Annotated in this window: 54 protein-coding genes and 3 pseudogenes (2 of these 57 only partly in view); 47 read left to right on the top strand and 10 right to left on the bottom strand. The window is 56.0% G+C overall.

Going from position 1 to position 57,671, the window contains the following annotated elements; all coding sequences use genetic code 11:
• The 5 genes from rlmD to eno form a co-directional block, all read left to right on the top strand.
• On the top strand, positions 1–622 hold the final stretch of the coding sequence (rlmD, locus tag KCG39_RS13130; protein ID WP_004124340.1) for a 23S rRNA (uracil(1939)-C(5))-methyltransferase RlmD. The gene continues 722 nt to the left of window position 1, outside the view; 622 of the gene's 1,344 nt are visible here — the last part of the coding sequence; its start codon lies beyond the left edge, outside the window; the stop codon is at positions 620–622.
• A gap of 97 nt (positions 623–719) precedes the next feature.
• On the top strand, positions 720–2,957 hold the full coding sequence (gene relA, locus KCG39_RS13125; protein ID WP_004124338.1) for a GTP diphosphokinase: 2,238 nt from the start codon (positions 720–722) through the stop codon (positions 2,955–2,957).
• Between the two features lie 59 nt (positions 2,958–3,016).
• Positions 3,017–3,808 carry a nucleoside triphosphate pyrophosphohydrolase gene (gene mazG, locus KCG39_RS13120; protein ID WP_004124331.1) on the top strand — a complete coding sequence of 264 codons (792 nt, stop codon included), beginning with the start codon at positions 3,017–3,019 and terminating at the stop codon, positions 3,806–3,808.
• 227 nt (positions 3,809–4,035) lie between these two features.
• The gene (gene pyrG, locus KCG39_RS13115; protein WP_004124328.1) at positions 4,036–5,673 is read left to right on the top strand and encodes a glutamine hydrolyzing CTP synthase; all 1,638 of its coding nucleotides are present in this window, start codon (positions 4,036–4,038) and stop codon (positions 5,671–5,673) included.
• Between the two features lie 80 nt (positions 5,674–5,753).
• The gene (gene eno / locus KCG39_RS13110) at positions 5,754–7,052 is read left to right on the top strand and encodes a phosphopyruvate hydratase (protein WP_004124327.1); all 1,299 of its coding nucleotides are present in this window, start codon (positions 5,754–5,756) and stop codon (positions 7,050–7,052) included.
• Between the two features lie 67 nt (positions 7,053–7,119).
• On the opposite strand, the gene KCG39_RS13105 is transcribed toward eno, so the two are convergent.
• Positions 7,120–8,229, bottom strand: a complete 1,110-nt coding sequence (locus KCG39_RS13105) for an SDR family oxidoreductase (RefSeq protein WP_142468454.1) — start codon at positions 8,227–8,229, stop codon at positions 7,120–7,122.
• A 458-nt stretch (positions 8,230–8,687) separates the two neighbouring features.
• Between KCG39_RS13105 and queE the strand changes: the two genes are divergently transcribed.
• Together queE and KCG39_RS13095 are read left to right on the top strand one after the other, a co-directional pair.
• Positions 8,688–9,359: a 7-carboxy-7-deazaguanine synthase QueE gene (gene queE, locus KCG39_RS13100; RefSeq protein WP_004124321.1), complete on the top strand. Its 672-nt coding sequence runs from the start codon at positions 8,688–8,690 to the stop codon at positions 9,357–9,359.
• Positions 9,360–9,579: 220 nt separating this feature from the next.
• Positions 9,580–10,335, top strand: coding sequence for an SDR family oxidoreductase (locus tag KCG39_RS13095; RefSeq protein ID WP_032742195.1), 756 nt, complete (start codon positions 9,580–9,582; stop codon positions 10,333–10,335).
• Positions 10,336–10,447: 112 nt separating this feature from the next.
• Here KCG39_RS13095 and KCG39_RS13090 read toward each other — a convergent pair.
• From KCG39_RS13090 to queD, 3 genes and pseudogenes are all read right to left on the bottom strand, one after another.
• Positions 10,448–10,915 (bottom strand): annotated as a pseudogene (locus KCG39_RS13090) (FGGY-family carbohydrate kinase); the annotation flags it as partial.
• A pseudogene (locus KCG39_RS13085) lies at positions 10,912–11,229 on the bottom strand (FAD-dependent oxidoreductase); the annotation flags it as partial. The pseudogenes KCG39_RS13085 and KCG39_RS13090, both read right to left, overlap by 4 nt.
• Positions 11,230–11,309: 80 nt before the next feature.
• Positions 11,310–11,672 carry a 6-carboxytetrahydropterin synthase QueD gene (gene queD / locus KCG39_RS13080; protein ID WP_004853637.1) on the bottom strand — a complete coding sequence of 121 codons (363 nt, stop codon included), beginning with the start codon at positions 11,670–11,672 and terminating at the stop codon, positions 11,310–11,312.
• 457 nt (positions 11,673–12,129) lie between these two features.
• Between queD and cysJ the strand changes: the two genes are divergently transcribed.
• From cysJ to cysH, 3 genes are all read left to right on the top strand, one after another.
• Complete coding sequence (gene cysJ, locus KCG39_RS13075; protein WP_004124310.1) at positions 12,130–13,929, top strand: NADPH-dependent assimilatory sulfite reductase flavoprotein subunit; 1,800 nt, start codon at positions 12,130–12,132, stop codon at positions 13,927–13,929.
• A complete protein-coding gene (gene cysI / locus KCG39_RS13070) occupies positions 13,929–15,641 on the top strand; it encodes an assimilatory sulfite reductase (NADPH) hemoprotein subunit (RefSeq protein WP_142468453.1) in 1,713 nt (570 codons plus the stop codon). The genes cysJ and cysI overlap by 1 nt, the downstream gene beginning before the upstream one ends.
• Before the next feature lie 99 nt (positions 15,642–15,740).
• Positions 15,741–16,475, top strand: a complete 735-nt coding sequence (gene cysH, locus KCG39_RS13065; protein ID WP_014226592.1) for a phosphoadenosine phosphosulfate reductase — start codon at positions 15,741–15,743, stop codon at positions 16,473–16,475.
• 77 nt (positions 16,476–16,552) lie between these two features.
• Here the strand turns inward: cysH and KCG39_RS13060 are convergent, their stop codons facing one another.
• Complete coding sequence (locus KCG39_RS13060; RefSeq protein WP_049114172.1) at positions 16,553–17,611, bottom strand: aminopeptidase; 1,059 nt, start codon at positions 17,609–17,611, stop codon at positions 16,553–16,555.
• Positions 17,612–17,857: 246 nt separating this feature from the next.
• Here KCG39_RS13060 and cysG point away from each other — a divergent pair, with 246 nt between their 5' ends.
• The 13 genes from cysG (at position 17,858) to rpoS (ending at position 29,071) form a co-directional block, all read left to right on the top strand.
• A complete protein-coding gene (gene cysG / locus KCG39_RS13055) occupies positions 17,858–19,264 on the top strand; it encodes a siroheme synthase CysG (RefSeq protein WP_180339546.1) in 1,407 nt (468 codons plus the stop codon).
• A 9-nt stretch (positions 19,265–19,273) separates the two neighbouring features.
• The gene (gene cysD / locus KCG39_RS13050) at positions 19,274–20,182 is read left to right on the top strand and encodes a sulfate adenylyltransferase subunit CysD (RefSeq protein ID WP_004104981.1); all 909 of its coding nucleotides are present in this window, start codon (positions 19,274–19,276) and stop codon (positions 20,180–20,182) included.
• Between the two features lie 9 nt (positions 20,183–20,191).
• Positions 20,192–21,619: a sulfate adenylyltransferase subunit CysN gene (gene cysN / locus KCG39_RS13045; RefSeq protein ID WP_004124293.1), complete on the top strand. Its 1,428-nt coding sequence runs from the start codon at positions 20,192–20,194 to the stop codon at positions 21,617–21,619.
• Positions 21,619–22,224: an adenylyl-sulfate kinase gene (gene cysC, locus KCG39_RS13040; RefSeq protein ID WP_004124289.1), complete on the top strand. Its 606-nt coding sequence runs from the start codon at positions 21,619–21,621 to the stop codon at positions 22,222–22,224. Before cysN ends, cysC begins: the two co-directional genes overlap by 1 nt.
• 53 nt (positions 22,225–22,277) lie before the next feature.
• The gene (locus KCG39_RS13035; protein WP_004124286.1) at positions 22,278–22,604 is read left to right on the top strand and encodes a DUF3561 family protein; all 327 of its coding nucleotides are present in this window, start codon (positions 22,278–22,280) and stop codon (positions 22,602–22,604) included.
• 140 nt (positions 22,605–22,744) lie between these two features.
• Entirely contained in the window at positions 22,745–23,062 is a 318-nt protein-coding gene (ftsB, locus tag KCG39_RS13030) for a cell division protein FtsB (protein ID WP_004124270.1), read from the top strand.
• Between the two features lie 19 nt (positions 23,063–23,081).
• Complete coding sequence (ispD, locus tag KCG39_RS13025) at positions 23,082–23,792, top strand: 2-C-methyl-D-erythritol 4-phosphate cytidylyltransferase (RefSeq protein ID WP_004124269.1); 711 nt, start codon at positions 23,082–23,084, stop codon at positions 23,790–23,792.
• On the top strand, positions 23,792–24,271 hold the full coding sequence (ispF, locus tag KCG39_RS13020; protein ID WP_004124268.1) for a 2-C-methyl-D-erythritol 2,4-cyclodiphosphate synthase: 480 nt from the start codon (positions 23,792–23,794) through the stop codon (positions 24,269–24,271). The genes ispD and ispF overlap by 1 nt, the downstream gene beginning before the upstream one ends.
• On the top strand, positions 24,268–25,317 hold the full coding sequence (gene truD / locus KCG39_RS13015; protein WP_211811621.1) for a tRNA pseudouridine(13) synthase TruD: 1,050 nt from the start codon (positions 24,268–24,270) through the stop codon (positions 25,315–25,317). The genes ispF and truD overlap by 4 nt, the downstream gene beginning before the upstream one ends.
• Positions 25,298–26,059, top strand: coding sequence for a 5'/3'-nucleotidase SurE (surE, locus tag KCG39_RS13010; RefSeq protein WP_004124266.1), 762 nt, complete (start codon positions 25,298–25,300; stop codon positions 26,057–26,059). The genes truD and surE overlap by 20 nt, the downstream gene beginning before the upstream one ends.
• Positions 26,053–26,679 (top strand): protein-L-isoaspartate(D-aspartate) O-methyltransferase, encoded by a 627-nt coding sequence (locus KCG39_RS13005; RefSeq protein WP_004124265.1) that lies wholly within the window; start codon positions 26,053–26,055, stop codon positions 26,677–26,679. The genes surE and KCG39_RS13005 overlap by 7 nt, the downstream gene beginning before the upstream one ends.
• 122 nt (positions 26,680–26,801) lie before the next feature.
• Positions 26,802–27,920: a murein hydrolase activator NlpD gene (gene nlpD, locus KCG39_RS13000; RefSeq protein ID WP_004124262.1), complete on the top strand. Its 1,119-nt coding sequence runs from the start codon at positions 26,802–26,804 to the stop codon at positions 27,918–27,920.
• Between the two features lie 158 nt (positions 27,921–28,078).
• Positions 28,079–29,071 (top strand): RNA polymerase sigma factor RpoS, encoded by a 993-nt coding sequence (rpoS, locus tag KCG39_RS12995; RefSeq protein WP_004104962.1) that lies wholly within the window; start codon positions 28,079–28,081, stop codon positions 29,069–29,071.
• Positions 29,072–29,136: 65 nt separating this feature from the next.
• Here rpoS and KCG39_RS12990 read toward each other — a convergent pair whose 3' ends face one another.
• The gene (locus tag KCG39_RS12990) at positions 29,137–29,514 is read right to left on the bottom strand and encodes a hypothetical protein (RefSeq protein WP_004124261.1); all 378 of its coding nucleotides are present in this window, start codon (positions 29,512–29,514) and stop codon (positions 29,137–29,139) included.
• A complete protein-coding gene (locus tag KCG39_RS12985; protein WP_142468452.1) occupies positions 29,511–30,725 on the bottom strand; it encodes an MFS transporter in 1,215 nt (404 codons plus the stop codon). The genes KCG39_RS12990 and KCG39_RS12985 overlap by 4 nt, the downstream gene beginning before the upstream one ends.
• A gap of 107 nt (positions 30,726–30,832) precedes the next feature.
• On the opposite strand from KCG39_RS12985, the gene KCG39_RS12980 reads away from it, so the two are divergent.
• Positions 30,833–31,720, top strand: a complete 888-nt coding sequence (locus KCG39_RS12980; RefSeq protein WP_004124258.1) for a LysR family transcriptional regulator — start codon at positions 30,833–30,835, stop codon at positions 31,718–31,720.
• Here KCG39_RS12980 and KCG39_RS12975 read toward each other — a convergent pair.
• Positions 31,717–32,136: a MarR family winged helix-turn-helix transcriptional regulator gene (locus tag KCG39_RS12975; RefSeq protein ID WP_004124256.1), complete on the bottom strand. Its 420-nt coding sequence runs from the start codon at positions 32,134–32,136 to the stop codon at positions 31,717–31,719. The two genes, KCG39_RS12980 and KCG39_RS12975, sit on opposite strands and share 4 nt — an antisense overlap.
• Before the next feature lie 170 nt (positions 32,137–32,306).
• On the opposite strand from KCG39_RS12975, the pseudogene KCG39_RS12970 reads away from it, so the two are divergent.
• The 4 genes and pseudogenes from KCG39_RS12970 (at position 32,307) to KCG39_RS12955 (ending at position 35,062) form a co-directional block, all read left to right on the top strand.
• Positions 32,307–32,898 (top strand): annotated as a pseudogene (locus KCG39_RS12970) (non-oxidative hydroxyarylic acid decarboxylases subunit B).
• The gene (locus KCG39_RS12965; protein WP_004124250.1) at positions 32,898–34,325 is read left to right on the top strand and encodes a non-oxidative hydroxyarylic acid decarboxylases subunit C; all 1,428 of its coding nucleotides are present in this window, start codon (positions 32,898–32,900) and stop codon (positions 34,323–34,325) included. Before KCG39_RS12970 ends, KCG39_RS12965 begins: the two are co-directional and overlap by 1 nt.
• A 10-nt stretch (positions 34,326–34,335) precedes the next feature.
• Positions 34,336–34,572, top strand: a complete 237-nt coding sequence (locus KCG39_RS12960; RefSeq protein WP_004124248.1) for a non-oxidative hydroxyarylic acid decarboxylases subunit D — start codon at positions 34,336–34,338, stop codon at positions 34,570–34,572.
• Between the two features lie 337 nt (positions 34,573–34,909).
• The gene (locus KCG39_RS12955) at positions 34,910–35,062 is read left to right on the top strand and encodes a Hok/Gef family protein (RefSeq protein WP_032742193.1); all 153 of its coding nucleotides are present in this window, start codon (positions 34,910–34,912) and stop codon (positions 35,060–35,062) included.
• Between the two features lie 118 nt (positions 35,063–35,180).
• Here KCG39_RS12955 and mutS read toward each other — a convergent pair whose 3' ends face one another.
• Positions 35,181–37,742: a DNA mismatch repair protein MutS gene (gene mutS, locus KCG39_RS12950; RefSeq protein WP_004124242.1), complete on the bottom strand. Its 2,562-nt coding sequence runs from the start codon at positions 37,740–37,742 to the stop codon at positions 35,181–35,183.
• Positions 37,743–38,390: 648 nt separating this feature from the next.
• On the opposite strand from mutS, the gene KCG39_RS12945 reads away from it, so the two are divergent.
• From KCG39_RS12945 to KCG39_RS12855, 19 genes are all read left to right on the top strand, one after another.
• Positions 38,391–38,930, top strand: a complete 540-nt coding sequence (locus tag KCG39_RS12945; protein WP_004124241.1) for a fimbrial protein — start codon at positions 38,391–38,393, stop codon at positions 38,928–38,930.
• A gap of 79 nt (positions 38,931–39,009) precedes the next feature.
• Positions 39,010–39,564, top strand: a complete 555-nt coding sequence (locus tag KCG39_RS12940) for a fimbrial protein (protein ID WP_004124239.1) — start codon at positions 39,010–39,012, stop codon at positions 39,562–39,564.
• Between the two features lie 75 nt (positions 39,565–39,639).
• The gene (locus KCG39_RS12935; RefSeq protein WP_142468451.1) at positions 39,640–42,108 is read left to right on the top strand and encodes a fimbria/pilus outer membrane usher protein; all 2,469 of its coding nucleotides are present in this window, start codon (positions 39,640–39,642) and stop codon (positions 42,106–42,108) included.
• 25 nt (positions 42,109–42,133) lie between these two features.
• Positions 42,134–42,877, top strand: coding sequence for a fimbrial biogenesis chaperone (locus KCG39_RS12930; protein WP_004124233.1), 744 nt, complete (start codon positions 42,134–42,136; stop codon positions 42,875–42,877).
• An 18-nt stretch (positions 42,878–42,895) separates the two neighbouring features.
• Positions 42,896–43,525, top strand: a complete 630-nt coding sequence (locus tag KCG39_RS12925) for a fimbrial protein (protein ID WP_049115114.1) — start codon at positions 42,896–42,898, stop codon at positions 43,523–43,525.
• Positions 43,525–44,577, top strand: coding sequence for a fimbrial protein (locus KCG39_RS12920; RefSeq protein WP_004124226.1), 1,053 nt, complete (start codon positions 43,525–43,527; stop codon positions 44,575–44,577). The genes KCG39_RS12925 and KCG39_RS12920 overlap by 1 nt, the downstream gene beginning before the upstream one ends.
• A 9-nt stretch (positions 44,578–44,586) precedes the next feature.
• Positions 44,587–45,135 (top strand): fimbrial protein, encoded by a 549-nt coding sequence (locus tag KCG39_RS12915; protein WP_049115111.1) that lies wholly within the window; start codon positions 44,587–44,589, stop codon positions 45,133–45,135.
• Between the two features lie 22 nt (positions 45,136–45,157).
• Entirely contained in the window at positions 45,158–45,829 is a 672-nt protein-coding gene (locus tag KCG39_RS12910; protein WP_004124220.1) for a helix-turn-helix domain-containing protein, read from the top strand.
• 104 nt (positions 45,830–45,933) lie between these two features.
• Positions 45,934–46,143: a DUF4762 family protein gene (locus KCG39_RS12905; RefSeq protein WP_004124217.1), complete on the top strand. Its 210-nt coding sequence runs from the start codon at positions 45,934–45,936 to the stop codon at positions 46,141–46,143.
• 70 nt (positions 46,144–46,213) lie between these two features.
• On the top strand, positions 46,214–46,882 hold the full coding sequence (locus tag KCG39_RS12900) for a DsbA family protein (RefSeq protein ID WP_004124214.1): 669 nt from the start codon (positions 46,214–46,216) through the stop codon (positions 46,880–46,882).
• Positions 46,883–46,884: 2 nt separating this feature from the next.
• Entirely contained in the window at positions 46,885–47,835 is a 951-nt protein-coding gene (locus KCG39_RS12895; RefSeq protein WP_004124211.1) for a lysophospholipid acyltransferase family protein, read from the top strand.
• A gap of 9 nt (positions 47,836–47,844) precedes the next feature.
• Complete coding sequence (locus KCG39_RS12890) at positions 47,845–49,956, top strand: peptidase domain-containing ABC transporter (protein ID WP_142446843.1); 2,112 nt, start codon at positions 47,845–47,847, stop codon at positions 49,954–49,956.
• Positions 49,953–51,113 (top strand): efflux RND transporter periplasmic adaptor subunit, encoded by a 1,161-nt coding sequence (locus tag KCG39_RS12885; RefSeq protein ID WP_004124205.1) that lies wholly within the window; start codon positions 49,953–49,955, stop codon positions 51,111–51,113. Before KCG39_RS12890 ends, KCG39_RS12885 begins: the two co-directional genes overlap by 4 nt.
• Positions 51,113–53,056, top strand: coding sequence for an ABC transporter permease (locus tag KCG39_RS12880; protein WP_004124203.1), 1,944 nt, complete (start codon positions 51,113–51,115; stop codon positions 53,054–53,056). The genes KCG39_RS12885 and KCG39_RS12880 overlap by 1 nt, the downstream gene beginning before the upstream one ends.
• A complete protein-coding gene (locus KCG39_RS12875) occupies positions 53,053–54,450 on the top strand; it encodes a TolC family protein (protein ID WP_004124201.1) in 1,398 nt (465 codons plus the stop codon). The genes KCG39_RS12880 and KCG39_RS12875 overlap by 4 nt, the downstream gene beginning before the upstream one ends.
• A complete protein-coding gene (locus KCG39_RS12870; RefSeq protein WP_004124198.1) occupies positions 54,437–55,690 on the top strand; it encodes a beta-ketoacyl-[acyl-carrier-protein] synthase family protein in 1,254 nt (417 codons plus the stop codon). Before KCG39_RS12875 ends, KCG39_RS12870 begins: the two co-directional genes overlap by 14 nt.
• Entirely contained in the window at positions 55,687–56,493 is an 807-nt protein-coding gene (locus tag KCG39_RS12865; RefSeq protein WP_142446842.1) for a MaoC family dehydratase, read from the top strand. Before KCG39_RS12870 ends, KCG39_RS12865 begins: the two co-directional genes overlap by 4 nt.
• Before the next feature lie 16 nt (positions 56,494–56,509).
• Entirely contained in the window at positions 56,510–56,761 is a 252-nt protein-coding gene (locus KCG39_RS12860) for an acyl carrier protein (protein WP_049115106.1), read from the top strand.
• 1 nt (position 56,762) lies between these two features.
• Positions 56,763–57,494, top strand: coding sequence for an SDR family NAD(P)-dependent oxidoreductase (locus tag KCG39_RS12855; RefSeq protein WP_004124193.1), 732 nt, complete (start codon positions 56,763–56,765; stop codon positions 57,492–57,494).
• Positions 57,495–57,520: 26 nt separating this feature from the next.
• Here KCG39_RS12855 and KCG39_RS12850 read toward each other — a convergent pair whose 3' ends face one another.
• Positions 57,521–57,671, bottom strand: the 3' end of a protein-coding gene (locus KCG39_RS12850; RefSeq protein ID WP_142468450.1) for an HD domain-containing protein. 1,115 nt of this gene lie beyond the right edge of the window; the window shows 151 of its 1,266 coding nt (coding positions 1,116–1,266); its start codon lies off the right edge, out of view; it ends in the stop codon at positions 57,521–57,523.

Genomic DNA, 57,671 nt, shown 5'->3' with positions numbered 1-57,671 from the left:
TATTCGCGGGGAGGCCCCCTGGTACACCTCGGACGGTCTACGCTTAGTGTTCAGTCCGCGCGATTTTATCCAGGTGAACGATGGCGTAAACCAGCTGATGGTGCGCACGGCGCTGGAATGGCTGGATATCCAGCCTCAGGATCGCGTTCTGGACCTCTTTTGCGGCATGGGCAACTTTACCCTGCCGCTGGCGAAGCGTGCGGCGCAGGTGGTTGGCGTGGAAGGGGTTCCCGCGCTGGTCGTGAAGGCGAGAGAGAACGCGGCGTTGAACGCGTTACATAATGTGACTTTCTTTCATGAAAACCTGGAAGAGGACGTGACCCGCCAGGCGTGGGCGAAGCACGGTTTTGATAAAGTCCTGCTCGATCCGGCACGCGCCGGCGCGGCGGGCGTGATGTTACATATTATAAAATTAGCGCCGCGTCGGGTGGTGTATGTTTCATGTAACCCGGCGACGCTAGCGCGCGATAGCGACGTTTTATTGCAGGCGGGATATACCATTCAACGCCTGGCGATGCTGGATATGTTCCCGCATACCGGACATCTGGAATCAATGGTGTTGTTTGAGCACAACAATTCTTCAAATCGCATTGAAGCGGCATCCTCAGAAGCAGGTGACTGAGATAAAAAACGAAAGCCAACGTTGACGCGGTTTGAAGGATGAAGTGTAAAAGTTGAGGCTTGCCGACTTCGGCAGGCGGTCCCTTAAGGAGAGGACAATGGTTGCGGTAAGAAGTGCACATTTAAATAAAGCTGGTGAATTTGACCCGAAGAAATGGATCGCGAGTCTGGGAATTTCCAGCCAGCAGTCGTGTGAACGCTTAGCCGAAACCTGGGATTATTGTCGAGAGAAAACGCAGGGGCATCCGCAGGCCGACCTCCTGCTGTGGCGCGGCGTGGAGATGGTGGAAATTCTCTCCATGCTCAGCATGGATATCGATACGCTGCGGGCGGCGATGCTGTTCCCTTTGGCAGATGGCAACGTCGTCAGCGAAGAAATTATGCAGGAGAGCGTCGGGAAATCCGTCGTGACCCTGATCCACGGCGTGCGGGACATGGCCGCGATACGCCAGCTTAAAGCCACCCATACCGATTCGGTCTCCTCTGAACAGGTGGATAACATCCGCCGCATGCTGTTGGCGATGGTCGATGATTTCCGCTGCGTGGTGATTAAGATCGCCGAGCGTATTGCCCATCTGCGCGAGGTGAAAGATGCGCCGGAAGATGAGCGCGTGCTTGCGGCGAAAGAGTGTACCAACATCTACGCGCCGCTGGCCAACCGCCTGGGGATCGGCCAGCTCAAGTGGGAGCTTGAGGATTACTGCTTCCGCTATCTGCACCCGGCGGAATATAAGCGGATTGCTAAACTGCTGCACGAGCGGCGCATCGATCGTGAGCATTACATTGACGAATTCGTAGGGCACTTACGCACGGAGATGAAAACCGAGGGCGTCAAAGCCGAGGTCTACGGGCGTCCCAAGCATATCTACAGCATCTGGCGCAAAATGCAGAAAAAACATCTCGCCTTCGACGAGCTGTTTGACGTGCGGGCGGTGCGTATCGTCGCCGAGCGCCTGCAGGATTGCTACGCCGCGCTGGGGATAGTGCATACTCACTACCGCCACCTGCCGGACGAGTTTGATGATTACGTCGCCAATCCCAAGCCTAATGGCTATCAGTCAATTCATACTGTCGTGTTGGGTCCCGGCGGTAAAACGATTGAAATTCAGATCCGTACCCGCCAGATGCATGAAGATGCCGAGCTGGGCGTGGCCGCGCACTGGAAGTATAAAGAGGGTGCCAGCGCAGCGGCCAGCGGCGGGCGCGGCTATGAAGATCGTATTGCGTGGCTGCGTAAACTGATTGCCTGGCAGGAAGAGATGGCCGATTCCGGCGAGATGCTGGATGAGGTGCGTAGCCAGGTCTTTGACGACCGGGTTTACGTCTTTACGCCGAAGGGCGACGTGGTGGACTTACCTTCCGGTTCGACGCCGCTCGATTTTGCCTACCATATTCACAGCGATGTCGGCCACCGCTGCATCGGGGCGAAAATCAGCGGGCGAATTGTGCCGTTTACCTATCAGCTGCAGATGGGCGACCAGATTGAAATTATCACCCAGAAGCAGCCCAACCCAAGCCGCGACTGGCTGAACCCGAACCTCGGCTACGTTACCACCAGCCGCGGGCGTTCCAAAATACACGCCTGGTTCCGCAAGCAGGATCGCGACAAGAATATTCTTGCCGGGCGGCAGATCCTCGATGACGAGCTTGAACACCTGGGCATTAGCCTGAAGGAGGCGGAAAAGCATCTGCTGCCGCGCTACAACTTCAACGAGCAGGACGAACTGCTGGCAGCGATTGGCGGCGGCGATATTCGCCTCAACCAGATGGTTAACTTCCTGCAGGCGCAGTTTAATAAGCCCAGCGCAGCGGAGCAGGATGCGGCGGCGTTAAAGCAGCTGCAGCAGAAAACCCATGCTCCGCAGAATCGCAGCAAAGACAATGGTCGCGTGGTGGTGGAAGGGGTCGGCAACCTGATGCACCATATTGCGCGCTGCTGCCAGCCGATTCCCGGCGACGAGATCGTGGGCTTTATCACCCAAGGCCGAGGGATCTCGGTGCACCGCGCGGATTGCGATCAGCTCGCCGAACTGCAGTCTCACGCTCCCGAGCGTATCGTTGACGCGGTGTGGGGAGAGAGCTACTCGGCGGGCTACTCGCTGGTGGTGCGCGTGCAGGCCAACGATCGCAGCGGCCTGCTGCGCGATATCACCACCATTCTCGCCAATGAGAAAGTTAACGTGCTCGGCGTGGCCAGCCGCAGCGATACCAAACAGCAACTGGCGACGATCGATATGACCATTGAGATCTACAACCTGCAGGTGCTGGGCCGCGTGCTGGGTAAACTGAATCAGGTACCGGATGTCATCGACGCCCGTCGCCTGCACGGCGGTTAACTTCACTTTCTTTATGTCGGCCGGGGTCGCCCCGGCCTGATTCTTTAATGGAAACGACAATGAGCCAAATCGACCGCCTGCTCGGCATTATGCAGCGTCTGCGCGATCCGGAAAACGGCTGCCCGTGGGACAAAGAGCAGACTTTTGCCACCATCGCCCCGTATACCCTCGAAGAAACCTATGAAGTGCTCGACGCGATTGCCCGCGAAGATTTTGACGATCTGCGCGGTGAATTAGGCGACCTGCTGTTCCAGGTCGTCTTCTACGCTCAGATGGCGCAGGAAGAGGGGCGCTTTGATTTTAACGATATCTGCGCCGCGATCGGCGACAAGCTGGAGCGCCGCCATCCGCATATTTTCGGCGATGCGTCCGCCGGGAACAGCAGCGAAGTGCTGGCCCGATGGGAGCAGATCAAAAGCGCAGAGCGAGCGGAAAAGTCCCAGCACTCGGCGCTGGACGATATTCCGCATAGTCTGCCGGCGCTGATGCGCGCGCATAAAATCCAGAAACGCTGCTCGGCGGTAGGCTTTGACTGGACTTCTCTGGGGCCGGTGCTGGACAAAGTGCACGAAGAAATAGACGAAGTCATGCACGAAGCGCAGCAGGCGGTGGTGGATGAAGCTAAACTGGAGGAGGAAGTGGGCGACCTGCTGTTTGCGACGGTCAATTTATCCCGCCATTTAGGGGTAAAAGCCGAAGTTGCCCTGCAAAAAGCCAACCTGAAGTTTGAGCGTCGGTTCCGCGAAGTAGAGCGGATTGTCGCCGCGCGCGGCCTGGAAATGACCGGCGTTGACCTCGATACTATGGAGGAGGTATGGCAGGAAGTAAAACGCCAGGAAACTGATCTCTAAAGAGTTTTCGTGATCAAGCGCTATTTGTGTGATTTTTTAAATAACAAGCGCTTGATTTACGTCAAAAACATTTCGCCAAAAGCGGCTATTTTCTCACTCCCTGCGTTTGTGTGGGCCTGATGAAAAGGAGGGATAATGAAAGTTTGTGGCGTCAGTCATGATCGGGTATACTGCTTTCCCGTCCTGGTTATTCCATCGTCTTTTAAACCTAACTTCTCAGGTTCAGCATGACAACGAACTATATTTTTGTGACCGGCGGGGTCGTATCCTCTCTGGGTAAAGGCATTGCCGCAGCTTCCCTCGCAGCCATTCTCGAAGCCCGCGGGCTTAACGTGACCATGATGAAACTGGATCCGTACATCAACGTCGATCCGGGCACCATGAGCCCAATCCAACACGGGGAAGTGTTCGTTACTGAAGACGGCGCTGAAACCGATCTGGACCTGGGTCACTACGAGCGTTTCATTCGTACCAAGATGACCCGTCGCAACAACTTCACCACGGGCCGTATTTACTCTGACGTCCTGCGCAAAGAGCGTCGTGGCGACTATCTGGGCGCCACCGTTCAGGTTATTCCGCACATCACCAACGCGATCAAAGAGCGCGTGCTGGCGGGCGGCGAAGGCCATGATGTTGTGCTGGTAGAAATCGGCGGCACCGTTGGCGATATTGAGTCGCTGCCGTTCCTTGAAGCGATTCGCCAGCTGGCGGTAGATATCGGTCGTGAAAACGCGCTGTTTATGCACCTGACCCTGGTGCCGTACATGGCCGCCGCGGGTGAAGTCAAAACCAAGCCGACCCAGCACTCCGTTAAAGAACTGCTTTCCATCGGTATTCAGCCTGACATCCTGGTCTGTCGCTCCGATCGCGCCATTCCGGCGAACGAACGTGCCAAAATTGCATTGTTCTGCAATGTGCCAGAAAAAGCCGTTATTTCGATGAAAGATGTCGATTCCATTTATAAAATTCCGGGCCTGTTGAAATCGCAGGGGCTGGACGATTATATTTGTAAACGATTCAGCTTAAACTGTCCGGAAGCAAACCTGGCCGAATGGGAACAGGTTATCTATGAAGAAGCGAACCCGGCAGGTGAAGTCACCATTGGTATGGTCGGCAAGTATATTGAACTGCCGGACGCCTACAAATCGGTGATTGAAGCGCTGAAACACGGCGGTCTGAAAAATCGCGTTACCGTCAACATCAAGCTGATTGATTCGCAGGATGTGGAAACGCGCGGAGTCGAAATTCTGAAGAATTTAGACGCTATCCTGATCCCTGGTGGCTTCGGCTATCGCGGCGTTGAAGGTAAGATTGCCACCGCGCGCTATGCGCGTGAAAACAACATTCCTTATCTGGGCATTTGCCTGGGTATGCAGGTTGCGCTGATTGAGTTCGCGCGCAACGTAGCGGGGATGGAAAACGCCAACTCAACGGAATTTGTGCCAGACTGTAAGTACCCGGTTGTGGCCCTGATTACCGAATGGCGTGATGAAGACGGTAATGTCGAAGTGCGCTCTGATAAGAGCGACCTCGGCGGCACGATGCGCCTTGGCGCGCAGCAGTGCCAGCTGGGTGAGGATAGCCTGGTGCGCCAGCTGTACGGTGAGCCAACCATTACCGAACGCCATCGTCACCGCTACGAAGTCAACAATATGCTGTTGAAGCCGATTGAAAATGCGGGCCTGCGTATTGCGGGCCGTTCCGGGGATGATCAGTTGGTCGAGATCATCGAGGTGCCTAACCATCCGTGGTTTGTCGCCTGTCAGTTCCATCCGGAGTTTACTTCGACGCCGCGCGATGGCCATCCGCTGTTTGCAGGCTTTGTGAAAGCCGCTAGCGAGTACCAGAAGCGTCAGGCGAAGTAAAAGAGTTAGAACGGCAATGCACCCATCCGGGTGCATTGTTTGTCTGGAGTTTTAGTTTAACTTGTACTGAGGAAAACCTAATGTCCAAAATCGTTAAAGTCATCGGTCGTGAAATCATCGACTCCCGTGGTAACCCGACTGTTGAAGCCGAAGTACACCTGGAAGGTGGTTTCGTCGGTATGGCAGCTGCTCCGTCAGGTGCTTCTACTGGCTCCCGCGAAGCGCTGGAACTGCGCGATGGCGACAAATCCCGTTTCATGGGTAAAGGCGTACTGAAAGCCGTTGGCGCTGTTAACGGCCCGATCGCTCAGGCAATCCTTGGCAAAGACGCCAAAGATCAGGCTGGCATCGACAAAATCATGATCGACCTGGACGGTACTGAAAACAAATCTAACTTCGGTGCGAACGCTATCCTGGCCGTATCTCTGGCTAACGCCAAAGCTGCCGCTGCTTCTAAAGGTCAGCCGCTCTATGAGCACATCGCTGAGCTGAACGGCACCCCGGGCAAATACTCCATGCCGGTTCCGATGATGAACATCATCAACGGCGGCGAGCACGCTGACAACAACGTCGACATCCAGGAATTTATGATTCAGCCGGTTGGCGCTAAATCCCTGAAAGAAGCCGTACGTATGGGTTCTGAAGTGTTCCACAACCTGGCTAAAGTTCTGAAAGCTAAAGGTATGAACACCGCTGTTGGCGACGAAGGCGGCTACGCGCCGAACCTGGGTTCCAACGCTGAAGCGCTGGCTGTTATCGCTGAAGCGGTTAAAGCTGCTGGCTACGAGCTGGGCAAAGACATCACTCTGGCGATGGACTGCGCGGCTTCTGAATTCTACAAAGACGGTAAATACGTTCTGGCCGGCGAAGGCAACAAAGCGTTCACCTCTGAAGAATTCACCCACTTCCTGGAAGAGCTGACCAAACAGTACCCGATCGTCTCCATCGAAGATGGCCTGGACGAATCTGACTGGGACGGTTTCGCATACCAGACTAAAGTACTGGGCGACAAAATCCAGCTGGTTGGTGACGATCTGTTCGTAACCAACACCAAGATCCTGAAAGAAGGTATCGAGAAAGGCATCGTTAACTCCATCCTGATCAAATTCAACCAGATCGGTTCTCTGACCGAAACTCTGGCTGCGATCAAAATGGCGAAAGACGCTGGCTACACTGCCGTTATCTCTCACCGTTCAGGCGAAACTGAAGACGCTACCATCGCTGACCTGGCTGTTGGTACCGCTGCAGGCCAGATCAAAACCGGTTCTATGAGCCGTTCTGACCGCGTTGCTAAATACAACCAGCTGATTCGTATCGAAGAAGCGCTGGGCGAAAAAGCACCGTACAACGGTCGTAAAGAGATCAAAGGTCAGGCATAAGCCTGTCTTTCTCTGATATGAAAAAGCCAGCCTTCGGGCTGGCTTTTTTTTGGCCCGAAACCGGTGACTACTTAAAATCTACCGCCATTTGCTGCGGAATAGAAAGCCCGCGCGTGGTCTGTACGCAACGGTCAATGTAATCGGTAAAGCGCGGCGGTTTCGGCATGCCCATGCTGAGCAGCTTGTCGTTGCTGAATCGTACGTTAAGCGTGGCGAAGGCGCCGTAAAGGCGCATGGCTTTTAGCATCAGCCGTTCGTTGCAGGGGCCAAAAATAGTCTTCAGCTCACGGCGCATTTTGACCAGCGTTTCATAGCTGACCTGGGCGTATTTATCGCCGACCGGCGCCTGCTCTAGGGCGGAGGCCATAGCGTTATCGATATCCGCAAACCTTACGCTGTTTTCCTCTCCCGCTGAAATATGCACAACCTCTCCGCGCGCCAGCGGGCTGATAAGCAGCATCAGCAGCGCATCGGCGCAGTAATCGACGGGAATCACATCGATGCGATCTTCCATTGAACACATAAATTTTTGCAGCATCAGCCCCATGCTGAACACCCAGAAGATGCTGCTGGAGGGCTGACAGCCGTGATGAGTGTGGCCAACAACAATCGAGGGGCGGGCAATCGCCAGAGGTAGCGTTGGGCACTCCTGCCGCATGAGACATTCAATTGTTGATTTAGAGTGTGTGTACTCGACCAGATGCTCGGCGCGTTCACGAAACGCCGTGCTTTCCGCTACCAGCGAATCGGGATCTGGCGAGCAGGACATCGCGGTGCCCACGTGCAGAAAGCGCTGAAGGCTGTTGACCTGAGCCATCCGCCGGGCAAACTGCAGCGTACCTTCGACGTTGACTTTCCAGATAAGCGGATTGTTACCAAATGAGGCGACGGCGGCGCAGTTGAGCACGTGAGTAACCTGATTCAAGCGCGGATCGTCGAGAAAGGGCTGCGGATTGGCCAGATCCCCCAGCAGAATGTTGCCGGGCGTCAGGGCCGTTAATCTCTCTTCGCTAATATTGAATTTTCGCAGGTTTTCCTTAACCCGTTCTACGGCGGCTACACTATTATCAGCACGAACTAACAGTAATAGATTAGGCACATTCATTTTATTAAGAATGCTTTCTAACACTGCTCCACCCAGAAATCCGGTCGCGCCAGTAATTAATAATGTATTCATGAATGCAGTCTCAGTAGTATTGGTTGACTGGATTCTAGACGCGGAAAATTAAACGGATATTAAATGGAGAATGAACATAACGTGCGGTTTATTAAGGTTATTTTAAGGAAAGATATCGCCGCGAATCGAATTTGACCCCGAGATAATCCTATAAATTCATTATTTCATGTATCCATTTGTACATCGTTGAAATTTATTATTTTTAAGTTGGTTTTTTTTATTTTTAGCATTCAGGGTTATACATATTTTGTTACACCAAAAATTTTATCCATACCGTTTAATAGTAGCCTGATGATTATCAAGCTAATAAAAAAACGTTGCTGAATAATATCATCTGTCTGCGGCCGGGGAGTATCATCCTGGCGTATTTTTAATCGATCACTCAGCGCAGCGCGGGACAAGATCTGCGCGGGCAAATCTGCGATAATGCGCGTTCACAACCCTAAGCAGAGATGATTATGCAGTACCCGATTAACGAGATGTTCCAGACCTTGCAAGGCGAAGGTTACTTCACCGGCGTTCCCGCCATTTTTATTCGTTTACAGGGATGCCCGGTTGGTTGCGCCTGGTGCGATACCAAACATACCTGGGATAAGCTTGCCGATCGGGAAGTGTCGCTGTTCAGCATTCTGGCGAAAACCAAAGAGAGCGATAAATGGGGCCCGGCGAGCAGCGAAGATCTGCTGGCTATCATCGGGCGTCAGGGCTGGACGGCCCGCCACGTGGTGATTACCGGCGGTGAACCCTGCATTCATGATTTAACGCCGTTAACCTCTTTACTGGAGCAAAACGGATTTAGCTGCCAGATTGAAACCAGCGGCACCCATGAAGTTCGCTGTACGCCTCATACCTGGGTGACGGTGTCGCCAAAGGTGAACATGCGCGGCGGTTATGACGTGCTCTCGCAGGCGCTACAGCGGGCTGATGAAATTAAACATCCGGTTGGACGCGTGCGCGATATCGAAGCGCTGGATGAATTGCTGGCAACGCTGGCCGATGAAAAGCCGCGTATTATCGCGCTTCAGCCGATTAGCCAGAAAGATGACGCGACACGCCTGTGCATCGAAACTTGCATTGCCCGCAACTGGCGCTTATCCATGCAGACGCACAAGTATCTGAATATTGCCTGATCCCTGATTTCTTGCCGGGCAACTGAACACTGCCCGGCAAGAAACAAATTCATAGATGAATTCATCAAATGGCATTGTTTCAACCCTGTGCTTAAGATCCCTCCTCCCTGCGGCAATGATATCATCGGCTCTTAAATCAGCCGCCAGAGCGTGCTGTCCCTATGGTGACTTAAGGATCGAGTTAAACATGCTGCCATTTGTTCCATCCAGTGCTTTTTCCATGGAATTCTTCTCCCTCAAAGGGAAAACTGCCATTGTTACCGGCGGCAATAGCGGTCTGGGGCAGGCTCTCGCTTTTGCCCTGGCGACGGCGGGAGCCAATCTGTTTATCCCAGGCCGACGTGTCGATAACGCTCAAACCCGAGCGCTTATTGAGCAACAGGGGGCAGCGGTGGAATTCATGCCAGCGGATATTACCGATCACGGCATGCCGCAGCGTATTATCACCGAGTGTTGCCAGCATTTCGGTACGGTCGATATCCTGGTGAATAATGCCGGAATTTGTCGCTTAAATAAGGTACTGCGCTTTGGGCGTGCAGACTGGGACCCGATGATTGAGACTAACCTGACGGCAGCTTTCGAACTGAGCCATGAGGCAGCTAAAGTTATGGTCCCGCGTGGTAGTGGTAAAATTATTAATATTTGCTCGGTGTTCTCTTATTTAGGCGGTAGCTGGTCACCGGCCTATGCCGCAACCAAACACGCGCTGGTGGGTTTAACGAAAGCCTATTGTGAAGAACTGGGCCCGTATAATATTCAGGTTAACGGCATTGCCCCCGGCTATTATGAAACCGAAATGACAGCGGTCGTTCGCAACATGCCTAAGGAAAACCGACGGGTTCTGGCGCATATTCCAGCCGGTCGTTGGGGAGAGGCGGAGGATCTCATGGGGGCGGCAGTCTTTCTGGCGAGCCGGGCATCGGATTACGTTAATGGTCATATCCTGGCGGTGGATGGGGGGTATCTGGTGCGTTGAGTTAACATAAAAACTCAGGATATAGCGACATATCGGCAATAGTAGCGCGTTTGTTGACGCCAACGAAAAATGTTGCCGGGTGAGCTTTCACCCGGCGCAAGTAGGCATAGCGTTATGCGTTCGACCAACTTTGAATCGCGTCAACGTTCTCCAGATTTCCGTGCATCACTTGATATGACTTTTTCAAAATGACGTCGGTATACTGCGTCAACTCTCTGAATATGCCTTTATTGAGAGCCTCATAGCGACCGGCGTTTTATTCAACTGGCATAGACACATCTTTTACCCGGACCATTTTTTCAATTGTTGTTTCGTAAGATGGGTACAAGCCTGACCCAACAGCCGTGTTGATTGTAGCCCCGAGACTTGCACAGCCGTTGATGGCATTGCGTTGGGCCGGAAGGTTGAACACGTCAGCAAAGATTTGCATAAAAAGGTCACTGTTAGAGCCGCCGCCGGTGATGATGATATGTTTAGCGAAATGATTCATTTCATTGCACATATTGTCGTAGTTATTTTTCAGTGTCAGCGCAATGCTCTCCAGAATAGAGCGGTAGATCCATGCATAGTCCATACTGGAGTGAACCGCGCACGCAGTAAACTCCATGAATCACCGTTAGGCTGTAGACTGGAGCAGGTTGTTGCGCTGCTGTCAGCCAACAGCACCAGGCTCTCATGGGTAATTCGGCGCTCAAGGGGGGCGGATTGCTCAAAATCAGGGAGGAGTTTGGCAAGGGCGTGACAATGAAGAGGGCCGCCGGAGAGATTTTTACTGCCGGGAAGTTCGCCACGTTCAAGCTGCAGGACCAAAAGCCCTGCTCGTACGCAGCGTGAAGCACAAGCGGTGCCAGCTATCCCTGCACCGATGATAATAATATCAAAATCGTCAGCCATTTTGCGCCCCAGATATCCAGAGCGCTTAAGCTAACATGATGTTATTTAAGGAATATCTACCGCCGACACAAACGCTTTAATCACTCGCCGCGATAGACGCAGCCTGCGGTGCAGGTCTCTTTGATCATCACCGCGCTCAGCAGCGGAACCCGCGGTTTCATCTGCTCCCAGATCCATTTGGCCAGCACTTCGCTGGTCGGATTGGACAGTCCTGGAATATCGTTCAGATAGTAATGGTCGAGGCGATCGTAGATGGGTTTAAACGCGGCCTTCAGCTCGGCAAAATCCATGATCCACCCGGTATGGGGATCGACTTCACCGGTAATCTCCAGGCGCACCATAAATGAATGGCCGTGCAGACGACCGCATTTATGGCCTTCCGGCACGTGCGGCAGGTGGTGAGCGGCTTCGAAGGTGAAATCTTTAAACAGCGTGGTGGACATCTTTTATTCTCAATATGGCAAAAACCGCCGTAGGGTACCGGAAAGCACATTTTTTCGCATTAACTAAAACGGCCCTGAACACAAAATAGACGCATTCATCCAGCATATGCAAATTAAGTTCTTATATTTCATGTGCTTATTTAATCGATTTTGTTGTTAATAACTATAACTAAAACAGGTTAGTTCATTTGGTTATTTGTTATTTCCATCCCTTATTTAGTTGTTACTATTTGCACCGTTAACCTACCAACTCGTCATACTTCGAGCCGCATGTGCGTTAGCAATACTCGGCGCATCCTTGGGCCTCGCCCAGCCCGGTCCCTTACTCAGGTAAGCTCCCGGGGGGCGCTGTGTCGCTGCCTGCAACTCGAATTATTTAGAGTAAATACATTTTCTTCTGTTTTATCGCGCTGACAGGGCGTGAATCACAGCTTTGCTTACTGGAACATAACGACGCATGACGACACAGGCCCCACCTTCAAATTTGCTACCGCTGAGTCCGGAGCAAATGGCGCGCCTTCAGGCGGCCACGACCGACTTCACGCCCACCCAGCTGGCCTGGGTTTCCGGTTACTTCTGGGGCGCGCTGAATCAGCAGCCCGGCGCGGCGGCTGTCGCGCCAGCCCAGGCGGCGGAAGTTCCGTCCATCACCCTGATTTCGGCATCGCAAACCGGCAACGCCCGCCGCGTGGCTGAAGCGCTGCGTGATGATCTGCAGGCCGCGCAGCTGAACGTGAAGCTGGTTAACGCAGGCGACTATAAATTCAAACAAATTGCCTCCGAAAAGCTGCTGGTCGTGGTGACGTCAACGCAGGGTGAAGGTGAGCCGCCGGAAGAAGCCGTTGCGCTGCATAAGTTCCTGTTTTCGAAGAAAGCGCCGAAGCTGACCGATACCGCATTTGCCGTGTTTGGCCTCGGCGATACCTCCTATGAATTCTTCTGCCAGTCCGGCAAAGATTTTGATAACAAGCTGGCCGAACTGGGCGGCGAACGCCTGCTCGACCGGGTTGACGCTGATGTCGAGTATCAGGCCGCCGCCGCCGAATGGCGCACTCGGGTGGTTGAGGTGCTGAAAGCGCGCGCCCCTGCCGCCGCGCCGTCTCAGCTGCTCACCAGCGGGTCGGTGAATGAGATCCACACCAGCCCCTATACCAAAGAAGCGCCGCTGACCGCGACGCTGGCGGTGAATCAAAAAATTACCGGCCGCGATTCTGAAAAAGATGTGCGCCATATTGAAATCGACCTCGGCGACTCTGGCCTGCGCTATCAGCCGGGCGATGCGCTGGGCGTCTGGTACCAGAACGATCCGGCTCTGGTGAAAGAGCTGGTGGAACTGCTGTGGCTGACGGGCGCGGAGCCGGTCACGGTTGACGGCAAAACGCTGCCGCTCGCCGAAGCGCTGGAGTGGCACTTCGAGCTGACGGTCAACACCGGTAACATCGTGGAAAATTATGCCACCTTAACCCGCAGCGAATCCCTGCTGCCGCTGGTGGGCGATAAGGCGCAGCTCCAGCATTACGCCGCGACCACGCCGATTGTCGATATGGTGCGCTTCTCCCCGGCGCAGCTGGATGCCCAGGCGCTGGTCGACCTGCTGCGCCCGCTGACGCCGCGCCTGTACTCTATCGCTTCTTCGCAGGCGGAAGTGGAAAGCGAAGTCCACGTCACCGTTGGCGTGGTGCGATATGACATTGAAGGCCGCGCCCGGGCCGGCGGCGCTTCCAGCTTCCTGGCTGACCGCGTCGAAGAAGATGGCGAAGTGCGCATCTTTATCGAGCATAACGATAACTTCCGTCTGCCCGCTAACCCGCAGACGCCGGTGATCATGATTGGCCCCGGCACCGGCATCGCGCCGTTCCGCGCCTTTATGCAGCAGCGCGCGGCGGAAGGCGCGGAAGGTAAGAATTGGCTGTTCTTCGGCAACCCGCATTTTACCGAAGATTTCCTTTATCAGGTGGAGTGGCAGAGCTACGTCAAAGAAGGTGTGCTGAGCCGCATCGACCTGGCCTGGTCCCGCGATCAACAACAAAAAGTCTACGTTCAGGACAAGCTGCGCGAGCAGGGGGCCGAACTGTGGCGCTGGATTAACGACGGCGCCCATATTTATGTCTGCGGCGATGCGAATCGTATGGCAAAAGACGTTGAGCAGACGCTACTGGAAGTGATTGCCGAATACGGCGCGATGGACGCCGAAGCGGCGGACGAATTTTTAAGTGAGCTGCGCGTTGAGCGCCGTTATCAGCGAGATGTCTACTAATGAGCGAAAAACATCCAGGCCCGCTGGTGGTCGAAGGTAAACTGACTGACGCCGAGCGCATGAAGCTCGAAAGCAACTTCCTGCGCGGCACCATCGCGGAAGATTTGAACGACGGCCTGACCGGCGGTTTTAAAGGCGATAACTTTCTGCTGATCCGTTTTCACGGTATGTATCAGCAGGATGACCGCGATATCCGCGCCGAGCGCGCGGCGCAGAAGCTGGAGCCGCGTCACGCGATGCTGCTTCGCTGCCGCCTGCCGGGCGGGGTGATCACCACTAAACAGTGGCAGGCGATCGATAAATTCGCCGGCGATAACACCATTTACGGCAGCATCCGTCTGACCAACCGTCAGACCTTCCAGTTCCACGGCATTCTGAAGAAGAACGTCAAGCCGGTGCATCAGATGCTGCATTCGGTGGGGCTGGACGCGCTGGCGACCGCCAACGATATGAACCGTAACGTGCTCTGTACTTCTAACCCGTACGAGTCTCAGCTGCATGCTGAAGCCTACGAGTGGGCGAAGAAGATCTCCGAGCACCTGCTGCCGCGCACGCGCGCTTATGCCGAAATCTGGCTGGATCAGAAGAAAGTCGCCACCACTGATGAAGAACCGATCCTCGGCCAGACCTATCTGCCGCGTAAGTTCAAAACCACCGTGGTGATCCCGCCGCAGAACGATATCGATCTGCACGCGAACGATATGAACTTCGTGGCCATTGCTGAAAATGGCAAACTGGTAGGCTTTAACCTGCTGGTCGGCGGCGGTTTATCGATTGAACACGGCAATAAGAAAACCTACGCCCGTACGGCGAGCGAGTTTGGCTATCTGCCGCTGGAGCACACCCTGGCGGTGGCGGAAGCGGTGGTCACGACCCAGCGCGACTGGGGTAACCGCACCGATCGTAAAAACGCGAAAACCAAATACACCCTCGAACGCGTGGGCGTTGAGACCTTTAAGGCGGAAGTGGAGCGTCGGGCGGGCATCAAGTTTGAGCCGATCCGTCCGTACGAGTTCACCGGCCGCGGCGATCGTATCGGCTGGGTGAAAGGTATCGACAATAACTGGCACCTGACGCTGTTTATTGAAAATGGTCGTATTCTTGATTATCCGGGTCGTCCGCTGAAAACCGGCCTGCTGAAGATTGCGAAGATCCACAAAGGCGAGTTCCGCATTACGGCGAACCAGAACCTGATCGTTGCCAGCGTACCGGAAGATCAGAAGGCGAAGATCGAGAAGCTGGCGCGCGATCATGGTCTGATGAACGCCGTTACGCCGCAGCGCGAAAACTCGATGGCCTGCGTTTCGTTCCCGACCTGTCCGCTGGCGATGGCGGAGGCCGAGCGTTTCCTGCCGTCGTTTACCGATAAAGTCGAGGCGGTGATGAGCAAACATGGCGTTGGCGACGAGCATATCGTTACCCGCGTCACCGGCTGCCCGAACGGCTGCGGCCGTGCGATGCTGGCGGAAGTGGGGCTGGTCGGTAAGGCGCCGGGCCGCTACAACCTGCACCTGGGCGGTAACCGCAGCGGGACGCGTATTCCGCGTATGTATCGGGAAAATATTACCGAGTCGGAAATCCTCGACTCGATCGACGAACTGGTAGGGCGCTGGGCGAAAGAACGCGAAGCGGGTGAAGGCTTCGGCGATTTTACGGTGCGTGCGGGCATCATTCGCCCGGTGCTCGACCCAGCCCGTGATTTCTGGGAATAAACATCCAGCTGCCCGGTGGCGTTTCGCTTACCGGGCCTGTGGGTTTTGTAGGCCGGGCAAACGCAGTCCCGCCCGGCGAAACAGACAAACGAGGTTCTTATGTCCGTACTCGATCTAAACGCGCTGAACGCATTACCGAAGGTCGATCGTGTTTTGCAGTTGGCGGAAACCAATAGCCAGCTGGAAAAGCTGAGCGCGGAAGCACGCGTCGCGTGGGCGCTGGAAAACCTGCCGGGCGAATACGTGCTCTCTTCAAGCTTTGGTATTCAGGCGGCAGTGAGCCTGCATCTGGTCAATCAGGTGCGCCCGGATATTCCGGTCATTTTGACCGATACCGGCTATCTGTTCCCTGAAACCTACCAGTTTATCGACGAATTAACGGACAAACTCAATCTGAACCTGAAGATCTATCGGGCGAAGGAGAGCGCTGCATGGCAGGAGGCGCGCTACGGTAAGCTGTGGGAGCAGGGCGTTGAGGGCATTGAAAAATATAATGACATCAACAAGGTCGAGCCGATGAACCGAGCGCTGGAAGAGCTGAATGCGCAAACCTGGTTTGCGGGCCTGCGCCGCGAGCAGTCCGGCAGCCGCGCCCACTTACCGGTGCTGGCGATCCAGCGCGGCGTGTTTAAGGTGCTGCCGATCATCGACTGGGATAATCGTACCGTCTATCAGTATCTGCAAAAGCACGGCCTGAAGTATCACCCGCTGTGGGATCAGGGCTATTTGTCGGTAGGGGACACCCACACCACCCGTAAATGGGAGCCGGGGATGGCGGAGGAAGAAACGCGCTTCTTTGGCCTGAAAAGAGAGTGCGGGCTGCACGAAGGTTAAGCGGCGTAAATACTGCGAAGAGCGGTTGTAGATGAATAGAGCAGGGAGACCGCGGTTTGGTCTCCCCCTCAGGAAAATCAGGATTTCCCCGTTTTCACTTTTTCGACTTTCGCCAGCTCTTTCACCAGCGGCAGCATCACTTTCATCACATCGCGTCCGCGATGCTCAATCCGCCCTGGCAGCGCTTTATCAATATACTGCAGGTTATCCAGCTGAATCTTGTGCCAACTGGTGCCGTCCGGGAAGCTGCGAGATTTGCTCCGCTGCTGATAACCGTCTTTCTTACCTAATGACCAATTGGTCGCTTCCACCGACAGTACCGGGATCCCGGCGGTATCAAAAACGCTGGCGTCGTTGCAGCAGCCGGTGCCTTTCGGAAAGTCCCGGTTCAGTCCTGGATTGGTGAAGGCCGCGATGCCGTGGCTACGGGCGATAGCCAGCGCCCGGTCGCGGGTGAGCTTGCGCACCGACGCTGGCGTGCTGCGGCCGCTATTAAAGTACAGCTTATCGCCCACGACAAGGTTATCGAGATTAATCACCAGCAGGGTGTTTTTCTTTTCCGCGTCGCTCATGCGCTTGAGCAGATTCTGCGCCCCAAGCCGGCCCTCTTCTTCGCCGCTGGTGGCAACGAAGCGAATACCGTAACGGGTAGGAACGTTCTTTAACTGTTCAGCAAGTTCCAGCATGACGCCCAGCCCCATCGCGTTATCGTCGATCCCCTGTAGGGTCAGGCCGCCGAGGTTATTTTCAACATCTTTATCGCTCTGCGGCGCGTAGGTATCCAGGTGCGCCATGATAATGATCTGCTGGCGAGATTGGCCTTCATGAGCGGCGATCACCGTACTGCCGGTGACGTTATGCCAGTTTTTACGCTGACTGCTATCGGTATAGACGTAGCGGGTATTGAAGCTGCGCACATCGCTCTGGTAACCCATCTGGGCGAACTGCTGGCGGAGGTAATCGGCTGACAGCATCTCGGCCGGCGTACCGGTCATTCTTCCGGGAAAAAAGGTGGCGATATGACGAGCCTGGGCATTGGCGGTTTCGCCCGGGGCGCTGAATGCCGGGGCGGCGGAGAAGACAAAACCTGCGCCCAACGCCAGGGGAAGCAGGCGACGGCACAATGCGGAAAACATAGGGGGTCCTTTAGCACTTAAAACAATTTCACCCGCGTAGTATGAAACTGTGACCGGGGTTAAACAATTTCAATCGCTCTTAAATGGTGGAAAAACCGCGTGTTAAGCACTTTTTGATATTTGCATTCCCAGGTCGTTATTCTTTTGAGTAACAACTCATTCCATTTCGTAATTTCATTTGCTCTAAACCGCACCCTATAGTCGCTCTATTGCTGATTGTAAGAGAGTTGTTGCGCAGTGGAATACTTGCCGATATTTGCCGAAGTGAAAGAGAGACCCGTGCTGGTGATCGGCGGCGGCGAGATAGCCGCGCGTAAGATTACGTTTTTGCTGCGCGCTGAAGCGAAGGTGCACATTGTCGCCGAAACGTTGATGCCGGAACTTGCCGAAAAGGTCGAGCGCGAGGAAATTCAGTGGCGGGCAACCGTATTCGAAGAGCAGCAGCTTGATGACGTATTTCTGGTGATTGCCGCTACCGAAGATGACGAGCTGAACCAACGCGTTTATGTCGCGGCGAACGCGCGCTATCGGCTGGTCAACGTCGTGGATAATCAGGCGCTGTGCTCGTTTGTCTTTCCATCCATTGTCGATCGCTCTCCGCTGCTGGTGGCTATCTCTTCCAGCGGCAAAGCGCCGGTGCTGTCGCGGATTTTGCGCGAAAAAATCGAAGCCCTGCTGCCCACCAACCTGGGGCGGCTGGCTGAAACGGCGAGCTACTGGCGTCACCATATTAAAACCCATCTGAAAACCACCGCCGAACGCCGCCGCTTTTGGGAGCGCGTGTTTACCGGTCGTTTTGCCAGCCTGATGCTGGCGGGCAACAAAGCCGAAGCGGAAAAAGCGCTGGAAGATGAACTTCGGCAGCCGGACAAACGCCCCGGTGAAATTATCCTCGTCGGAGCGGGGCCTGGTGATGCCGGATTGCTGACCCTGCGTGGCCTGCAGGCCCTTCAGCAGGCGGACGTGGTGTTCTACGACAACCTGGTCACCCCGGAGGTGCGCGAACTGGTACGCCGAGACGCGGAGACAATCTGCGTCGGTAAAAGCGCTTCCGGCGTATCCGTACCGCAGCAGGAGATCAACCGTTTGCTGGTGGATGCAGCGAAAGAGGGCAAAACGGTGATTCGCCTGAAGGGCGGCGACCCGTTTATTTTTGGCCGCGGCGGCGAAGAGCTGCAGGCCGCGGCCGAAGCGGGCATTCCGTTTCAGGTCGTCCCGGGCGTGACGGCGGCGGCGGGCGCAACGGCCTATGCCGGAATTCCGCTGACGCATCGTGATTATGCCCAGAGCGCCACCTTTATTACCGGACACTTCGGCGCGGAAAACTCGCCGCTCGACTGGGCGCGGCTGGCGCAAAGCGGCCAGACCCTGGCGATTTATATGGGCAGCCTGAAAGCGGCGGAAATCAGCGCGCAGCTGATCGCCAACGGCCGCGATGGCGACACCCCGGTAGCGGTGATCTCGCGCGGTACCCGCGCCGATCAGCAAACGAAGACCGGCACATTACAACAGCTTGAAAACCTGGCGAAAGACGCCCCGATGCCCGCCCTGATCGTGGTAGGAGACGTGGTGCAATTACATCAACAGCTCGCCTGGTATCAACACACCTCATCCTCAGAGGCCTTTAAGGCTTCTGTAGTAAATCTGGCTTAAGGAACGGTTATGGACCAAAAACGACTCACTCACCTGCGGCAACTGGAGGCGGAAAGCATCCATATCATTCGTGAGGTGGCCGCCGAATTCTCTAACCCGGTGATGATGTACTCCATCGGTAAAGACTCCAGCGTAATGCTGCATCTGGCGCGTAAAGCGTTTTATCCGGGCACCCTGCCGTTCCCGCTGCTGCACGTCGATACCGGCTGGAAATTCCGCGAAATGTATGAGTTCCGTGACCGTACCGCTAAAGCCTACGGCTGCGAGCTGCTGGTGCACAAAAACCCGGAAGGGGTGGCGATGGGCATTAACCCGTTTGTCCACGGCAGCGCCAAGCATACCGATATTATGAAAACCGAAGGCCTCAAGCAGGCGCTGAACAAATACGGCTTCGATGCCGCGTTCGGCGGCGCGCGCCGCGATGAAGAGAAATCCCGCGCCAAAGAGCGTATTTACTCCTTCCGCGACCGCTTCCACCGCTGGGACCCGAAAAACCAGCGCCCGGAGCTATGGCACAACTATAACGGCCAGATTAACAAGGGCGAAAGCATCCGCGTCTTCCCGCTCTCCAACTGGACCGAGCTGGATATCTGGCAGTACATCTATCTGGAGAATATTGAAATTGTACCGCTGTACCTGGCGGCAGAACGTCCGGTGCTGGAGCGCGACGGGATGCTGATGATGATCGATGACGATCGCATCAATCTACAGCCCGGCGAGATGATCAAAAAACAGATGGTGCGCTTCCGCACCCTCGGCTGCTGGCCGCTGACCGGTGCGGTGGAGTCCAATGCGCAAACGCTGCCGGAGATCATCGAAGAAATGCTGGTGTCGACCACCAGCGAACGACAGGGGCGCGTGATTGACCGCGACCAGGCAGGCTCCATGGAGCTGAAGAAACGTCAGGGTTATTTCTAAGGAGCCGCCATGAACACCACAATTGCACAACAAATTGCCAATGAAGGCGGCGTAGAAGCCTACCTGCATGCCCAGCAGCACAAAAGCCTACTGCGCTTTCTGACCTGCGGCAGCGTCGATGACGGTAAAAGTACGCTGATTGGCCGGCTTCTGCACGATACCCGTCAGATTTACGAAGATCAGCTCTCCTCTCTGCATAATGACAGCAAACGTCACGGTACGCAGGGCGAAAAACTCGATCTGGCGCTGCTGGTTGACGGTCTGCAGGCCGAGCGCGAGCAGGGGATTACCATCGATGTCGCCTACCGCTACTTCTCTACCGAGAAGCGCAAATTTATTATCGCCGACACCCCGGGGCACGAGCAGTACACCCGTAATATGGCGACCGGCGCGTCAACCTGCGACCTGGCGATCCTGTTGATTGACGCCCGCAAAGGCGTGCTCGATCAGACTCGCCGTCACAGCTTTATCTCGACGCTGCTGGGGATCAAACACCTGGTGGTGGCGGTGAACAAAATGGACCTCGTCGATTTTAGCGAAGAGACCTTTAACACTATTCGTGAAGCGTATCTGACCTTTGCTGAACAGCTGCCGGGCGATCTCGACATTCGCTTTGTCCCGCTTTCCGCGCTTGAAGGGGATAACGTCGCCAGCCAGAGCGATAAAATGCCGTGGTACAGCGGCCCGACGCTGCTGGAAGTGCTGGAAACCGTTGAGATTCAGCGCGTGGTGGAAAGCCAGCCGCTGCGCTTCCCGGTGCAGTACGTCAATCGTCCGAACCTCGACTTCCGCGGGTTTTCCGGGACGGTTGCCGCTGGCCGCGTGAGCGTAGGACAGCGTCTGAAAGTGCTGCCGTCGGGGGTGGAATCCACCGTGGCGCGCATCGTCACCTTTGACGGCGACCTGCCGGAAGCGGCGGCCGGGGAGGCGATCACTCTCGTGCTGAAGGATGAAATTGATATCAGCCGCGGCGACCTGCTGGTGGACGCGGCGGTCTCTCTGCCTGCGGTGCAAAGCGCTAGCGTTGATGTGGTATGGATGGCGGAGCAGGCCCTAACGCCTGGCCAGAGCTATGACATTAAAATCGCCGGTAAGAAAACCCGCGCCCGCGTGGATGGCGTTCGCTACCAGGTTGATATCAACAACCTGACCCAGCGCGAAGTAGAATCGCTGCCGCTCAACGGCATCGGGTTGGTAGATCTGACTTTCGATGAGCCGCTGGTGCTGGATAAATACCAGGATAACCCGGTCACCGGGGGGCTTATCTTTATCGACCGTTTAACCAACGTCACCGTTGGCGCGGGCATGGTACGCGAGCCGAACGAACAGGCGCAGGCGGGCGCTTCCCAGTACAGCGCGTTTGAGCTTGAGCTGAATCAGCTAATTCGCAAGCACTTCCCGCACTGGGACGCTCGCGACCTGCTGGGAGGCAAGTAATGGCCCGGCATGACGAAAACGTCGTCTGGCATGCGCATCCTGTCACCCAGGAGCAGCGCGAGCAGCATCACGGCCATCGCGGCGTGGTGCTGTGGTTCACCGGGCTTTCGGGCTCGGGGAAATCCACCGTTGCCGGCGCGCTGGAAGAGGCGCTACATCGGCTCGGCGTGAGCACCTATTTGCTGGATGGCGATAACGTGCGTCACGGCCTGTGCAGCGATCTTGGCTTCAGCGACGACGACCGCAAAGAGAACATTCGACGCGTAGGTGAAGTGGCGAAGCTGATGGTGGATGCCGGACTTGTTGTATTGACCGCGTTTATATCTCCGCATCGCGCAGAACGGCAGATGGTTCGCGAGCGTTTAGGCGAAGGACGTTTTATCGAAGTCTTTGTCGATACGCCGCTGGCGATCTGCGAAGCGCGGGATCCGAAAGGCCTGTATAAGAAAGCGCGTGCCGGGGAGCTGCGCAACTTTACCGGAATTGATTCAGTGTATGAATCCCCGGAGCGCGCTGAAATTCACCTCGACGGCGAACAATTGGTAACAAATTTGGTGCACCAATTATTAGACCTGCTACGACAGAGCGATATTATCAGATCCTGAAACGGCTGCGGCATCATCACAGGATGCCGATCGCCAGGTCAACAGGATTCGATATGCGCAATACCCAGAACATCAGTATTATTCGTTCAGAACCGCCGCCGGCAGTCAGCGACGAGACCACCTGGTCTCTGTCGGGTGCTGCCGTTGGCTTTATTTCATGGCTGCTGGCGCTGGGTATTCCCTTCCTGATCTATGGCAGTAACACGCTATTTGTCCTCCTCTATACCTGGCCGTTCTTTCTGGCATTAATGCCGGTTGCCGTCGTGGTTGGCATCGCGCTGCATTCGCTGATGGACGGTAAACTTCAGTACAGCGTCTGCGCGACGATTTTGACCGTCGGACTGATGTTCGGTCTGCTGTTCCTCTGGCTACTGGGGTAGTCCTTTTTACGAATGAATCTAGCCTGGGTATCAACGGTAAAAATGTGGTACAGTCCCCGCGTTACGCGGCGTCGTCCGCGCGCCAGAGTAGAGAACTCGGGCGAGTTATGGGATGATGATGCCGTTTTTCAGGGGGCAGGATGGGTAAACTAACGCTGCTGTTATTGGCTTTGCTGGTCTGGCTACAGTACTCGCTGTGGTTCGGCAAAAATGGCCTGCACGACTATAGCCGGGTTGATGACGATGTCTCCGCGCAGCAGGCAACTAACGCTAAATTAAAAGCACGCAACGATCAGCTATTCGCCGAAATTGACGACCTCAACGGCGGTCAGGAAGCTATCGAAGAGCGCGCACGCAATGAACTCAGTATGACCCGCCCGGGCGAAACGTTTTATCGTCTGGTGCCGGATGCGTCAAAACGCAACCAGGCTGCGGGGCAACAGCAGAATAATCGATAAACAGGCCCAGGATTACAACATGGCAGCCACTTTTCCGGGCGTTTGCGCCGTGGTGCCGGCAGCCGGTTTTGGCCGCCGCATGCAAACGGAATGCCCTAAACAATATCTCTCAATCGGTAACAAAACGATTCTCGAGCACGCGGTCGCCGCGCTGCTGGCAAACCCGCGTATACGGCGGGTGGTCATCGCCGTCAGCCCGGGTGACGTGCGCTTTAGCCAACTGCCGTTGGCGAACCATCCTCAAATCACCGTCGTTGATGGCGGGACAGAACGCGCGGATTCCGTTCTCGCTGGCCTGAAGGTGCTTGGCGAGGCTGATTGGGTGCTGGTGCACGATGCCGCGCGCCCCTGCCTGCACCAGGATGACCTCAGCCGCCTGCTTCAATTATGCGACACCAGCCGTACGGGCGGCATTCTGGCCGCCCCGGTTCGCGACACGATGAAGCGCGCGGAGCCGGGCAGGGCGGCCATCGCCCATACCGTTGAGCGTAATGATTTATGGCATGCGCTGACGCCGCAATTTTTCCCTCGCGAACTGCTTGTTGATTGCCTGACGCGGGCGCTTAATGAAGGGGCGACTATCACCGACGAAGCCTCGGCGCTGGAGTACTGCGGCTTCCATCCTGAACTGGTCGCCGGACGAGCTGATAATATAAAAGTGACGCGCCCGGAAGACCTGGCGCTGGCCGAATTTTACCTTACCCGTTCCCGACACCAGGAGAAGGCTTAATGCGAATTGGACACGGTTTTGACGTACACGCTTTTGGCGGTGAAGGCCCAATCATCATCGGCGGCGTGCGCGTGCCCTACGAGAAAGGGCTGCTGGCGCACTCCGACGGCGACGTCGCGCTGCACGCGCTGACCGATGCGCTGCTCGGCGCGGCGGCGCTGGGCGACATCGGCAAGCTGTTCCCGGATACCGATCCGGCCTTTAAAGGCGCCGACAGCCGCGAACTGCTGCGCGAAGCGTGGCGGCGGATTCAGGCGAAAGGCTATACCCTTGGCAACGTTGACGTCACTATCATCGCCCAGGCGCCGAAAATGCTGCCGCATATTCCCCAGATGCGCGTCTTTATCGCCGAAGATCTCGGCTGCCATATGGACGATGTGAACGTCAAAGCCACCACCACGGAAAAGCTGGGCTTTACCGGCCGCGGCGAAGGCATTGCCTGTGAAGCGGTGGCGCTGCTGCGTAAGGCGGAGAAATGATCGCTTTTGACGAACTCACCTACCTACATGGAAAACCGCTGAGCCAGGGGCTGCTAAAAGCCAGCCCGGAGGACTTTTTGGTGGTGGAAGATCTCGGTTTTGCCCCCGATGGTGAAGGCGAGCACGTGCTGGTGAGGATTCTGAAAAACGGCTGCAATACCCGTTTTGTTGCTGACTCACTGGCAAAATTCCTTAAAATTCATGCGCGTGAAGTGAGCTTTGCCGGGCAGAAGGACAAACACGCGGTGACTGAACAGTGGCTGTGTGCCAGAGTGCCGGGCAAAGAGATGCCCGACCTGAGCAAATTTCAGCTCGAGGGTTGCCAGGTTCTGGAGTACGCGCGCCATAAGCGCAAGCTGCGCCTCGGGGCGCTGAAGGGGAACCAGTTTACTCTGGTACTGCGCGAAGTCAGCGCCCGCGACGATGTCGAAAAGCGTTTACAGGCGATTGCCGAGCATGGCGTACCCAACTATTTTGGCGCCCAGCGCTTCGGTATCGGCGGCAGTAACCTGCAGGGGGCGCTGCGCTGGGCCGAGAACGGCGCGCCGGTGCGCGATCGCAATAAACGCAGTTTTTGGTTGTCGGCGGCCCGCAGCGCATTGTTTAATCAACAGGTTGGTATTAGATTAAAAAAACCGGAATTTAATCAGGTTGTTGATGGCGATGCGCTACAATTAGCGGGGCGCGGAAGCTGGTTCGTTGCGGCCTCTGAAGAACTGACGGAACTCCAGGCGCGGGTAGATAACCGCGAGCTGATAATTACCGCTGCGCTTGTGGGCAGCGGCGACTGGGGAAGCCAACGGGGTGCGCTGGCCGCTGAACAGGCGGCAGTGGCCGAAGAGACGCAGCTACAGGCGCTGCTGGTGCGTGAGAAAGTAGAGGCCGCCCGCCGGGCGATGCTGCTCTATCCCCAGCAGATGAGCTGGAACTGGTGGGATGACGTTACCGTTGAACTGCGTTTCTGGCTGCCCGCAGGCAGCTTCGCCACCAGCGTAGTAAGGGAGCTTATCAATACAACGGGTGACTATGCGAATATTGCTGAGTAACGATGACGGGATTCATGCGCCGGGCATTCAGACCCTGGCAAAGGCCTTACGAGAATTCGCTGAGGTTCAGATAGTTGCACCCGATCGTAACCGCAGCGGAGCGTCGAATTCCCTGACGCTGGAATCTTCGCTACGTACTTTCACTTTTGATAACGGCGATATCGCCGTACAGATGGGCACCCCGACGGACTGCGTTTACCTCGGCGTGAACGCCCTGATGCGGCCGCGTCCGGATATTGTGGTTTCCGGCATTAACGCCGGTCCCAACCTCGGTGACGACGTCATCTATTCCGGCACCGTTGCCGCCGCGATGGAGGGCCGTCATCTCGGCTTTCCGGCGCTGGCCGTCTCGCTAAACGGCTATCAGCATTATGATACCGCCGCCGCGGTCACCTGTTCGATTCTGCGGGCTTTAAGCCGCGAGCCGCTGCGCACCGGGCGCATTCTGAATATCAACGTGCCGGATCTGCCTCTTGAGCAGATTAAAGGTATCCGCGTGACCCGCTGCGGCAGCCGTCATCCTTCCGATCAGGTGATCCCGCAAAAAGATCCGCGCGGCAATACGCTGTACTGGATTGGACCTCCGGGCGAGAAGTACGACGCCGGGCCGGATACCGACTTCGCCGCCGTGGATGAAGGCTATGTGTCGGTCACTCCGCTACATGTCGATTTAACCGCCCACGGCGCACATGAGGTGGTGAGCGGTTGGCTGGATCGCGTTGGGGTTGATACGCAATGGTAAGTAAACGTGTTGAAAGTCTTCTCAATCAGCTCCGCACGCAGGGCATTATTGACGAGCGCGTGCTGAACGCGATCGCGCTGGTGCCGCGAGAAAAGTTTGTTGATGAAGCCTTTGAACATAAGGCGTGGGAAAACACGGCGCTGCCGATTGGCCAGGGGCAAACCATCTCGCAACCCTACATGGTGGCGCGGATGACCGAGCTTCTGACGCTAACGCCGGAGTCAAGGGTGCTGGAAATTGGCACCGGATCTGGCTATCAGACGGCGATCCTGGCGCATCTGGTGCATCACGTATGCTCGGTTGAGCGTATTAAGAGTTTGCAGTGGCACGCGCGGCGTCGCCTTAAACAACTTGATTTACATAATGTTTCAACCCGTCACGGCGATGGATGGCAGGGTTGGCAGGCACGCGCGCCGTTCGACGCGATCATCGTTACCGCCGCGCCGCCGGAAATTCCGGCTGCGCTGCTGGCGCAGCTGGACGATGGCGGCGTACTGGTGCTGCCGGTAGGCGAAGAGCACCAGTTCCTGAAGCGAATCCGTCGGCGCGGCAACGAGTTTGTCATTGATACTGTCGAAGCCGTGCGCTTTGTACCCCTCGTGAAAGGGGAGTTGGCCTGAACCCGGATTATTCCAGGTTTTTTTGCCTGCATTTAGGCATAGGGTGGACGCATTTTTCGTGTCCTGGCCGGGCGCCGTCCGGTGAGCAAGATATTGGTAGTTAACATATTCCTGGGGGATAAATGAGCGCGGGAAGCCCAAAATTTACCTTAAGCCGCATTGCGGCTTTGTCACTGGTGTCACTCTGGCTGGCAGGCTGCAGCAGCTCCAACAATCCGCCTGCGCCGGTCAGCTCGGCTGGCGGGGCTTCGTCTTCCAGTACGAATTCCGGAATGCTGATCACGCCTCCGTCAAATAACGTCCCACAGGCGCGCCCGGTACAAACGCAACCGGTGCAGACGCAGCCCGTTCAGGTTCAGCCGATGGCTCAGGAGCCGGTGCAAACGGTGAACGGTAAAATTGTCTACAACCGTAAGTATGGAGATATTCCGAAAGGTAGCTATACCGGCGGCAGTACCTATACTGTTAAACGCGGCGACACGCTATTCTATATTGCGTGGGTCACCGGGAACGACTTCCGCGACCTGGCGCAGCGTAATAATATCCCGGCGCCGTACGGTTTGAACGTTGGTCAGACGCTGCAGGTTGGCAACGCATCCGGCCAGCCAATCACCGGTGATAACCCTGTCGCCCAGGCCAGCGTGAAGGCCAGCAACGGCGGGATGTTAACCGCAAATTCTGCACAAAAATCCACCGCGGTGGTTGCGTCCCAACCAACTATTACGTATTCTGAATCCTCAGGTGAACAGAGTGCTAATAAGATGTTGCCTAATAACAAGCCTGCGACGACAACAACCGTCGCGCCAGTTACGGCCCCAGCTGTCAGCACAACCCAATCGACTGCAAGCAGTACGTCAACCAGTTCGCCGATCTCTTCATGGCGCTGGCCGACTGATGGCAAGGTTATCGAGAACTTTAGTGGTGCCGAAGGTGGCAATAAAGGTATTGATATCGCAGGCAGTAAAGGACAGGCTATTGTCGCGACCGCAGATGGGCGCGTCGTCTATGCCGGTAACGCACTGCGCGGTTACGGTAATCTTATTATCATCAAACACAACGATGATTACCTGAGCGCCTACGCACATAACGATACGATGCTCGTAAAAGAGCAACAAGATATCAAGGCGGGGCAGAAAATCGCTACCATGGGTAGCACAGGTACTAGCTCTACACGTTTGCATTTTGAAATTCGTTACAAGGGGAAATCCGTCAACCCGCTGCAGTATTTACCGCAGCGATAATTTGGCAAAGTACGGATAAGCTCAATATCGCTAACAAAGGCGCCAGGGCGGCCGCGATGCCTTCTTCACCGGGGCAGAAAAGGTTATCGTCCTGGCGTCTTTTGAGTGATGTTTAGCGAAGGTGCTTTGCTTAGGGATCACGGGTAGGAGCCATCTTTATGAGTCAGAATACGCTGAAAGTTCATGATTTAAATGAAGACGCGGAATTTGATGAGAACGGAGTCGAGGTTTTTGATGAGAAAGCCTTAGTTGAAGAGGAACCCAGTGATAGCGATCTGGCTGAGGAAGAGCTTCTTTCGCAGGGAGCCACCCAACGGGTGCTCGATGCGACGCAGCTTTATCTTGGAGAGATTGGTTATTCCCCGCTGCTGACGGCCGAAGAAGAGGTTTATTTTGCGCGTCGCGCGCTGCGTGGTGATGTTGCGTCACGCCGCCGGATGATCGAAAGCAACCTGCGTCTGGTCGTCAAGATAGCCCGTCGTTACGGCAATCGTGGTCTGGCTCTGCTGGATCTGATTGAAGAAGGTAACCTGGGGCTGATTCGCGCAGTTGAGAAGTTTGATCCGGAACGTGGGTTCCGTTTTTCGACTTACGCGACCTGGTGGATTCGTCAAACGATTGAACGGGCGATCATGAACCAAACCCGTACGATCCGTTTACCGATCCATATCGTCAAAGAGCTGAACGTCTATCTGCGTACCGCACGCGAGTTGTCCCATAAGCTGGACCACGAGCCAAGCGCGGAAGAGATAGCCGAACAGCTGGATAAGCCAGTTGATGACGTGAGCCGGATGCTGCGTCTGAACGAGCGCATTACCTCGGTGGATACTCCACTGGGCGGCGACTCGGAAAAAGCGCTGCTGGATATTCTGGCCGATGAAAAAGACAACGGTCCGGAAGACACCACGCAGGACGATGATATGAAACAAAGCATCGTCAAATGGCTGTTCGAACTGAACGCCAAGCAGCGTGAAGTGCTGGCTCGTCGCTTCGGCCTGCTGGGCTATGAAGCCGCGACGCTTGAGGATGTGGGCCGCGAAATTGGCCTGACCCGCGAACGCGTGCGTCAGATCCAGGTAGAAGGCCTCCGCCGCCTGCGGGAGATCCTGCAAAGCCAGGGGCTGAATATCGAAGCGCTGTTCCGCGAGTAAGACACCTTTCTTAAAAAAGGCTCAATCGTTTGATTGGGCCTTTTTCTTTTTTGGGCCTCCGTCGCTTATGCGAGCGCCGTCTCGTGGAGGTGCAGCCAGTTGATTTTCCCTTCCTGCAGACGGAAAAGAACCGTCGACCAGCGTGCGGTGTCCGCTTTGCCGGGTAAAGCGTGGATTTCCCGATAGAGCACCGCTGCGCCATCGTGCCATTCGGCAAGTATGGCGGCATTGTCGATGACAATCTTCAAGCCCGGGCGGCTGGCGCGAGCCTCGCGAAAAAAAACGCTGACCGACTGATGGTCCATGCGCATACCGTTTATCGGGATCATGCTAAATTCCTGGCTAAAGCGATGCAGCAGCGCTTCGGCGCTCCCTTCCCCCTGATTCAGCCAGTTTTCTATAGCCACGTGGGCCGTAATAACTTCCGCAATATAGCGATTCATTTGTTCTCCATTTTACCGTGCAGGCGTAAGACGAGCGCCCGATTATCGAATTTTAGGCAACCCAGCAGCGGCACCAGGGTCAAAACGGCGGCGGCGATAAATACGCCGCGCCACGCCAGCGGGGTTGGCCAGTAAAGTAAAAAAACGCTCAGTAAAGCCGCCAGTAGCGCAGATCCTATCAGGAAACTGAGCTGGCGATTGAGGTTCCACAGCGCGCTGGCGTCCGGCATATCGGGGTTCGCCACGTTAAGAAACGCGCTGCTCTGGGCCGTACTGCTGCACAGGCTGCCGCCTGCGCCCATCAGGATAAACGCCGCGATCAGCGCGCTGCTGGCGGTATGCGCATTGACGCCAGCCAGGATGATTATTCCGGCTGCCTGGAGAAGGCAGCCCAGCGCAATCAGGGGGCGGGGGCCGAGACGATTAAAATAGCGGACGGTCGTCGCGATCGCCACAAATGAGGCCAGCGACCACGGAAGCATCAGGGAGCCGATGGTGGAGGGCGCCATCCCCGTCACGCTTTGCAAATAAAACATCCCGACGACATTAATTCCTATAAACGTCCCCGGCACGCAGAGATAGACCAGCATAGAAAAGCGCAGCAGCGGGTCGCGCAGTAACGAAATATGTAAAAAGCCGCCCGGCCGCGCGATGCTCTTCTCATCCCTGAGCCACAGCGCGGCCAGCCCGAACGTCAGCAGCGCTATCGGCAGGCTGGCAAAGAAAACCCAGCGCCAGCTCAACGACTGCACCAGTACTCCGCCGAGCGCCGGAGAGCACGCCGGCGCCAGCAGCCCAACCAGCATCACTGCGGCGGAAAGTTTCGCCCGTTCGTGAGGCTTGAATTGTTGCCAGGTTAACGCCTGTCCTAGCGGAATCAGCAGCCCGCCGCCCATCCCCTGCAGGGCGCGCCACATGACGAGTCTTATCAACGAGTCGGCCATCCCGGCAGCCAACGCTCCGAGGCTAAACAAGGTAAGCGAAAGCAGGAATACCCGCCGGGCCCCAAACTGCTGGCTGAGCCAGGCGCTAAACGGCAGCACCAGGGTGAGCCCGGCAATATAGCCATTGCTGACCCACGCCAGCTCGCCCACCGACGCGTGTAGCGTCCGGCCCATCGCCGGAAAGGCAACGCTGGCGATAAACATATTGATTAAGTCGAGAAAGAAACCCAGCAGAAAAACGGTTGCGACCTTGTTGCGATACGTCATTGATGAAATCCCCCGTGAAGGCCGCTACTGTAAACCTCAGTATCAGGGCGAATAAACACGACATTCGGAGATATACTGTCGTAAATATTTTGACAATGGGCGGCGCGATGCTGAATCTGCAGCGAATGAACATGTTTGTGGCGGTAGTCGATAGCGGGAGTTTTACCGCGGCGGCGGCGGCTCTGGGGCAGACCAAGGCGGTGGTGAGTTTCAACGTCCGCCAGCTGGAGAGCGAGCTGGGGGTCACGCTGCTGTTGCGATCGACCCGGCGGCTGACGCTTACCGAAGCCGGTTCGCTGTTCTATCATCGCGGGGTCGCGCTGCTGAAAGCGGCGGAAAACCTGCAGGACGACGTCCGGGGCAGCCACGTGGGGTTGAGCGGCGAGCTGCGGATCACGACGACGCCTGAATATGGCGCGCAGGTGATTATTCCGGCGCTGGCAGAGTTCAGCCTGCGGCATCCTGCGCTCCACGTACGCCATGTTTCCTCGTCTCATCACGCGGATTTAATCTCAGAACGGTTTGACGTGGCGATTCGCCTCGGCACGCTGGCGGATTCGCGCTACCGCGCGGCGCTGATCTCGCGCTTTGCCATCGTCCCGGTTGCAGCCCCGTCATGGCTGGCGCAGCATCCTGTAAAGACGCTTGATGATCTGGCGAAATCGGCGTGGATTATTCATGAACGTCTGACCGCGCCGCTCCGCTGGCAGCTTAGCGGGCCCCATGACGAGAGTATTGCCTTCGAGATTAAACCGGCGCCGCGGCTGTCGGCGGATAGCGCCAGCGCGCTGATGGCTTTTGCGCTGGCAGGGAGCGGCATCGCGCTGCTACCCGAATGGCTGGTGGCCGCTGCGCTGGCGGATGGCGCACTGGCGAAGGTAATGCCGGCGTTTAGCTTTCCGCCCCAGGGGGTATACGCGGTTTACCCGGACGCGCAGCATATTCCTGCCAGGGTGCGGGCGTTTATTGATTTTTTACGCGAACGCCTGGGTTAACGCTGTTGTTCTTGCGCCATCAGCTTGTGGATGATGTGCGAAAACTGTTGGCGCTCCTCATCGCTCAGCCGACCTAAAAACTCTTCGTCGACGGCGTGACCCAGCGGCATTGAGCTTGCCAGTAACGCTTCGCCTTCCGCGGTTAAATAGACAAACCGACGGCGTTTGTCCGCCGGGTCGTGTTCGCGGCGAACCAGACCGCGGCTCTCCATTCGGCTCAGCATCTCCGCCAGTGTCGCTTTGGTGCTGACCGCCGCTTCCGTTAACGTCACCTGTTCAATGCCGGGATGCTCGGCAATAGAACGCATCACCGCATACTGCGGTTTGGTGAGGTCCGGCAGTTCAAGCTGCCAGCGGGCGGTGTGCTGCTGAAAAAGCTGGCGCAGCAGGTGGAACGCCTCGTTTTTTAACTCCATGACCACTCCCAAAAAAAACCGTCGGTTCTATGATAGCCGTTCGAAGGGCGTTTGAGCATTTTTCCTGTTTTGATGAAAAATGCGGCCGTGTACGAACGAACTTGCAAGAAAAGCTTATCAAGCGTAGCTTTAATAAAAATGTTCGTATACGAACAAAATGTGAGGCGATGATGAAGCTAATAGTAGGGATGACCGGAGCGACGGGCGCTCCGCTGGGCGTTGCGCTGCTGAAAGCGCTTCGTGAGATGCCGGAAGTGGAAACGCATCTGGTGATGTCAAAGTGGGCCAAAACCACCATTGAACTGGAAACGCCGTACAGCGCCCGTGAAGTGGCGGCGCTGGCCGATTTCTCGCATAGCCCGGCGGATCAGGCCGCCATCATCTCATCAGGTTCATTTCGTACCGACGGCATGATCGTTATCCCCTGCAGTATGAAAACGCTGGCCGGTATCCGTGCCGGTTATGCCGAGGGGCTGGTTGGGAGGGCCGCGGACGTGGTGCTGAAAGAGGGGCGTAAGCTGGTGCTGGTACCGCGCGAAATGCCGTTGAGCACTATCCATCTGGAAAACATGCTGGCTCTGTCGCGCAGGCGTGGCGATGGTGCCGCCCATGCCCGCCTATTACAACCATCCCAAAACCATTGAGGACGTCACTGACCACGTTGTCACGCGGGTGCTGGATCAGTTCGGTCTGCAATATCACAAAGCGCGCCGTTGGAACGGGTTACGGGCGGTAGAGAATATTTCACAGGAGAATGAATAATGGCTTTTGATGATTTGCGCAGCTTTTTGCAGGCGCTGGACGAGCAGGGGCAACTGCTGAAAATTAGCGAAGAAGTGAACGCGGAGCCGGATCTGGCCGCGGCGGCAAACGCCACCGGGCGCATCGGCGATGGCGCTCCCGCGCTGTGGTTTGACAATATTCGCGGTTTTACCGATGCGCGCGTGGCAATGAACACCATCGGCTCCTGGCAGAACCACGCTATCTCGCTAGGTCTGCCGCCGAATACGCCAGTGAAAAATCAGATCGACGAATTTATTCGTCGCTGGGATAAATTCCCGGTGACGCCGGAGCGGCGGGCAAACCCGGCGTGGGCGGAAAATACCGTCGACGGTGAGGCGATTAATCTGTTCGATATTCTGCCCCTGTTCCGTCTCAACGACGGCGACGGCGGCTTTTATCTCGACAAAGCCTGTGTGGTTTCTCGCGATCCTCTCGACCCGGACAATTTTGGCAAGCAAAACGTCGGCATTTACCGTATGGAGGTGAAGGGCAAACGTAAACTGGGCCTGCAGCCGGTACCGATGCACGATATCGCTCTGCATCTGCACAAAGCGGAAGAGCGCGGTGAAGACCTGCCGATTGCCATCACCCTGGGAAACGATCCGATTATTACCCTCATGGGCGCTACGCCGCTGAAATACGATCAGTCGGAATATGAGATGGCCGGCGCGCTGCGCGAAAGTCCTTATCCTATCGCGACCGCTCCGCTGACCGGCTTTGACGTGCCGTGGGGCTCAGAGGTGATCCTCGAAGGGGTGATTGAAAGCCGCAAGCGTGAAATCGAAGGCCCGTTCGGCGAATTTACCGGCCACTACTCCGGCGGCCGTAATATGACGGTGGTACGAATTGATAAAGTCTCTTACCGCAGCAAACCGATCTTCGAGTCCCTCTATCTCGGCATGCCGTGGACCGAGATCGACTATCTGATGGGCCCGGCCACCTGTGTGCCGCTGTATCAGCAGCTGAAGGCTGAGTTCCCCGAGGTACAGGCCGTCAACGCGATGTACACCCACGGCCTGCTGGCGATTATCTCCACCAAAAAACGCTATGGCGGCTTTGCCCGCGCGGTAGGCCTGCGGGCGATGACCACGCCGCATGGTTTGGGCTACGTGAAGATGGTGATCATGGTTGATGAGGACGTCGACCCGTTCAACCTGCCGCAGGTGATGTGGGCGCTGTCGTCGAAGGTCAACCCGGCCGGGGACCTGGTGCAGTTGCCTAATATGTCGGTACTGGAGCTCGATCCAGGCTCCAGCCCGGCGGGGATCACCGACAAACTGATTATCGACGCCACCACGCCGGTTGCGCCCGATCTGCGCGGCCACTACAGCCAGCCGGTACAGGATCTCCCTGAAACCAAAGCCTGGGCTGAAAAACTGACCGCCATGCTGGCCAACCGTAAATAAGGAGAAAAAGATGATTTGTCCACGCTGCGCCGATGAACATATTGAAGTGCTGGCAACGTCGCCGGTAAAAGATGTCTGGACGGTATTCCAGTGCCAGCACTGTTTCTACACCTGGCGTGATACGGAACCGCTACGCCGTACCAGCCGCGAACATTATCCGGAAGCGTTCCGCATGACCCAGAAGGATATTGATGACGCGCCGATGGTGCCGCATATTCCGCCGCTGCTGGCGGAAGATAAACGCTAAAATCAACGGGGTCCGCTTAGTCGGGCCTTTTTTATATTGAGTTAATCAATGCAAAATATTTATTAATTAATTTTCAAATTACATAAAAGGTTAATAAAGCAGATATATTTGCGAGTTATCTCCAGTTTATAATAAACTCAACGAGTTTGATAAATTACCGATAAGCTTCGCAGCCGGGAAAATATAGAATAGCGGCGGGTGCTTGAGGTTATCTGGCTTTGAGCATTTATAAAGATTCAGATAAACGAAAGCCCCAGAAGATATTTCTATCAACTGAGGCTGACGGATGAACCTGAACAATTCAGATGTTAGTCTCTTCTTTGCAGGGAGGCAAGACATGCTAACAAAATATGCCCTTGTGGCAATCGTCGTACTGTGTATTGCGGTACTGGGATTTACGCTTTTGGTGCGCAGCTCGCTGTGCGAACTCAGTATTAAAGAGCGTAGTATGGCGTTTAAAGCTGTTCTCGCTTACGAATCGAAGAAATAGCATCAGCGCGGGGGCAACCCCGCGTATTGGTTGTCAGGATGCATCCTCTCGCACCCAGTTTGCATTTATTAAAACGGCAGCACCGCAGGACGCTGCCGTTTTTCACGTTAAACGAGAACTATACCAGGCTCTTCAGGCGATAGATCCACTCCAGCGCCTGGCGCGGAGTCAGCGAATCCGGGTCAAGATTCTCCAGCGCTTCAACCGCGGGCGAGGTCTCTTCCGGAGCGGAAAGCAGCGACATCTGGGTACCGTCCACCTGCGTGGCGGCAGCGCTCGGCGCGATGCTTTCCAGCTCGCGCAGCTTCTGCCGCGCGCGCTTAATCACCTCTTTTGGCACTCCGGCCAGCGCGGCAACCGCCAGACCGTAGCTCTTACTGGCCGCACCATCCTGCACGCTGTGCATAAAGGCAATAGTATCCCCGTGCTCCAGGGCATCAAGATGGACGTTGGCCACGCCTTCCATTTTCTCCGGCAGTTGGGTCAGCTCGAAGTAGTGGGTGGCAAACAGGGTCAGGGCTTTGATCTTATTCGCCAGATTTTCCGCGCAGGCCCACGCCAGCGACAGGCCATCGTAGGTCGAGGTACCGCGTCCAATTTCATCCATCAGCACCAGACTATGCTCGGTGGCGTTATGCAGAATATTAGCGGTTTCGGTCATCTCTACCATAAAAGTTGAGCGGCCGCTGGCCAGGTCATCCGCCGCGCCGACGCGGGTGAAAATACGATCGATAGGGCCGATGTCGACTTTTTCCGCCGGAACGTAGCTGCCGATATACGCCAGCAGGGCGATCAGCGCGGTCTGGCGCATATAGGTACTTTTACCGCCCATATTCGGACCGGTGATAATCAGCATTCTCCGCTGCGGGGCGAGGTGCAGCGGGTTGGCGATAAACGGCTCTTTCAGCACCTGCTCAACCACCGGATGGCGGCCTTCGCTAATCCGAATGCCCGGCTTATCGCTAAAGGTCGGGCAGCAGTAGTTGAGGGTCTCCGCGCGCTCGGCGAGGTTCACCAGCACATCGAGCTCCGCCAGCGCGCTGGCGCTCTGCTGCAGGTCGCCAAGATGCGGCAGCAGCATATCGAAAAGCTCATCGTACAGCTGCTTTTCCAGCGCCAGCGCCTTCCCTTTGGAGGTCAGCACTTTGTCTTCATACTCCTTCAGCTCAGGAATAATATAGCGCTCGGCATTCTTGAGGGTCTGGCGACGGACGTAGTGGATCGGCGCGTGCTGGCTCTGGCCGCGGCTAATCTGGATGTAGTAGCCGTGGACGGCGTTGTAGCCCACCTTCAGCGTGTCCAGCCCCAGACGCTCGCGCTCGCGAACTTCCAGTCTGTCGAGATAATCGGTCGCGCCATCGGCCAGGCCGCGCCACTCATCGAGTTCCGCATTATAGCCGGGGGCGATAACGCCGCCGTCGCGAACCAGCACCGGCGGCGCATCGATAATCGCCCGTTCCAGAAGTTCGCGCAGCTCGCTAAATTCCCCCATCTTTTCCCGGAGCCGCTGCACCGGCGCGCAGTCGACGTCGGCCAGCATGGCGCGCAGCGCCGGCAGCTGCTGGAAAGCGTAACGCATACGCGCTAAATCGCGAGGGCGGGCGGTGCGCAGCGCCAGGCGGGCCAGAATACGTTCGAGGTCGCCGACCTGACGCAGTACCGGCTGCAGTTCGGTGTAATGTTCCTGCAGCGCGCCGATGGTCTGCTGGCGCTCTACCAGCACGGTGGTGTCGCGCGCCGGCATATGCAGCCAGCGCTTCAGCATACGGCTGCCCATGGGGGTCACGGTGCAGTCGAGTACCGAGGCGAGGGTATTTTCAAAGCCGCCGGCCAGGTTCTGGGTTATCTCCAGATTGCGGCGCGTGGCCGCATCCATAATGATGCTGTCCTGCTGGCGCTCCATCGTGATGGAGCGGATATGCGGCAATGACGTGCGCTGGGTGTCTTTGACGTACTGCAGCAGGCAGCCGGCGGCGCACAGGCCGCGCGGGGCGTTTTCAACGCCGAAACCAACCAGATCGCGCGTGCCGAACTGGAGATTGAGCTGCTGGCGCGCGGTGTCGATTTCAAATTCCCACAGCGGACGACGGCGCAGGCCGCGGCGACCCTCAATAAGCGACGACTCGGCAAAATCCTCCGCGTACAGCAGCTCGGCGGGGTTGGTGCGCTGGAGCTCGGCAGCCATCGTTTCGCGGTCAGCGGGCTCGCTCAGGCGAAAACGCCCGGAGCTGATATCGAGGGTGGCGTAGCCAAAACCTTTGCTGTCCTGCCAGATGGCGGCCAGCAGATTGTCCTGGCGTTCCTGCAGCAAGGCTTCATCGCTGATGGTTCCCGGGGTCACGATGCGGACGACTTTGCGCTCCACCGGCCCTTTGGTGGTTGCCGGATCGCCAATCTGTTCGCAAATGGCCACCGACTCGCCCTGATTCACCAGTTTGGCCAGATAGTTTTCCACCGCGTGGTGCGGGATCCCGGCCATCGGAATCGGTTCGCCCGCGGAAGCGCCGCGCTTCGTCAGCGAGATATCCAGCAGCTGCGACGCGCGTTTCGCATCGTCATAGAACAGTTCGTAAAAATCACCCATCCGGTAAAACAGCAGGATCTCCGGGTGCTGGGCTTTCAGCTTGAGATACTGCTGCATCATGGGGGTGTGGGCGTCGAAATTCTCTAATGTACTCATCTGTTATTGATGTCCATTTTCTTACGTTTTAACGCGTTAGCGGAGTTTATTGTTTTCATGACGTCGCGCTATTGCTCATCGGTTCCCGTGACATTGTGCTTTTCTTTTCATTGACACATAGGCCGCATGATAACGGAGTCTTCAGGTCAGGAAAACAAGAAGGCGCGATGGGCCCATGAATCGACTTCCTCGCCTCTTAGCCGCTGCGTAATGTCCATTGCGTGGGCTGCTTTTTACTATCCCTATATCAGGAAAAGCCATTTGTTAATAAATTGTGATCTATGTTACAATTGCTTTACTGCGAATGTCGGTCCTCTATCATTTATTAATTACCTGACGCAATTTGTTTTTAGGATATATCTCAGGGCTCTGCGAGTTAATTTCCTATGGTGGCATTGTTCGCGAGGTTAAATCTTTTTTTAATTCCCCTGTAAATGTATCTCTTTTTACCTAAAAAATGATTTGTTAGTATTTTTGTCGACCAGGGGATCTGGCTTTAATTAAATTATTAATATTAATTAATAGTCTAATTATTGAAACGGATTTTTCGGTGATGCGGAGGGCTGGAAATTGTTGGGTGAATAGACTTCGGCAATTTTATAGCTCCTTACTCTTTTAGGATAAAAATTTATAACGCAGGAATTTTCTATGAAACTGAATAAAGTTGCTATGGCTGTGGCATTAACTGCTGCTCTCGGCTCAATGTCTGCACTGGCTGATACCACGAATGGTCAGATTGAGCTTCAGGGTGAGCTGGTGAATACCGCGTGTGGTTTAGCTCCGTCGTCCAGCCCGGTAACCGTTGATTTTGGTCAGGTTCCAGTTTCCCTGCTGCAAGGCGGTGGTCAGGCAACTGAAACCAAAAACATCGAGCTGCAGTACTGCGATACCACTATCGCCAGCAGCGCCGTTGTTTCCTATACCCCGACTTCGGTTAACCCGAACGATCCTACTCTGGCTGCATTTACTTCTGGTACTGCATCCGGTGCAGGTATCGGCCTGAAAGACAGCGCTAGCCAGACTGTAACCTGGGGCGCGCAGACCACTCCGGTCACCCTGGTTGATGGTACTAACACCATTCCTTTCGTGGCATTCCTGAAAGCGGAAGCGGCAGCGAGCGGTTCTACCACCACCGTAACTGCAGGCGCATTCCAGTCAACGATCAATTTCACTATCGATTATCAATAATCGATTTTGAATTATCGCTCGCGGGGAGATTTCTCCCCGCGATATTGGAGTAGGTGCCAGATAATATGGAATTCTGAGTATGGTTAAGGATACAGAGAAAAAGAGACTGATGGCGTTATTGGTATCGGGATTACTCTTTTCCGGACATGCTTCGAGTACTAGTTTTACGCCTGGACAGCTGGCTCTTTCGGGGGAGCTGGTGGCTGCCGCATGCGATATTGATCCTAATTCACGGGAGCTATGGGTAGATTTCGGTAACATTTCCGCTCGCGATATTAATAGCGATCAAGAAAGTAAGCTTATCCGGCCTTTTTTAGTGCGCTTAATTGGCTGCGCCTCTTTCGGCAGCGTAAATCAATCAACGCCAGGCGCTTATGCCACGATTACTTTTACCGGAAATGCTTCATCACAGGACCCGACAGTATTAATTCCGGATGGTGAAGGAAAGGGTTTTGGTATCCAGATTCGCGATCGCCATGGGGAAATTTTAACGTTTGGAGAACCCTCATCGGGATATCTCCTGAGTGATGAGAATAATACGCTGAAATTTACCGCTACGCTGGTGCCGGTTCAGCAGCATATTAAGGCCGGGGATTTTTACGCCGTCACTCGTTTTTTTATGGATTACAACTAGAAACAAGCCAGCGATTGCTGTTGGAGCTTGTTTGTCGCGCACGATATTTTACTGAATGATTCGGGATGAATAGTCATGTCAGCAGAACAAAAAATAAAAACAATCCTCTCTCAGATGCTTTTTTTCTGCTGTACCTCTATGGCATACGCCTCAACCGACGTCGAATTTAATACTGACGTACTGGATGCGGCCGATCGCGACAATATCGATTTAACCCGTTTCGCCACCGACAACTATGTCCCGCCGGGCGAGTACTTATTAGATATTAAAATAAATGGCCAGGCGGTCGGGCAGCAAAAGGTTCGCTATCTGGCTTCTAAAGACCAGAAGCATACCCAGGCCTGCATTAACGGCGAAATTCTTGCCAGATTGGCGTTGAAAGAGGAAGCGCAGCAAAAGGTCGCCCAGCCGTTTGCCGATTGCTATGACCTGCTGAGCCTTCCTGGCGCCACCCTCAGTAACTACGCCGGGGTGCTGGACATCACCGTCCCGCAGGCGTGGATGAAATACAACGATCCGAACTGGACGCCGCCGGAGCGCTGGGACCAGGGGATCGGCGGATTTTTGCTCGATTATAGCCTGACCGGGCAATATACCCGCCAGCTTGATATGCATGAAGATTACAGCACCCTGAGCGGATACGGTCAGACCGGGGTTAACCTCGGCGGCTGGCGCCTGCGCGGCGAATATCAGACCAGCTATTACAGCGCGACGCATCAATTTGATTTCGATATGAATCAGATCTACGCCTACCGTCCGCTGCCGATGATGGCGGCAAAGCTGACGGCGGGGGAGATCTATCTTGATTCTCAGGTCTTCGACACCGTGCGCTTTACCGGGCTTAATCTCGCCAGCGATGAGCGTCAGCTACCGCCAAACCTGCAGGGGTACGCGCCGGAAATTCGCGGTCTGGCCAAGACCAACGCCAAAGTGACGGTGAAGCAGAGCGGGCGCATCATTTATGAAACGACGGTGCCAGCCGGGCCGTTTAATATTCAGGATTTACGCAGCTCGGTGCGCGGTACGCTGGATGTGCAGGTGGAAGAGCAGGATGGCTCAATTTCGACTTTCCAGGTTAACACCGCCAACATTCCTTATCTTACGCGTCCCGGCTACGTGCGCTACAACGTGGCCATCGGCGCGCCGTCCCGCTATAGCCATAAAATTCAGGGCCCCGGTTTTGCTTCCGGCGATTTCTCCTGGGGGATCACCAACGCCTGGTCGCTGTACGGCGGGTTACAAAGCGCAGGGGCTGAATATACCGCAGTCTCCGCCGGTATTGGCCGCGATCTCAGCGTACTTGGCGCCCTCTCGCTGGACGCCACGGAGTCCTACAGCCAGCAGTCAAACCAGAAACGGCTTAAAGGAACCTCGTTTAAGCTGAGCTATGCAAAAACGTTCGACGAATATAATAGTTCCATTACCTTCGCCGGATATCGCTTCTCGCAGGAGGACTTCCGCTCTTTCTCGCAATATCTCAACGAGCGCTATGAGGGTTACGACAGTCTTGGGCGTGAAAAAGAAGTCTATACCATCACCGGGAATAAAACGTTCTGGGCCGATGAGCTAGGCAAAGCAACCACCGTTTTTCTGACCTATACCCATCAGAATTACTGGAATCGAAGCAGCCAGGATCGCTACGGCATCTCATTAGGGCGCTCGTTTAACGTCGGTAATATTCGCGGGATCACCACCAATATTTCGGCCTACCGTTCGGATTACGAAGGGCGGAAAGACGACTCTATTGCTTTCTCGCTTTCCATTCCGGTTGGCGATAGCAAATGGAGCGGTCTCGACGTGCAGACCAATAACGGCAAAACCAGCCCGATGCTCTCCTATACCGACAGCAGCGACTACAACAACCTGTGGCGTCTGCGTGCCGGAGCGAGCCAGAGCGGCTATGCCAACGTCGACGGCTACTATCAGCGCCGCTCGCAGTACGCTGAAATCAACAGCAACGCCAGCTATCAGCAGGATCACTATCTCTCTCTGAGCAGCACCCTGCGCGGCGGCTTTACCGCGACCCGGCACGGGGCGGCGATCCACAACAGCGGCGCGACGCTCAACACGGCGCGCGTAATGGTGAACACCAACGGCATCGGCGACGTGCCGCTCAATGACGGTAAATCAAGAACCAATAATTTCGGCATCGCCGTTATTCCGGACATCGTGAGCTACAACAGCTTTGATACCCGGGTTGACGTTGATGCGATGTCGGAATCCATCGAACCGGCAAAAGCCATCAGCACCGCCACGCTGACCGAAGGCGCTATTGGCTATCAGACCTTCGGCATGGCGCAGGGCGAAAAAATGATGGGCATTATCCGCCTGGCTGACGGTACCTATCCGCCGTTCGGCGCCGAGGTTATCAACGGCGATGGCGTAAGCGTATCGATGATTATGGAAGGTGGGCAGGGATGGCTGGCAGGGGTTAATCCTCAGGAACTGCTAAGCGTAGTGTGGAGCGGGAAAAAGCAGTGTCAGATTGCCATCCCGCCGACCATAGAGCGTCGTTCGACAGCCGCGCTATTGCCGTGTAAATGACAGTGACAGTAATAAAAGGCCAAAAATGAGCATAACAAGCAACAAACTCTGCTGGATAGGCGTTCTGATGCTGGCGGCGGTAAGCGGTACCGCGCAGGCGGGGGTTTCGCTGGATCGCACGCGTCTTATCATCACCGGTAAAGATAGCTCGGCGAGCGCCAATTTAACCAACACCAGCCCGGATATTCCGTTCCTGGCGCAATCGTGGGTGGAGGATAGCAAGGGTAACAAGATCACCTCTCCGCTGGTGGTGCTGCCGCCTCTGCAGCGGATTAACGGCGGGCAAAAAGGGGTGGCGCGGGTTACCAAAACTGACGGTATTAATCAATTGCCGCAGGATCGGGAAAGCCTGTTTTATTTAAGCGTGCGCGAAATTCCGCCCAAGCCGGATAAAGCTAACGTCCTGCAGTTAGCCATGCAGTCGCGGATTAAATTATTTTTCCGCCCGACCGCCATTATTCCCAAAAGCAAAAGCGAGATTTGGCAGGACCAGGTCGTCTTTCAAAAGAGCGGCAATAAGATGACTGCGCAAAACCCGACGCCTTACTACATCACCATTATTAGCCTGTCCCGCGTTAAGGGTGAAAAAATCACTAAGTTCCCGGGAATTATGATTGCGCCGAAGTCCAGTCTGGAGTTCAGCGTGACCGATGGCGGCGTTAGAGATTTTGCGATGATGTACGTGAACGATTATGGCGGACATCCAGAGCTGAAGTACCGCTGTGAAGGAAACACCTGTAAAGCGCTGCCGCCATCGCAGCAAGGGTAATTAAAGAGGAACCTGATGATGAAAACGCGCCTATCGCTTTTAGCACTGTTTGTATTCGGTATCAGTATGCCAGCGCTGGCCGACGCTGATATTCCGCTACAGCCGCAGCACTACAACCAGGATCATCAGGGGGAAGATGGCGGTAACGTGATATTCAATGGCTCCGTTTATGCCTCGCCGTGCGTGCTGGCGCCGCAGAGCCGCCTGCAGATTATTGAGATGGGCGAAATCAGCGCCCGTCGTTTCCATCAGGCCGGCGATCGGAGCCAGCCGGTGCTGGTTCGCGTCGAGCTGAGGGATTGCCTGAAAGGCGCATCGCAGGCGCGCGACAGCATCGCCTCACGGACGACGGGTAGCAGCAAGCATCTCTACACCACCGGCGAGCAGGCGGTTCAGCTCACCTTTATCGGCGAGTCGGATGAGCATAATCGCCAACTGCTGCGCCTGACCGGCAGCATCTCAGGAGCCGGTATTCGCCTGCTAGATGTCAAAGAGCGGGCGCTGGATATTAATCAAACGCAGCCGCCGTTTATCGTGAAAACCGGCGACAGCAGCCTGACGTTTATTGCCGTGCTGGAATCGACCGGGCGAAACGTGACCGCAGGAAACTTTAGCGGACTGCTGCGTTTAAAAATGGAGTATCTCTGATGGCGACGAGGGTTATCGGGCGGAAATCTTGCATCACGCTATTACTCTGCGGCGGCTTATTCTCTCTCGACGCCAGCGCGGCGGTGGAAGGGGAAATTACGCCGGTTGGCGGACCTAAAATGTACAATATCGACGTCGCCAACCAGGATATTACCAATAACAGCATTGGGGCGACGATTCCTTATGTCTTTTCATTGGGCGGACAATATTCTGGTATCGCCAGCTGCACTATTCCAATGGAAGACCAGGCGATTTATTACTCTGCGACCGCCTCGCTGCTGCAGCAGGGCAGCTCGCCGGGGTATTTAAAACTCAATGATTATATGGATGTGAAAATTGAGATTTATATCCGCGGCCAGCGCATGGAATATCTTCCGGTCCCTTTTAATAATGAGTCAAATCAGGCTTATCAAAATAAATGCGTACCGCCAACTACCCAGTTTAACAACTTCGAGTCCGGCGCTCAGGGGCGGGTAACGTTTATGATCACCAAGCCGATTGTCAACGGCGTTAACCTGCTGGGTACTGAAATCGCCAAGCTTTATGGGCGCCTTGGGAATTACAGCGCAGGGATGGGCAGCACTCCAATGTCAATTGTCTCGATTAATTCCGGAGTCATTACCGTTCCGGATAAATGTATTGTCAACTCAGGATCGCCGATCGTCGTTGATTTTAATACCATCCCCAGCGCGGGCTCGCTGCTTAACGGCAGCAATTACAGCCAGTCCGTGCCGATTCAGGTGAAGTGCGAAGGGGGGAGTTTCGCCACCGGCAATTTAAATATTCGCCTCGGAATTCAGCAGGCCAATACCGCCAGTTTTAACAGCGATTATTTAGGCACCACCGGCGCCGTCGACCGCTCCAATCTTGGCATTATCCTGAAAGATTCCAGCGGCAGTTTAGTCGCCGCGAATAAGTTTTATGACGTGCCGGGTTTTAATAACAATCAGGGAACCTGGAATTTGACCGCCGCGCCGATTGCCAATGCCGGAACCAACGTTCTCGAAGGGGATTTCCAGGCATCGGCCACCGTGGTCGCTGAGTTTCAGTAAGGGGACAGCATGCGTCAACTCATCGCATCAATGATACTCATATGTTCGCTACCCGCGGCCGCTCCTGCGCATGCCATCGGGGAACTGATCGGCGGCGATTTAAACTTCAAAGGAACCGTCGTTGCCCATGGTTGCAGTATTGTGCCTTCATCAAAAAACATCACCGTGGATTTTGGCCAGATTTCAACCCGCACGCTTTATGCGGAGGGAAAATCGCAGCCCAAAGCGTTTGTTATTGAACTCCAGGATTGCAGCACCGATGTTTTTAATTCCGTCACCGTGACCTTTAGCGGGACGGAAAATGCCAATATGAGCGACCGCCTGGCGATTACGCCGATCGCGCCGCAAACCGCCAGCGGTATAGGCATTGGTTTTGAAGAAAGTAACGGCACTGCGATTTTACTCAATACGCCGACGACCGCCGTCGCGATTTCCGATGCCAACATGCAGCTAAATTTTAAAGCGTTTGTTGAAGGGGAACCGGACGCCTTGAGTAACAAAACCCTGGAAACCGGCGCCTTCCAGGCAACAGCGAATTACACCCTTAATTACCAGTAGAATAGATCAAGGATGATGATAAATGAGCCGTCGTTTCTTTCTCTACGATAAAAACATCTTTTTCGCCGAAGGCGTGCGTTCTGTGGTTGACGATCTTGCCATGCATGAAGGCGACTGCGCGTTCACAAGGCTCGACCATTTCTCTGAGTTGATTAACACCCTGCGTCTGCCTAAGCAGAAAGATGAACTGCGCTGGGTCCTCTGCGATGTCGACAGCTTGCCGGACGAGCGTTTTAACGCGCTTTACACCATTAAAGAGCACTACTGCCGGGAGAATCAGCAACTGGTTATTTTATTAAGCGAGAACAATATTTCTCTGTTCTTTGCGCTGCATTCGCTACTTCCGGAGGCAAGTTGGTTATTAAAAAATGAATCGCTGGATAACTTTTTTAAATTTATTGAAAATGCGGACGCTATGGTGGCAAAGCAGATCTTTTTTAGCCGCTCGTTAATTAACTATACTCGGCAGAAATGGTTAGCCAGAGATTTTAATAACAGTATCTCCAGTGATGACTGGTGGTTAATGGAAGAAATATTCAAAGGGAAATCATTGTCACAAATTTCCTCTGAACAAAAAATTGATGTTCGTCGCCTGAGCCGCTGTAAACGGGGGCTAATGAAAAAGTTAAACGTTAAAAACAACGTAGAGCTGTTTAATATTTTCAAGTGCATCGTCGCCACCCCCTGCGTATAGCAGCGTATAAATTCTGACATCGAAAGAATTACTGGCAGGTATCTAAGCCAGTAGGTAAGTGTAAGAAGAATACATTTTAATATAAATAGTTAAGGATCTAACAAATGCAAAAATTAAGTATGATTGAAGCATCAGCGATTATTGGTGGATGCTGCAAGGAAACTTGCACCAGCTCGTATGAGACCGTGGTGGTGGGCGGTGTTTCAACCTGTAAACAAGTAACCACCTGTACCGATAAGCACGGCAACTCAACCGTGACCATGAAAGATGCGTCCGACGGTATGTGCGTAGTGCCGAATCGCATCCGTCAGTAATTTCTGCTGCGGTATATGGAGGGGAAACCCTCCATATATTTCTCCGTCGTTTTCGCGAGCCTGGTATCAAATGAAGATAAAACCTATTACCGCTGTTGGCTATACGTTTCTGGTGGCATTAATTTCGTCGCTGATTACCGTGCTGTGCTATCACATTTTTGTATTTAATACGTTTGCATCGGACAGCAGCGAGCCTTCGGCCCTGCGGGAAATTGACAGCGCAATCGTTGCCAGTAGCCCAATAAAACATGACAGCAGCATTATTGAAGTGATGTCCTATGGCTGTCACTACTGCGCGTCGAACGAGGAAGATATCGAAAAATTCGCTGCCTCATTACCGGCGGAGAGTACCTTTGAAGTTATCCATATCACCGCCGAAAGAAACGGTCTGGCAATTTATGCGCCGGTTTTTGCCACCCTCGAAGTCATGGGTATTGAGCGCCAGATGCGCGACCAGGCTTTCAACGCGGTAATGACCCGTGGAGTAAATTTAGCTGATGATGAAGCGCTTAACGGCTGGCTGAAAAAGAACAATATTGATGTCGCGAAATACCATCAGTTACGCCAAAGCAAAGCCGTGGCCGAGCGTCTGGAATATATGGCCAAAATCACCGAACTCTATGATATTAACGCGACGCCGCTGTTTATTGTGAATAAAAAATACGTCGTGGCGAAGGATCGTCAATTTCCTGAGTTTGCCGATTATATGCGCCAGCTGTTAACTCAGGACAAGGAGTAAGCGTGACGCGCTTTCTGATCGTCTGGAGCGTCTTCAGCGTAAGAAAATGGTCCGCACAGCTGAGCTGGCGCTATCGGCCCTTTACCGGCTACGGCCAAAAGGTGGTGCGTTGGGTCATGCGTTTCATCCCTATGCCGCTGCTGTTGCTGACGGCTCGCGCGCTATGCAGGCTGCGTCTATTGGGGGGGCAATACCGCGGGCGCACCGCCGTGGCGACGCAAAACTACCGCTGCCTGACGGGGGCTGATGGTCGAATCGATGCCGCATGGATAGCCATGCGCCGCCAGCTGCTGGAGATGGGGGCAACCTGGGGACAACACCCGGCCACCCTGGCCCAGATGCAGGCATGCACGCGAGCGCTTGATGCCGTTGTCGCCCCGCTGGCGGCGCAAAAGATCCCGGTCGTTCTGGCGCCGCTGCACTGCGTTTCCGATATTTTAGCGGCGATGGTCGGGGCCGGCGTGACGCCGGGGAAGGCCAGCGTGGTGGTCTCTTCCAGCGCGGAGAGCTATACCGTCGCCAGCCGTAAAATGGGCGGCGTCGCGCTCTCTTATTGCTCCATCCACCAGGATAATACGTCGCTTGCCAGCGAGCTTATGGCGTTAATGAGCAACGTATCGGAAGGGCGGGAAAATATGATTATTTTCCCCGATATTCCTGCCGATTATACCGTGCAGACCCCTGAAGCGCAGTCCGGAAAAATAAGCTGCCGGATCTTTGGCCGCCCGGCGAAATTGCATAGTGGGGTACAGCGCTTTTCTCGCATCGTATCGGCGAAGGTGGTTTTTTATCACCTCTATTATCAGCAGGGGATAAAAATAAAAATCTATTCCCCACTGGCGCCAAAAGAGGTTGCGGCGAATCTACCGTCGATGCTTGAAAACACCCTGCGTGATTATCCGCAGGATTGGCTTTTATGGCACAGCCATTCGCTCTATTTTATTAATCACTGACCCATCATCATGAAAAAGATTATCCCTGATATGGTTTTCCAGGAAGAGACCAATGAATGCGGTCTCTCCTGTATTGCGATGCTGGCGCAAACCCAGAATATTCAGTGCTCTCTCCCGGCTTTGCGGGAGATTTTCCCGGCCTCCGACCATGGGACATCGTTAAGCGATTTATCCGTTATCCTGCAACAGCTCGGCATCGCCACCGCGCCGGTGTTGTTCGATCACGATGAAATCCATGCGCTGCCGTTCCCCTCCATTTTGCACTACGGCGCCAGCCACTATGTCCTGCTGGCCTGGCGAAAAGGGGATTACGTCTGCGTCATGAATCCGGCGATTGGCCAGCAGTGGCTGCCTTTCTCGGCGTTGAAAAAAGAGATAAGCGGCTACGCGCTGATCCTTGAAGAGTCTCCCGGCGTTATTGATCAGCAGGCGCCTGTTATTGCCGGCGCGCAGCAGGAGATGCCGCGGGCGATGAGCCTGAAGGAGACCGCGGCTGTGCCGGGCATTTATAAACTGATGCTCTTGACCTTCCTGGTGTCGCTCACGCTGTTTTTAATGCCGACGATGGTCAGCCGGGCGATCAATCAGGCCTTCTCTGACGTTCAGAATACGTCGTTTCCTTATTTATGGTTCATCCTCGCTTTTGTCATCTCCACGCTGTTAGCGCTGGGCGTCAGGGTCATTAGCGAGCGTTTTATCCGCCGCTTTGTCCTGCTGAAGAGCGATATCGGTTTTTCCCGCTTACTCAATAATCCGCTGCATTTTTTTGAAAAACGCGCGCCGGGGGATGTGTTCAGCCGCTTTATCGCCTGGCAGGGCGGGATGCTGCAAAAAATCGAGCTGGATAACGGCCTCCGCTCGGACTGGATCATCTGCGTTATCGCTATCGGCATTATGTTCTGGATCTCTCCGGTGCTGGCGCTGATTTCCGCCGTGGGCATTGTGGCGATGGGGCTGATTAGCGTCTGGGCTATCTTTCGCGACCGCTGGTATACCCAGCAGCTGCAGCTGAAAAGCGCGACGCTGAATGACTTTTTTATGGAAACACTACAGGGCGTGTTAACCATCAAAACCGCCGGGCTGGAAACGCAGCGTAAAGCGCAGTTTGCCCGCCTGTCCCATGACCTTTTCACCTGCCTCCAGCGGCAGAAAGTCTACCAACAGGTCAAAGAGGGACTGTATCAGCTGACCGGCAGCCTTGAGATGGTGGTCTTTATGCTGGTGGTGCTGCCGCTGGTGCACGCCAGGCTTATCTCTCTGGGCGACTTTTTCGCCTATAGCTTTTTACGGCAGATTTTTACCTCCTACGTCACGCGCATCTTCTATGCCGTGATTCGCAAATCACAGCTGCACGTGATCGATACCCGCGCGCAGGGCCTGTTTACCCGCCATGAGCTGGCCGCGCCCCTGTTTGCTTCGCTCAGCGGTGGGACGGTTCCGCGGCTGGCGTTTGAGCAGGTGAGCTTTCATTACAGTCCGCAGCGTCCGGTGCTTAATGCCGTCGATCTCGCGCTGGAGCCCGGCGATCGGGTGGCGATCGTCGGCGATTCCGGCGCCGGTAAAAGCACCTTGCTGCGGCTAATGGCCGGTCTTTTTTCCGCACAGCATGGACGAATTCTGCTGAACGGCGATGAGGCGAGCGCGCAGCAGCTGGCGTCTCTGGTGTGGCTGCAGAGCCAGGAAGACATCCTGTTTAACGCCTCGGTGCTGCAAAACATCACCCTGTTTGACCCGTGGTACAGCGACGGCGATCGCGGGCGGGTGGAAGCCCTGGTCAACAAAATGGCGCTGGGACCGGTGGTTCAGGCGCTGCCGGGAGGGATGGAAGCGCTGATCCGCGAAAGCCATTCGGCGCTCTCGTTAGGCCAGCGCCAGCGGCTGATGCTGGCGCGGGCGCTCTACAGCACTCGACCGATATTGCTGTTCGACGAGCCGACCGCCAATCTTGATGATGAAACCGCGGAAACGGCGATCGCCGCGCTGTGTCAGCACTGCCGCGAGCATGGCAAGACGCTGATCGTGGTGACGCACAGCGAATCGATCCTGCATCATTTCACGCGGGTTTATCGTCTGAATGAAGGCGAGCTGCACGATATCGCACAGGGAGAGGTGGGCCAATGAAGACAGGACTATTACGCCGCCGTAAGACGTGGCTGTTGGCGTTGGTCGCGATCCTCGCCGTTATCGCCGCTGTTTTTTACCCGCGCGCGTTTCCGGCCCAGGCCGAGGCGCTCGATACCGTGGCGCTCGATCGCGGGGATATCGAAAAGGTGGTGCTGGCGAGCGGGATTATCAAACCCGCCGTCCAGGTGAACGTCGGCGCCCAGGTGAGCGGTCAGCTGCGCAAGCTGTACGTGCGACAGGGCGAACGAGTGCGCAAAGGGCAGCTGCTCGCCGAAATCGACCCGACGCTGCAGCTTTCCGACTTACGCAACGCCACCGCGCAGCTGGCCAGCGCCAGAGCGCAAAAGCTGGCGTCCGAGGCCACGCTGGTGCAGTACCGCAAAGCGCTGGCGCGCGAGCGGGCGATGAACCGCGATGGCTCCGGGGTGAGCAGCGATCTTGAGCAGGCGCAGGCGCAATATGCTGCGCAGGTTCAGCAGATCGCGGTCAATGAGGCGCAGATAGTGCAGGCGGAAATGAGCGTGCAGACCGCCAACGCCAATCTCGGCTATACCCGCATTCTCGCGCCCATGGATGGCGAAGTGCTGGGCATCGTCACCCGTGAAGGGCAAACCATCGTCTCCTCGCAAATTGCGCCGACCATTCTGGTGCTCGCCGATCTCGATAAAATGCAGGTCCAGACCCGCATTTCCGAAGCCGATATCCAGAAAATCCATCCGGGACAGCCGCTGTGGTTTTACGTTATTGCCGATCCGCAGACGCGTTACGAAGGGGAGCTGGGCTATGTCCAGCCCGCGCCGCAGGAGGCGCTGGAAGATCAAAACGCCGGCGCTTCCGCCGGCAATCAGCAGAGCAGCGCCATTTACTATAACGGCACCTTTGAGGTGGATAATCGCCAGCGATTGTTGAAAACCTCGATGACCGCCCAGGTGTTTATCCGTATCGCGCAGGCGAAAGATGCGCTGCGCGTGCCGGTTGCCGCGCTGGGGCGTTCGCTCGGCGATGAGCGCTACCTGGTGATGGTGCAAAAGGAGAACGGCAGCGAGGAGCGAACCGTCCGTATCGGGATTAACGACCGCCAGTATGCGCAGGTTCTTGAAGGGTTGCAGCCCGGCGAACGGGTGGTGATCCCCCAGGACGCGGGGTCTGTGTGATGGTTAAGCCGTTAATTATGCTGAACAACGTCACGCGTCATTTTGTTGCCGGGACGCAAATTATTCCGGTGCTGAAATCCGTCTCCCTGACCATTATGCCCGGCGAAATGGTGGCGATTATGGGCGCTTCCGGCTCGGGTAAATCGACGCTGATGAACATTATCGGCTGTCTGGATAAGCCCAGCGGCGGTGAGGTGTATATCAACGACATCGCCATCCACCAGGCTGATAGCGCGGCGCTGGCGGAGCTACGCAGCCGCTGGTTGGGGTTTATTTTTCAGCGCTACCACCTGATGCCTTATTTGACGGCGGAAGAGAATATTGCCATCCCCGCGCTCTATACCGCGATGCCCGCCGCGGAACGCCAGGCGCGCATTGCGCTGCTGGCAGAAAAGCTGGGCATTGATGGGCGCTTACAGCATAAACCCGCGCAGCTTTCCGGCGGCCAGCAGCAGCGGGTCAGCGTCTGTCGGGCGCTGATCAACGGCGCGCAAATTATTCTCGCTGATGAACCCACCGGGGCGCTGGATAGCGTCAGCGGCCGGGCGCTGATGGACGTTCTGCACCAGTTGAACGCCGACGGGCACACGGTGATTATCGTGACCCACGATCGCGAGGTGGCGCAGCAGGCGCAGCGGATCGTCGAGATCAGCGATGGGCAGGTGGTCGCTGACCACGCCTATAGCGCGCGGGATAACCGTGACGTCCAGCGGCTGCCCGCGGTACAGGATAACGGCCGGGCTTCGCTATCGCGCAGTATCGGCGAGTCGGTGCGCATGGCCTGGCGCTCACTGCTGGGGCATCGGATGCGCGCCTTTCTGTCGATGCTGGGGATTATCATCGGCATTTCGTCCGTGGTTTCCTCAATGGCGGTGGGAGAAGGCGCCAGGCAGAGCATCATGAACGAGATCGGCAAGCTGGGTAATACCACGCTTGAAATCCGCCCCGGCACCGGCTGGGGCAGCAAGCGCACGGATATGGAGCGGGCGCTGTCGCTGGACGATATCGCCAGCCTCGGCAAGCAGCCCTGGGTGCTGGGGGTATCGCCGATCGTCTCCAGCATGACCACCGCGGTGCGCCGGGGTTTTGATTCCTCGATTATTCTCTCCGGGGTTTCCGCCGACTATTTCTCACTGCAGGGGATCCGTTTTCTGCACGGCAACGGCTTTACCCGCCGCGATGTCGACGATCGGGAGCCGGTACTGGTGCTGGATGAAACCAGTAAAGAGACGCTGTTTCCCGGCAATGAAGATCCGCTGGGCAAAATTGTGCAAATCGCCGGCGCGCCGTGGCGGGTGATCGGTATCGCCAGCAAGCCTGGGCCGAAGGTGGTCAGCGGATTTATGTCGGCCTGGATCCCCTATACCTCGCTACTGCAGCGGATTTCCGGCGACAAGCCGCTGGAGGCGCTGACGCTGCGCTTTCAGGAAACCCTGTCGCCGCAGGATGCGGCGCGCCGTGCGGAAAGGCACCTTATCCGCGAGCACGGCAAAAAAGATTTCTTTGTCCAGACCGACGAACAGCTCGCCAAAGCGCTGCAAAAAACCTCCGACTCCATGTCGCTGCTGATCACCGCGATTGCCGCTATTTCATTGCTGGTCGGCGGCGTCGGGGTGATGAACATCATGCTGGTTTCGGTAACCGAACGTACCCATGAGATTGGCATCCGGCTTTCGGTCGGCGCGCGCCCCTCGGACATCATGCATCAGTTCTTAATTGAGGCGGTGATGATCTGCGCCCTCGGCGGGCTAACGGGCGTTTTAGGATCCTGGGCCGCCGGCAATCTGTTCGCCCTGCTGACGCAGGAGTTTTCCATGGTCTTCACCTGGCTGCCGGTAGCGATGGCCTGCGGCTTTTCCGCCCTGATTGGCCTGACGTTTGGCTATTTTCCAGCGCGCCGGGCGGCGCGGCTGAACCCTACGGAGGCGCTGGCCCGCGAATGAGACCGCTGACATTATTACCGTTCATTGTATTGCTAACGGGCTGCGGCAATTTGACCCGTAGCGACTATCAGCGCCCGCTGCTGTCAGTGCCGGAAAGCTGGCAGCGGACGGAGGGGCAAAGCAACGCGCTCCCGCCGGAGAAAGCGCCACGCTGGTGGGATCGTTTCGGCGACCAACGCCTATCGCGGGTGGTGGATCAGGTGCTGGAAAGCAACAATGATCTGGCCGCTGCCGCCTTAACCCTTAAACAGGCGCGCCTTTCCGCCGGGCTAACCCAGACCAATATCAGCCCCGACGCGACCCTGAGCGGCACCGGCAGTAACTCAAAGCCGCTGAACAGCGGCGGGTCGCAGGAGAGCTATAGCGCCTCACTGTCCCTGAGCTATGAGCTGGATCTGTGGGGCAAGCTGGCGCGGATCCGTGAACAGAGCGAATGGGAGGCGATAGCCAGCGAGCAGGACTACCGGGCGACGATCCTCTCGACGATTGACACCACCGCGCAGCTGTACTGGAACATCGCGCTGCTGAATCAGCAAATGACCTGGCAGGCGGCGAGTCTGGACATCGCCAGACAGACGCTGGCGCAGATTGAGTCCTGGCAGCGAGCGGGGAAAGTGGGCCTGCTCGATGTGCTGCAGGCGCGGCAGACGATCATCAGTCGCCAGAATCAGCTGCTGAGCCTGAAGCAGCAGCGGGCGATTTCCCGCAACGCGCTGGCGCTGCTGCTCAACAGACCGCCTGCTCAGCACACCGATGAGTCCTCCTCGCTGGATGTGCGTCAGCATATCGCCATTGCCAGCAGCACGCCGCTGGCCGCGCTAGCCAGTCGGCCGGACCTGCAGGCGGCGGAATCCCGCCTGCGGGCGGCGCTGGCGGGCTCAGATGCCGCGCGGCTGAGCTTCTATCCCACGCTGTCGCTGCAGGGAACCCTGAGCGCCGGTAGCCAGATCTTTCACCAGTGGTTTAACGACCCGCTGCGCACCGTGGGCAGCAGCGTTTCTGCGCCCTTTATCCAGTGGAACACGGTACAGCTCACCGTCGAGCAGGCCAGCGTGAAGGTGCAGCAGGAGGCGGTTAACTTTCGCCGCACCGCCTATACCGCGCTATCGGAGGTGGATAACGCGATGGAGAAGCGGCTGAACGCCGATGAGCAGCGCGAACGCCTGCTGCAATCACTGCAGCTGGGCGAACAGCGCCTGGCGCTCACCGGGAGCCGCTACCGCTCCGGAGCGGTGGATTATCAGACCCTGCTGAACGCCCAGGATGCGCTGCTTGATGTACAGAACAGCCTCGCGCAAAACCAGTACGACTATCTTTATGCCACTTTGCAGCTTTGGCTGGCGCAGGGAGGCAATTACCCGCAACAGAGGACATCCCAGAATGAGTCACAGTAACTCCCCTTATCGCGTGGTGATAACCGGCTATGGCGCGGTGACTCCCCTTGGCGATAGCGCGGCCGAAAGCTGGCAGGCGATCGTGGATTATCGACGCGGTTACCGCTATGTGGATCTCTCGGCTAACGGCATTCACACGCATTTCATTGGTCAGGTGGAGAACGAACCCAGCCTCAAGGGCGTACCTGCCGCCATTCGCCGGCGTCTGCCCCGTCACGCGCGCCTGGCGCTGGGCGCCGCGCGGGAAGCGATAGCGATGGCCTTTGCTGGCGAAGCCCCCACCGGCTTTTACGATCCGCTGATGTGCGGCGCCATCATCGGTTCCGGTTGGGCGGGGCTCGATGAAAGCTACCTCGCGGTACCGGAGTTCGAGAAAACAGGCGTTGCATCGCCTTTCAGCTGCTTCTTTTCCATGCCGAACGTGACCACCGCGGCCTGTAGCCAGCTTTGGAATTTACGCGGTTATCAGAATACCCCGGTCGCCGCCTGCGCCACCGGCACTATTGCTATTGGCGAGGCCTATGATGCGATTCGCTTTGGCCGCGCCAGCATGATGCTCGCCGGCGCCGGGGAGTCGTTAAACAGCGTTTGCGCCATCTGGAATATTGATGTGCTCGGGGCGCTGAGCCGGGAAACGGAATCGCCGGAACGGGCCAGCTGCCCGTTTAGCCTGCAGCGCAGCGGATTTGTGCTTTCAGAGGGCGGAGCGGTGCTGTGTCTGGAAGAGCGCGAGAGCGCCCTCGCGCGCGGGGCGACGATCCTGGCGGAAGTCACCGGCTACGCCAATTTTTCCGACGCGGTGGATTTTACCTCCCCGGCGGAAGACTGCGTGGCCCGCGAGCAAACTATCCGTTGGGCGCTGCGCGCCGCGGATCTCCAGCCCGCCGACCTCGACTATATCAACGCCCACGGTACCTCCACGCCGCTCAACGATATTAACGAAACGCGGTCGCTGAAAAAGGCGCTGGGCGACGAGGCGTATCGCATCCCGGTCTCCAGCACCAAAGCCTACTCCGGGCATCTGATCGCCGCCGCGGGGAGCTTCGAGACCATCGTCTGTCTGCAGGCGATGGCGGCGGGGCTCATGCCCGCGACGGCGCATTTAACCCAGCCAGACCCGCAGTGCGATCTCGACTATATCGCCGAAGGGCATCGTCAGGGTGAGATCCGCCGGGCGCTAAATCTGAGTTTTGGTTTCGGCGGCGCGAACGCCGCGCTGGTACTGGAGAAGCACGCGTGACGCGGCTGCGCTATACCCTTGCGGACGCCAGGCAGTGGGCGGCGTTTTCCGGCGACGATAACCCCATTCACTTCGACCTCGCGGCAGCGCGCGCGATGGGCGACGGCCGGCTGAGCGTCCACGGCATGCGCGCGCTGCTCGACGTGAAGCGCGACGTCCAGTTGCGGCTGACGAACCCACCCTCCGGTCCTGAACGTTACCTGAAATGCGTGGTTCGCCTGCGCAGGCCGCTATGGTGCGATAGCGACTGGCTGCTAACTCCCGGCGCCGCGAAAAATCGCGTCTTGTCCGCCGCGTTGGTCAGCAGCCCGCAGGATGATGAAGTCTGTTTGTCATGCCAGATGAGCCTCGCCGCCGGGCCGGAATCGCTGGTGGGTAAGCAGCCCAGCGGCGTTGCGCCAAAGACGCTGCTCGCGTTGCAGTCCCACTTCAACAGCACATGGCCCGACCTGGCGCAGTGGCAGTTTCTTGACGCGCTGCTGTTTCGCCAGCTTATTAACGATCCCGCGCTGCTGCGTCAGGAGAACATCGCGGCCCTGCTCGGGCCCGGGGAAACCTCATTGCAGCAAATATTTACCCGCTATCCGGTGCTGCAAACCCACCAGGAGGTGGTATTCGATGCTCGTCTTGCGGGCAAAGCGACGCCGATCTGGCCCGAATCACTAACGCTCTGGCTGCTGCCCTCGCTGGTGGTCGGCCAGGTTGAGCAGGGCGCGCTGGTACGCATCGCGGCGGCGGCGCAGTTGGATAATCTGATAATGACCAATATGGTCACGCTCAAAGTTGGCCCAATGACGAATTGATAATTAAGGATAATTTATGATTGCCTATGATGATGTTCTACAAAAAGTGTGTGAAATGATTTGCGATGCGAAAGACCTGGAACCGGATGAGGTGGATGAGAATACGCCGCTGGTTCGGCTGAAGTTGGACAGCCTCGACTACGTCGAGCTCATGGTGCTGGCAAAACGTGAATTCAATATCACCCTGGAGGCGGACTGGTTTATTCACAATCCAGGGATAACGCTTGGCGAACTCTGCCAGCACATCAGTAAAGAGTCAGGCAGCTAATATGGCACAAAAATGGATACTGATTACCGGAGGCAGCCGCGGCATCGGTCGGGCGCTGGTCACCGGCCTGGCGCAAAGCTGGAACGTGGTATTTACCGGACGCGATGAGGAGGCGATGAACGCCACCCTGGCGGAGTGTGAAAATTCAACCCACCGGGTGCGGGGATACGCCTGCGACGGCAACGACGAATCGCGGGTGGAGCAGCTTGCGCAGACGCTGCTGGCCGAGCGGGGGGCGCCGGAAGCGATTATCCACAATGCCGGGATAGCTCGCGACGGCCTGCATATTCACCAGAACGCCGCGCTCTGGCGCGAGGTTTTGGACACCAATGTGATCTCAATGCTTAACTGGAACCGGGTGCTGCTGCCGGCGATGCTGATGCAGCGGCGCGGCTCCATCGTGATGATGTCGTCGGTCAGCGCGGTAAAGGGCAACGTCGGCCAGACGGCGTATGCCGCGAGTAAAGCGGCGATGGGCGGCATTGCGCGCTCGCTGGCGCTGGAGGTTGGGCGCTTCGGTATTCGCGTCAACTGCCTGGCGCCGGGCCTGATTCGCACGGAAATGCTCGAAGAGATACCCGCGCAAAAATTAAAAGAGATGCGCCAGGCGATACCGCTGCGCAGATTGGGCGAAACCCACGATGTGCTGCAGGCGGTGGCGTTTTTAATCGGTGAGGGGAGTCAATATATGACCGGGCAAACCCTGGTTCTGGACGGCGGATTGAGCGCCTGAGTCGTGCGATCAGACCGTTTTAGCCTCTAAACGGAGTGAGTGAGTTGCGCAATGCGATTCACTAACTTTTTTATTTCGCCCGCGGTAGCACGGTAGATCTGAATAATCTGTGAAGAATATTGCGCAATCAGAGACAACATCAACGGGGGAATTTCCTCTCCCGGATTATTTTTAATT

This window comes from Klebsiella pasteurii, from assembly GCF_018139045.1.
In the GTDB taxonomy this organism is placed as follows: Bacteria; Pseudomonadota; Gammaproteobacteria; order Enterobacterales; family Enterobacteriaceae; genus Klebsiella; species Klebsiella grimontii.
Note: the sequence above shows the minus strand (reverse complement) of the source record. Positions and strands in the feature narration are given on the sequence as shown.

Coding starts and splice junctions, on each gene's coding strand:
- KCG39_RS12880 (WP_004124203.1), top strand. CDS start 51,113: ATGGTTAAGCCGTTAATTATGCTGAACAACGTCACGCGTCATTTTGTT.
- cysH (WP_014226592.1), top strand. CDS start 15,741: ATGTCCGTACTCGATCTAAACGCGCTGAACGCATTACCGAAGGTCGAT.
- KCG39_RS12940 (WP_004124239.1), top strand. CDS start 39,010: ATGGTTAAGGATACAGAGAAAAAGAGACTGATGGCGTTATTGGTATCG.
- KCG39_RS12945 (WP_004124241.1), top strand. CDS start 38,391: ATGAAACTGAATAAAGTTGCTATGGCTGTGGCATTAACTGCTGCTCTC.
- KCG39_RS12955 (WP_032742193.1), top strand. CDS start 34,910: ATGCTAACAAAATATGCCCTTGTGGCAATCGTCGTACTGTGTATTGCG.
- mutS (WP_004124242.1), bottom strand. CDS start 37,742: ATGAGTACATTAGAGAATTTCGACGCCCACACCCCCATGATGCAGCAG.
- KCG39_RS12855 (WP_004124193.1), top strand. CDS start 56,763: ATGGCACAAAAATGGATACTGATTACCGGAGGCAGCCGCGGCATCGGT.
- ispF (WP_004124268.1), top strand. CDS start 23,792: ATGCGAATTGGACACGGTTTTGACGTACACGCTTTTGGCGGTGAAGGC.
- ftsB (WP_004124270.1), top strand. CDS start 22,745: ATGGGTAAACTAACGCTGCTGTTATTGGCTTTGCTGGTCTGGCTACAG.
- KCG39_RS12875 (WP_004124201.1), top strand. CDS start 53,053: ATGAGACCGCTGACATTATTACCGTTCATTGTATTGCTAACGGGCTGC.
- cysD (WP_004104981.1), top strand. CDS start 19,274: ATGGACCAAAAACGACTCACTCACCTGCGGCAACTGGAGGCGGAAAGC.
- KCG39_RS12885 (WP_004124205.1), top strand. CDS start 49,953: ATGAAGACAGGACTATTACGCCGCCGTAAGACGTGGCTGTTGGCGTTG.
- KCG39_RS12990 (WP_004124261.1), bottom strand. CDS start 29,514: ATGAATCGCTATATTGCGGAAGTTATTACGGCCCACGTGGCTATAGAA.
- KCG39_RS13035 (WP_004124286.1), top strand. CDS start 22,278: ATGCGCAATACCCAGAACATCAGTATTATTCGTTCAGAACCGCCGCCG.
- KCG39_RS12960 (WP_004124248.1), top strand. CDS start 34,336: ATGATTTGTCCACGCTGCGCCGATGAACATATTGAAGTGCTGGCAACG.
- queD (WP_004853637.1), bottom strand. CDS start 11,672: ATGTCCACCACGCTGTTTAAAGATTTCACCTTCGAAGCCGCTCACCAC.
- KCG39_RS12920 (WP_004124226.1), top strand. CDS start 43,525: ATGGCGACGAGGGTTATCGGGCGGAAATCTTGCATCACGCTATTACTC.
- KCG39_RS13095 (WP_032742195.1), top strand. CDS start 9,580: ATGGAATTCTTCTCCCTCAAAGGGAAAACTGCCATTGTTACCGGCGGC.
- KCG39_RS12980 (WP_004124258.1), top strand. CDS start 30,833: ATGCTGAATCTGCAGCGAATGAACATGTTTGTGGCGGTAGTCGATAGC.
- truD (WP_211811621.1), top strand. CDS start 24,268: ATGATCGCTTTTGACGAACTCACCTACCTACATGGAAAACCGCTGAGC.
- KCG39_RS13060 (WP_049114172.1), bottom strand. CDS start 17,611: ATGTTTTCCGCATTGTGCCGTCGCCTGCTTCCCCTGGCGTTGGGCGCA.
- surE (WP_004124266.1), top strand. CDS start 25,298: ATGCGAATATTGCTGAGTAACGATGACGGGATTCATGCGCCGGGCATT.
- cysI (WP_142468453.1), top strand. CDS start 13,929: ATGAGCGAAAAACATCCAGGCCCGCTGGTGGTCGAAGGTAAACTGACT.
- rpoS (WP_004104962.1), top strand. CDS start 28,079: ATGAGTCAGAATACGCTGAAAGTTCATGATTTAAATGAAGACGCGGAA.
- cysJ (WP_004124310.1), top strand. CDS start 12,130: ATGACGACACAGGCCCCACCTTCAAATTTGCTACCGCTGAGTCCGGAG.
- KCG39_RS12975 (WP_004124256.1), bottom strand. CDS start 32,136: ATGGAGTTAAAAAACGAGGCGTTCCACCTGCTGCGCCAGCTTTTTCAG.
- cysC (WP_004124289.1), top strand. CDS start 21,619: ATGGCCCGGCATGACGAAAACGTCGTCTGGCATGCGCATCCTGTCACC.
- KCG39_RS12890 (WP_142446843.1), top strand. CDS start 47,845: ATGAAAAAGATTATCCCTGATATGGTTTTCCAGGAAGAGACCAATGAA.
- KCG39_RS12860 (WP_049115106.1), top strand. CDS start 56,510: ATGATTGCCTATGATGATGTTCTACAAAAAGTGTGTGAAATGATTTGC.
- queE (WP_004124321.1), top strand. CDS start 8,688: ATGCAGTACCCGATTAACGAGATGTTCCAGACCTTGCAAGGCGAAGGT.
- eno (WP_004124327.1), top strand. CDS start 5,754: ATGTCCAAAATCGTTAAAGTCATCGGTCGTGAAATCATCGACTCCCGT.
- KCG39_RS12900 (WP_004124214.1), top strand. CDS start 46,214: ATGAAGATAAAACCTATTACCGCTGTTGGCTATACGTTTCTGGTGGCA.
- KCG39_RS12925 (WP_049115114.1), top strand. CDS start 42,896: ATGAAAACGCGCCTATCGCTTTTAGCACTGTTTGTATTCGGTATCAGT.
- cysN (WP_004124293.1), top strand. CDS start 20,192: ATGAACACCACAATTGCACAACAAATTGCCAATGAAGGCGGCGTAGAA.
- KCG39_RS13105 (WP_142468454.1), bottom strand. CDS start 8,229: ATGAATACATTATTAATTACTGGCGCGACCGGATTTCTGGGTGGAGCA.
- nlpD (WP_004124262.1), top strand. CDS start 26,802: ATGAGCGCGGGAAGCCCAAAATTTACCTTAAGCCGCATTGCGGCTTTG.
- KCG39_RS12985 (WP_142468452.1), bottom strand. CDS start 30,725: ATGACGTATCGCAACAAGGTCGCAACCGTTTTTCTGCTGGGTTTCTTT.
- KCG39_RS12910 (WP_004124220.1), top strand. CDS start 45,158: ATGAGCCGTCGTTTCTTTCTCTACGATAAAAACATCTTTTTCGCCGAA.
- KCG39_RS12930 (WP_004124233.1), top strand. CDS start 42,134: ATGAGCATAACAAGCAACAAACTCTGCTGGATAGGCGTTCTGATGCTG.
- KCG39_RS12935 (WP_142468451.1), top strand. CDS start 39,640: ATGTCAGCAGAACAAAAAATAAAAACAATCCTCTCTCAGATGCTTTTT.
- KCG39_RS13005 (WP_004124265.1), top strand. CDS start 26,053: ATGGTAAGTAAACGTGTTGAAAGTCTTCTCAATCAGCTCCGCACGCAG.
- relA (WP_004124338.1), top strand. CDS start 720: ATGGTTGCGGTAAGAAGTGCACATTTAAATAAAGCTGGTGAATTTGAC.
- KCG39_RS12870 (WP_004124198.1), top strand. CDS start 54,437: ATGAGTCACAGTAACTCCCCTTATCGCGTGGTGATAACCGGCTATGGC.
- ispD (WP_004124269.1), top strand. CDS start 23,082: ATGGCAGCCACTTTTCCGGGCGTTTGCGCCGTGGTGCCGGCAGCCGGT.
- KCG39_RS12905 (WP_004124217.1), top strand. CDS start 45,934: ATGCAAAAATTAAGTATGATTGAAGCATCAGCGATTATTGGTGGATGC.
- mazG (WP_004124331.1), top strand. CDS start 3,017: ATGAGCCAAATCGACCGCCTGCTCGGCATTATGCAGCGTCTGCGCGAT.
- KCG39_RS12965 (WP_004124250.1), top strand. CDS start 32,898: ATGGCTTTTGATGATTTGCGCAGCTTTTTGCAGGCGCTGGACGAGCAG.
- pyrG (WP_004124328.1), top strand. CDS start 4,036: ATGACAACGAACTATATTTTTGTGACCGGCGGGGTCGTATCCTCTCTG.
- KCG39_RS12915 (WP_049115111.1), top strand. CDS start 44,587: ATGCGTCAACTCATCGCATCAATGATACTCATATGTTCGCTACCCGCG.